This window comes from Streptomyces sp. 8N616, from assembly GCF_052246385.1.
GTDB lineage: Bacteria > Actinomycetota > Actinomycetes > Streptomycetales > Streptomycetaceae > Streptomyces.
Genome location: NZ_JBQQBY010000015.1, coordinates 1 through 56,102 on the forward strand (window position 1 = coordinate 1; position 56,102 = coordinate 56,102).

Here is a 56,102-nt window from a genome sequence, read left to right on the forward strand (position 1 = left end):
CAGCATGAAAATCAGCAGAAGCATCACAGAGCAGTTCGCCCCCGACGTGGCCGGACCGGCTACGGATGAGGAGATCGAGGCGGGAATGCTGGAGAAGTCCAAGGAGTTCGCGGAGACGGGCAACCGCATCTACTTGCCGCTGGCTGACTGACTCGCCTTGAACGCTGAGAGAGGCCCTGGCTTGCGTCGGGCCTCTCTCAGACTGGTGGATCAGTCTCCAGCACTCCGGGGGCCCGGAGCCCGCCCCGTCGCGTAGGGAAGTCTGCTCCCGACCGGGAGCGCTAAGTGAGGGCTGACTGGGCTGCGTCCAAGGCAAGATGCCACGGATACGCTTCCGGTCGCCCCTTGCCTGGCTCGTTGGGAACGAACCCGCCCTCTCCGTACAGCACGTGCACGCCCATTGCCCGCAGGGTCGCAATGCTCGTCGCGAACTGTGTGTGCTGGACGTAGGCGGCGTTGACGCACGGCATCGTCACCATGGGGATTCCCTTGCCGATGCCCTCGGCCACGAACCCGACGATGAACTTCTCAGTGATCCCTAGCGCCCATTGATTGATCGTGTTGAACGTGGCGGGTGCCACAACGGCGACATCTGCGGGGGGCCAGACGTCCGGTTCTTGGGGGAGCTTGTACTGACTACGCACGGGGCGTCCGGTCAGGTTCTCCAAGGCGGGCAGTTGATCGTCAAGCCAGCGCGCAGCCGTGGGAGTGAGCCCTAGGCAGACATCCCAGCCCGCGGCGTGGGCGCGTTCGATGACGTTCCCGATGTTGAGTACCGGTGGGGCGGCACTGCCCAGGAGATACAGGACACGATTCGCGGTCATGGCCGCAGTCCACCCTGCCGCGCCTGCTGCCCGCAACTGTGCTCGGCGCCGGGCAGATCGTCGTTCGTCGTTCTCGGCTTCGGCCCAACGGGTAGCGTTCCTGTGAGCGAGTCACGGAACGGAGCGATGGATGCCCTTCCCCGGCGACGATCATACGGGCGCCCGGATCGCACATCATCGGAAGCGAGCCGGACTGACGCAGCGCGGGTTGGCTCAAAAGATCCCGTACTCCTACAGCCTGCTCACGCAGGTTGAGTCCGGACACAAGCCGGCCAGCCCGGACCTGGTGGCCACCGTCGCGCAAGCGCTCTGCATCGACGTCACCGCGCTGACGGGTCAGCCGTATGTGACAGAGCTCCAGCAGGATCGATTGGCAGAGTTGATACGGCCGATCCGTGAGGCCCTTGATCTCTATGACCTGGGTGCAGATCCGCAGATTTCCCCTCGTCCGGCTCCCGAACTCGTCGCTGCCGCCCAGCGTCTGTGCCAACAGGTCCGGGCTACGAAGCTCCACGACGCTGCTCGTGATCTTCCCGGAACGATGGCTGAGATCACTACAGCCGCGCATCGCACGCCCTCGTCCGAGCTGTGGGCGGCGCTGTCGAGTACGTACCGCACGGCACACGACGTGGCCGTGAAGCTCGGGTACTACGACCTGTCGACGGTGGCGTTGGACCGTATGGACTGGGCGGCATCGCGCGCCTCCGATCCACTGTTGTCGGCAGTGCGCCAGTACATGCGCGCGCTCGTCTACTTCCGGGAAGGCGAGTACACGATCGGGCAACGACTCATCTCGTCCGGGCAGGGGCTGTTGGAGCAGTCGCCGCAGACGAGGGAGCGGCATGCCGTAACGGGACAGCTCCACCTCGGGGCCTCCATCATCGCCGCCCGCGCTCGCGACCAGAACGCCGTGACCACGCATCTCGCCGAGGCTCGGTCCTACGCCGATCGCGTTGGTGAGGCAACGGACGTGCACTGGCTGTCCTTCGGGCCGACCAACGTGGCAGTACATGCCGTGTCCGCCAACGTCGAAATGCGGCAGTACGGCGAAGCGTTGCGGCACGCGGCAGACGTGCGGATCCCGAAGGACTGGGCATTGTCCCGCGCCGCCCACTTCCACATCGACCAGGCGCGCGCCCAGATGGAGGCTGGGCGATCCGAAGCGGCCTTGAAGTCCGTCGTGACTGCACGCAGGTTGGCGCCGCAGCAGACTCGGTATCACTCTGGCGCTCGCGAAACGATCAGAGGTCTCGTCCACCTGTCCCGACGTACGCCGGACACTCTTGATCATCTGGCCGCCTGGGTAGGGCTGTAGCCCCTTTCACCTCTCGCCCCCGGCTTTCACTGGAGTGTGAAAGTCGGGGGCTTGGCACGTCGTCAGCATGAATTACACAGCCGGTTCGCCGACAACGGGACCTGAGGTAGACGACGTGAAGAGCAACGTTGGACATGTTGATCGCCCATCCACAGCGCCAGTGCCTCGGCTGCACCGAGTGGAGACGGACAGTGCAGCAGTGATCCGACGTTGGTCTCGTCACCCTCGCACTGTTGGCCTGGCGCGGGCCCAGCTACGTGAAGCGCTGGCTGGTTGGGGCCTGATCGAAATCGAGGACGCGGCCCTCGTGGCTGTGTCGGAACTGGTGACCAACGCCGTGCAGCATGCGCGTGTGTCGTCCGGGCGGGAGATCGAGACCCGCTACCTGCGAGAAGGCGACGGCGTCCGCATTGAGGTGCACGACGCGGCCGACATGTGGCCCGAGAAGCAGGCACCCGACGCAGACGCGGAGCACGGGCGGGGCCTGGCGCTGGTGGCAGCTCTGGCAAACCGCTGGGGCGTGAGTGAGCGGGTCGGGGTCGGCAAGTCGGTGTGGGCCGTGTTGACGACGAGTAGCGGAGATGGTGATTGGGATGGCTCGTGATCGGGGTCGTGCCCGCGCACTGGGCGTGCGCAGGGGCGATCAGGTAAGTGTGCGGGGCCAGTGGCGCGAAGTGAAGGCGGTTCGGTCGGACCGGCGCGCTTCGGACGGTCCTGCGGTGGTGCTGGTCTTCAAGTCCGGGCCCGCGCTGCGGGTGAAAGCGGCGGATGCCCTGACCGTAGATCGCGGTGGACGGCGTGGTCGTCGGGGGGCCCGGTGATGGCGGCCAGGTCGGTGATCCGGTTCGCTGACTGGTCGCTGAGTGCGGACCTGTCGGGTAGTGGGCCGATCTTTGAGTCTGAGTGCACGACGTGTGGTGAGTCGTCCGGGGCGGCGGATAAGAAGGAAGGCCCGGAGACCTGGTGTCTGCGGCATGCGGGCAGTACGGGGCATACGGGCTTCCGAGGCATCACCACCTCGTTCTTCCGCGCGCAGATGGTGAACGTCCAGTGAGCGGCGGCGAGAGGCTCTGGGTTGCGGGCCGGTATGGGCTCTCGCGTGCGCGGGCTCTGTGGCTGCTGGAGGCGCACGGGGTGCGGGTACGGCTGCACAACGTCGCAGTGAGCGCGGAGCAGCTGGCCGAGTACGCCAGGCTGCGGGATCAAGGGGTGCCGCATGAGGAGATCGCGGATCGCTTCGGCGTCAGCCGGTACGGCCTGTATCAGGCGATCACAAGGCATCGCGAGGCGCGGCTGAGGTTGTGTCCGCCATAGAGCTGGGCGGGGCCACCGCGGTCGACATCAGCGGTAGCCCTCGCCCTTCCAACTCCCCGGGATCACGCGACCAGGTGGGTGGGGCACCGCTGGGGGCACTCCGTCTACCGGTGTGGCGTGTAGGGGGCGGCAACGGACCGTCAACGTTGTCGAAGCGGTCCGGCTCTCCGGAGATACCCCCGAGATGCGGAGGGCCCGGCCGCCCATGTACGAACCCATGGCGACCGATTCGGGTCAGGGTCGCAGACAAGCGCATATGAGACCGGACCACCCCTGAGCCCTGGTAAGCGCGGGGTGGTCCGGCGGGAGTCCACAGGGAACCCCGGTGCCGAATGGTACCGGGGCGGACGCGTTCGCTGATGCGATGCGACCGGGCAAGTTCAGAGATCAGCTACCCACACCGGGAAGGGACTTGAAGGGTGGACGACCCAAGGAAGCGGGATTTCGAGAGCGAAGAGCTGGACCCTGGCGCTGTGCTGTGGGTGCGCGGTGTGGACTACGTTGCGGGCTGGCGGGAGGCCAAGGACGCGGCCGCGGAGCTGGTGGACGTCTTGAGGGTCGCGGGCATCGAGGCGACAGGCGCGCAGGCACGCGCCGAGGTTGCTGCGGACGGTTCGGGGGTGGTCCAACTGAGGCTGTCCGCGGCTACGGTGCGGGACGTGGCGGCACTGGTACGTGATGCGTCGGCCTGGCGTAGGGCCAGCTGACCATGGGACCCGCGGTGCCCGATGGCGCGCTGTGGGCACGTCGCCGGCCGGAGAGACTTTGGGCGGGAGCTGCCATGGGGCGAGAGATCGGGGGCCCTTACGCTGGCCCGCGGATCGGGCTGGCTCCTCGCCTGCCCGCAAGTGCCTGATCTGGGCCCCCGATCTTAGAGGCTCGCCCCATGGTGGCTGCCTAAAGTCTCGTAGGCCGTCGACCACCAGCCATAACGGCTACGCCACAGACAGGCGGAACGTCGCTCTCGTCGCTGCTCTGAGCTCGCCGCTGGGTGTGTGGGCGGTGGGCGCCCGGACGGGACCGGCCGCCAGGCCGCATGCCCGGCCGGGGCGGCCCAGCCGCCCGGCGCGCCGCAGGCGCGCCCTTGAGTAAGTAAAGCCAGGTTTCGACAGTCCGCCGATTCCTGAGTGCGTGGACCGTGGGCGGGCGGCTCGATCGGGACCCGTGCGGTAGGCACTGCGCATGGGAGGCGCCTCGTCCGGGCGGATCAGCCGACGTACGTGCCGAGGATGAATGCGGCGCCGGTGAGTATGCCGATAACGGCGTGATCGTGCTGTGCGATAAGGGCTGCTAACTCTGGCTCCGGTTCGCTGGGACTCCTCAGCCAGTGTCTGCACTGTCCCAGCTCACGCCTTACGCAGGCGGGCACCGACGTGAAGGAAGATTGGACCGGAGGGAGGCGGAGAGCCAATGTGTGTGGTGGGTCAGCCAGGTGCTGGCCAGGCCGATGGCTGTTCCGGCAGTGACGTCGCTTGGGTAGTGGGCCCCGGTGTGGAGGCGTTCCACGGCGACCATCGTGGCTGGTACGGCGACGGCGGCTCCCCACCAAGGGGAGTGGCGGGCGACCGCGGTGGCGAAGGCTGTGGCTGCGGCGGTGTGCCCGGAGGGGAAGGACGAGCTGGCCGGTCTGCGCTGGACGTTGGCGTGGTGGAGCAGGTGGGCAGGCGGCCTGCGACGGCGGACGAGCTGCTTGGCGACCGTGTTGGACAACAGTTCCGCCACCCCCATGCTGACCAGTCCCCTCACAGCGGCGGTGCGACCGGCCGGTCCCCCGAGGGAGGCCATCAGCGCCGCAGCGCCCCACCATAGTCTGGTGCGCTCGGCTGCGGATTCCACGACAGGCAGCCCATGCCGGACCCATGGCGAATCCCATGAAGCGATCCGGCGAACCTGCTGCCGCTCCCAGCGGTGTGCATCATCGAGCATGGCACCTCCGCTTCGCCCGGCTCACTGGTGTGTCCCGCCCCAGGCCCGCATCCCGTGGCATCCATCGGCACGCCGAGTGGTGCAACCGGCGCCCGGCGCCACTTGCGCTTCTGGGCGGGGAAGCGGGGGCGGTGTACTGGGTCAGAGTTTGCGGGTGTCGCGTGGCTCTACGTAGGGCTCTTCGCCCGGTGGGTGGCCGGTTTCGATGGCGCGTCCGCGTTCGAGTTCAGCGTTGAACTCCAGCCCGAGCAGGATGGCGATGTTGGAGACCCACATCCAGATCAGGAAGATGATGACCGCTGCCATGCTGCCGTAGGTCTTGTCGTAGCTGCTGAAGTTCGCCACGTACAGGGCGAACAGAGCGGAGGCGATGATCCAGATGAGCACAGCGATGATGCTGCCGGGGCTGACCCAGCGGAAGGGGCGCTTGACGTTCGGGGACGCCCAGTACAGCAGCGCGATGATCAGCATGAACAGGATGATCATCACGGGCCATTTGGCGATGTTCCACACCGTGACGGCCGTATCGCCGAGCCCCAGAATCTTCCCGGTCCTCTCGGCCAGGGTGCCGGTGAACACCACGCCCACCGCGATGGCGGCCAGCAGCACCACCACGACGATGGTGATGGCGAGCCGGGTGGGCAGAGTCTTCCATACCGGCCGACCCTCGCCGACGTCATAGACCGCGTTGGAGGCCCGCATGAAGGCCGCGATGTATCCGGAGGCCGACCACAGGGCCACCACGATGCCGATGATCAGCGCGATGCTTGCTCGGCCCTGGTTGCCCTCGAGCTGCTCCAGGCTGCTGGTGAGGATGTCGCGGGCCGCTCCCGGGGCGATACTGCCCAGGTTGTCGATCAACGGCCTGATGGTGTCCGTGCCCAGCAGCCCGAGGATCGATACCAGGGCCAGCAGGGCCGGGAAGATCGACAACACTCCGTAGTAGGTCAGGGCAGCCGCCCAGTCGGTGAGGTTGTCTCCCTTGAACTCCTTCACCGTGCGTTTGAGCACTCCCACCCAGGACTGCTTGGACAGGTCCGTCGGTTTCTCGGCCGGGGGCTGCGCGTCGGGCCCGGTGCCGGACGCGCCGCTGTGCTGATCTTTGTCTCGCGCCATGGCTTACCGCCTCCAGGAAGGACTGGGCCACCACACTCGGCTCATGCCGTCCGCACCGCCGCACGGCCGGGTGCTGGAGGAACTCAGCCCGTGCGGCGGCCCCTGCGGCCGTTCAGGGCTGGGCAGGACCGGAAGTTTGCCCGCGTGCCTCGCCAGCCACGTTCTGCCCGGATTCGCGGGCCTGGTCCTTGACCTGATCGGCCCGCTCGCGTGCCTGCTGGCCGGTTTCCTGCGCGGCGCCGGTGGCGGTTTCCTTGACCTGCTGGGCCGCCTCTTGCGCGGACTGCGTGGCGTCCTCCTTCAACCGCTGAGCCGATTCCACGGCCGCGTCCTTCACCGGCTCGGCGAGGTCGCCGGCCCGCTCGGTCAGCTGGCTCACCGCTTGCTCCTCGACCTGTGAGCTCGGGAGCACGGAAGAGGCCAGTAGACCGGCGCCGAAAGCGATCAGACCGGCCGCCAGGGGATTTCCTTCGGTTTGACGCATCGCCTGCTGCGGCGCCGACTTCACCGCTTCGCCCGTCTGCTCGGCGGCGGCACTCAGCTTGTCGGTGGCCTGCCCCGCGCTCTCCTGCACCGACTGCGCGGTCTGCCGGGTCCGCTCCTGGACTCGGTCCTGGACCTGGCCTGCACGCTGCTGCGCGCCGTCGGGCGCACTGCCCATGACCCGTTCCCGGATCCCGGACACCTTGCCCCGCACCCGCTCGGTACGCCGACGGGCCACACGGCGGGGGCTGGTGCGCTCGGCCAGCCGTTCCACGTCGCGGGAAAGCTCCTCACGAGTGGTATCGATCTGGGACCTTATGCGGTCGGGTGACGTGCCCACTGCGCATCCTCCTTCAGCGTCTCCAAGGTCTGTTCGGGCTTGGGAGAGACCTTGCGCATCTTGGCCCGGCCCCTGACGAACAGCACGGCCGCGATCACCGCCCAAACACCGGTGATGATCAGTGCGGCCCACCCCCAGTCCACGACGTTGGCCAGACCGAACACCGCGGCCAGGGAACCGAAGAGGGCGACCATGTAGCCGCCGAAACCGGCCCCGCCGAACATCCCGGCCGCCTTGCCCGCTTTGGTGGCCTCCTCGCGGATCTCGGCCTTCGCCAGCTCCACCTCCTGGCGGAACAACGTCTCTACATCCCCCACCACTTCGGACATCAGCTCACCAACCGACTGGTCCTTGTGGCCGGGGCGCCCGCGTGCCCGACTACGGGGCGGTGACGTGGACAGGTCAGTCATCCTTCAGCTCACCTCCCGGTAACGCGGCCCTTCCGGTTCCCCGTAACCCGGCTGCCCGCCCGAATCGGACTGGCCAGCCTTCCTCCCCGCTTTAGCCAGGCGGCCGACCACGAACCCGGCCAGCGCCGCTCCAGCGAGGAAGGTTCCGGGCTTGCGGCGCGCAAACGTCTCGACGTCCTCGACCAGGCCCCCCACTCCTCGCTGCTCCAAAGTGTTCGCGGCACGGCGGCCCCCATCAGCGGCCTGAGCGATCATGCTCCGCGCCGGGGAGTCGGGACGGGCCTTCTCGGCCATATCAGCGAGATCATCCGCCCACTGGCGCAGGTTGCCGGCGGCCTTCTGCGCCTGCGACTGCACCTCATCGCCAGCGCGCTCACGCAGATCGACCACCACGGTGCGGACCTGCTCACTGGCCTGTTCCGTCACCGCCTGCGCCTGTTCCTTGGCCGTGCCAGCCACCTCACCGGCCGCTACCTTGGCCTGGCCCGCCGTGGCCGAGGCTTCCTGCTTGGCCACCTGCCCGGCCTGCTGCGCAGACCCGGTGTTTTCGTTCGGGGATTCACTCATCAGTGCCTCCTCCATAGGGCGCATCATGGCTACCAACACGCGCGGGTACCCGCCGCTCCCCAGGCGACTCCCGGAGATCCGGACCCGGCCCACCGGGGCGTTTCTCGACCAGATCGCCCTGATCTTCATCCGCAGGTGTCTCGAGCCATCGGGCTGCAGCCTCGGGGCGACGCTGACCCATACCACCAGCCTGCGCCTGGACGCAGCGGGCTGCATCCCTGTCGGGCGTTGCTGACTCTCGCCCCGGGGCGCTGGGGTTTCTCAGCTAATGTCCTGTTGCCGTTCAGCCGGTGTCTGCACTGTCCCAGCTCACGCCTTACGCATGCGGACAGCGACGTGGAGGAACGTCGGGGCTCTGGAGCGACAGTTCGCACGCGGTGATGGCGAACGCGCGCACCTCTCCTTGAGACGGGGATAGGGAGCCGTATTCGCCGACTACGCGTTCTTGACGCTGCGCAAACGTCGCGGGGGATCAGCAGTGATGCGGTAGGAGAGCTGGGCACGGTCGCCGCTGGCCCGTAGCTCTTCGAGGATCAGGGGAGCGTCCTCGGCGCCCTGGGTGATCCGCAATGTGTGAACAACCGGTGTGGCGTCGGGGAGCTCCAGGGCGGTGCGCTCGTCGGGGAGGGGCATCCGGGCGCGGACGGTTTCCGACCACGACAGCTTGTGCCCCACCTTGGTGAGCAGGGCGTAGATCTCTGCGGGTTCGGTGTCGGGCGCGTCGGCCAGCGGGGTGCCTTCGGCAGTGGCGAACGGGATCAGAGTGCGATGCAGCAGCCGGGTCCCGGTGACCGGGTCGATCATCAGCCGGTCGCAGCCGAAGAGTGCTTCACCCTCGGGGAGTTGGAGGAGCGGCCCGGTGACCGGGGTGGTCTTGGTGCGGTAGACGGCCGGTTCCTGTTCGTGGTCCCAGACGGTGCCGGTGTGGGTGATGTACCGGCCGGAGCCGTTGCGGGTGATGTTCCGCTCGATGGTCACGGCGGGTGCGGTCGTGGCGCGGACGAACGAGCCCTTGCCGTGGCGGACTTCGATCAGTCCTTCTGAGCGGAGGGCGGCGATGGCGTTGCGGACGGTGGGGCGGGAGACCTTGTAGCGGTCGATGAGCTGGGTCTCAGAGGGGAGCGGGCTGCCGGGCGGGAACTCACCTGCGGTGATGGCGTCGCGGATGGCGGCGGCGACCTGCTGGTACAGCGCTCCGGGCCGCTGGATCTCTCCCATGCGTGGGTCTCCTGTGTGTCGTCGGTCTCCTTCACGTCACTCGTCAGCATAAGTGCTTGACTCTCCCGGCGCTGGAGACGCATAGTCATCACTCGTAAGGACGAGTGACGACCGCTTAAGTCGTCTGGATGGCCAGGGGAGGCCGACAACACATGCAGTCCATACCTGTGGACACATCCCGGCTGGGCGCGCTGATGTGCGTGGTCAAGCCGGAGCCGAAGATCGCGGACTTCGAGAGCAAGGAGGTCAAGAAGGACCGGGACGGCAACACGATCTACACCGTCGCCGTGACCGTGCGGCAGGACGGACGCCGGGTCTCCGTCATCGAGATCTCGGTGACCGGCGAGCCCAAGGGCGTCGAAGAAGGCATGCCCGTCCGAGTGACTGGCCTGGAGGCGTTCTCCTGGGCGATGGGTGACCGGCATGGGATCAGCTTCCGTGCCGCGGCTATCGCCCCCGTCCCGGCGCCGTCATCCTCGGCCGGTGGCGGGAAGGCGGGTGGTGCCTGATGGGCTCCATCGTGCTCGCGTTCGTTCTCGCCGCGCTGGCCTGGCTCCTGGTGGCAGGCTCCGCGCTGCGGCAGAAGCATCCGGCGTGGTTCTGGATCCTCACCGGCTACCCGGTCACCGCGGTGCGGGTGCTGGCCACCTGGCGCAAGGTCGCGCGGCTCAACGACCTGTCGGTGACGCCGCAGCCCACCCGGGCTGTGCTCGGCACCCTGGCCGTGAAGGGTGAGGCGCTGCGGCCTCACGCGCCGCGGATCTCCTTCCCCCGCGCGACCCGCAACGGGCTGTCGCTGGTGGTGCGGTTGCACCCGGGGCAGACCCCGGCGCCGTTCATCGCGGCGGCCGACGCCCTTGCGCACGCCTGGCGGGTGCGCGCCGTACGGGTTACCTCGCCGGAACGCGGCGTGGTGCGGCTGACCGCCACCGCCGGTGATCCGCTTCAGCGTCCGGGGCTCGCTACGGCTCCGGCCGCGCTCCTGTCCGCGCTGGTGGGGGTGTTGGAGTCCGGTGGGGCGTGGGTGATCAACCTGCGTCAGGTGCCGCACTGGCTGATCGTCGGTGCTACTCAGTCCGGCAAGTCCACGCTGCTCGCGCGCTTGGTGGCCGAGTTGGCGCCGCAGCCGGTGGCGCTGGTGGGGATCGACTGCAAGGGCGGCATGGAACTCGGACTGTTCGGCGCACGCCTGTCGGCGCTGACCACCTCACGCCGGGAGGCGGTGGCGGTGCTGGGCGCGCTGGTGGTCGAGGTGCAGGCACGCATGCACGCCTGCCGCGCCGCCCGGGCCCGATCGATCTGGGAACTTCCCGAGAAGGCCCGGCCGGTCCCGATCGTAGTCCTAGTCGACGAGCTGGCCGAGCTGTATCTCTCGGATGGCACCCGAGAGGGACGGGTGGAGGCCGAGCGGTGCTCCACCTCTCTGCTGCGCCTGGCCCAGCTCGGTGCAGCGCTGGGGGTGCATCTGGTGGTCGCCGGGCAGCGAGTCGGCTCCGATCTGGGGCCGGGCGTTACCGCGCTGCGCGCCCAGCTTTCGGGCCGGATCTGCCACCGCGTCAACGACCCCGGAACGGCAGAGATGGCCCTGGGGGACCTGAACAAGGATGCCGTGGTCGTGGCTCAATCGATCACCCCGGAGGAGAAGGGCGTGGCGGTGTGCACGGCTGCTGACGGCGGCTGGGGCCATGCCCGCTCCCACCTGACCACCACCGAAGAGGCCCGGCAGATCGCCGAGGAGTACCGGGAGATCACGCCCGAACTCCTCGGCGTGGCCCGCGCCCTGGAGGCGCCGACGGGAGGTGAGCGGGGGTGAGTGCGTCGGCTGCAATGCCGCTGGTGGTGGTCTTCGGGATCATCACCGTCCTCCTGGTCCGCTCCCGCGATGTGAAGGCGTGGGAAGCCGTACTGATCGGCCTGTTCGGCTTCTACACCGCGCTCACGCCGATCGGCTGGGCCGTAGTCGGCGTCGTGAACTGGGTCCTCTCCGGCTTCACCCACACCTAAGCGACGACGGGAGGAGCCGCACCTTCATGCCCATGCGCCGTGTGCGCTGCCCCATCTGCAAGGGAGAGCGCTACCGCATCACCCGCAACGGACGTAAGCGGCGCTGCCGCTGCTGCCGGGGCAAGGGAACCATCCGCTGACTAACCGCACGACCGACCGACCCGCAAGGAGCGATCGCCATGGATGCACACCACCCAACCCCATCCACCCGTGCCGCTACGGCGGCCCACCCTGGGAGGTCCCCACCATTACCGCCGAGATGCCCTCGGCTGACAGGCGCGCCGTGCTCGACCGCGCGGCGCGCCTGCGCCATCTCTCCGAAGCTGATCAGGATCTGATACGCCAGGCCACCGATCCGCGGTTCGGCCGCTGGCTGGAGCAGATTACCGCCACCGGCGGCTGCGCCCACCCGATCCACCTCACCGGCTCCACGACCGTCTACGACACCGCAACCGGCGCCGTGCTGCACCACTACGACACTGCGGCCGAACCCGGGGAACGGCTCCTGGTCCGCTGCCGTAACCGCCGAGCCACCGTGTGCCGGGCCTGCTCACGCCTCCACGCAGGCGACACCTACCACCTCGTCCGTGCCGGACTCATCGGCGGCAAGAGCGTCCCCGACCACGTCCGGGAACGCCCTCGGCTGTTCGTCACCCTGACCGCGCCGTCGTTCGGGCCCGTGCACCACGCCGCGGACGGTGAACTCTGCCGCCCCGGCGAGCGGCTGGTTTCTGCGAACACGGCCGCCCGCTCGGCTGCCCGGCCGACCACAGCGAGGCTGACCCGCTCGTCGGCCAGCCGCTGTGCCCCGACTGCTACGACTACACCGGACACGTCCTCTGGCACGCACACGCCGGACGACTGTGGAAAGCCTTCACCGACAACCTCTACAACCACCTCGCCGCACGCACCGGACGCACCCGCACCGGCCTGCGCCGAGCAGTGCGCATCTCCTACGCCAAGGTCGCCGAGTACCAGCGCCGCGCGGCCGTCCACGTGCACGCCGTGATCCGCCTCGACGGCGCGCGCGGCCCGCTCGACGAACCCCCGGCCTGGATCGGTACGGAGCTGCTTGCCGACGCGATAGCCACCGCTGCGGGGGCCGTGTGCCTGCGTACCCCCTACAGCGGAGCTCTGGGCGAACATGAACTGACCTGGGGCACGCAGTTCGCCGTCCGGCCGCTGCGGGCCTTCGGGGGCCCTGACGCGCTGGCCGACGAAGCGGTAGCCGCGTACGTGGCCAAGTACGTCACCAAGGGCGCGGGTGCTGCCGGATCCGCCGGCGGCACCGACCACCGCATCACCACCGCGGACGCCATCAACCACGCACCCGTATCCCCACACGTCCGCACCCTCATGCACGCCTGCTGGCGCCTCGGCAACCTCCCCGAACTGGAGCCGCTGCATCTGCACGCCTGGGCCCACAGCCTCGGATACCGCGGCCACATCCTCACCAAATCCCGCGCCTACTCCACCACGTACACGGCACTGCGAGCAGACCGCGCGGCGCATGAACGCGCCGGAGCAGTACCCGCTCATGGCCTCGACACCGTCACGGAGGCGCACTGGCGCTACGTCGGTTCTGGCCACACACCCGGCGCGGCACTCATCGCCGCTGGCATCGCGGATGATCTCGCCCGCAACAGGGAGATCGCGCGTGAGGCTCTCGGCGCGGCGGGTGATGCCACACGATGAGCCGCGATGAGACGAGCGGACCCACAAGCGAGCGGGAGAAAGCGGAGGAGGCTGCCGTGCGGGCCTGGATCGAGCGGCACGTACGGGAGTCTCCCCCGCTCTCGAACGATCAACTGCGCAGCATGGGTCAGATATTGGGGATGACGCTCACTCGGCGGACCGCCACACCGGCTTGAGCAGGTCGACATCGAACGCCTTGTTCCCCTTGCCTCCGGGGAGGGCGACGATTGCGTGAACGGCCTTCTTGATCAGTTCACGTCGCTGGGTGAGGGTCTTCGACTTCCAAGACTTCGCGATGTCCTCCCGAGCAGCCTCGGCTTCGGCTTTCCTCGCCAGGTGCTGCGCCTGGTCAGCACGTAGATCTTTGATTCGTGCTTCGAGGGCCGGGAGGTTCCGAAAGAACGTCTCGTCATCCACGTCGCCGTCCTGCCATCGCTTCTCCAGCGCTTTACGGCTCTGGATCGCGCGTTCCAGGACGTCGCCCTTGTCCCAGTCGGGTACGTCGCGCTGGGCTGCCTCGGCCTCTGCCTTGAGTTTGGCAACCACCAGCCTTTCGATGTACTTGTCCGTCTTGTCGCCGCGCTTGTAGGTCTTGTTGCAGCCACCGTCCACGGTCTTCTTGCACATGTAAGCGTGCTCGTACTTGAGCCAGTCGTTCGCCTTGATCCCGATCATCTTGTGGTTGCACACGGTCCCGCCCTCCAGCACGTTGCCGCATCGGAGGATGCCGGTCAGCAGGTACTTGTGAACCAGGCCTCCACGGGGCAAACCGCTTCCGCGCCCGCGTTCGCGGATCTTGGCTGTCACGGCGTACCACTCCTTGGGAGTGATGATCGGCTCCCACTCTCCGACGATCGGCTGATCGTCGCCATCGCGGACCAGCTCACCCTTGATCTCCCGGTAGCCACAGAGTCGGGCATTCATGAGGACTTGCTTAACCGTCTGGTATTGGAAGGAATTGCCACGGCTGGTGATGAATCCGGCTTCCTTCCACCTCTTGGTGATCTCCGAGATGGAGGCTCCGGCGAGTACGTCATGCACTGCCTTGCGGATCGCCTCAGCCTCTTTGGGGCGAAGGGCGGTCATGTCGTCGTCCCAACCGAAGGGGCGCCACGCTGACACCGACTGGCCGCGAATCGCCCTGCTGCGGTGGCTATTCCGCGATCGGCGCTGCTTCTTGCGTGTCTCGCTGAGCGACATGGCGACTCCGACCAGACCCTTGATCTCGAACCCTTCGGCGTAGAGATCCTGCACCCCGTTTGAGTCGTGATAGACGCGACCCTCGTGGGAGGTGAACGCCTTCAGGTAGCGCTCCCAATCGCTCGGGCGACGGTAAAGGCGGTCGTCGTTGACGGCCATGACGCCGTGGATCGGATAGCCCTCGGGCGTGGTGCCCGTGGTGAGGTCCGCGAGCAGCTGCTCGAAGTCGTCTCGTACGACGGTCTCCTTGGACGCGCTCTTGTCGTTGTCCGTGTAGCGGTACACGACCAGCCACCGGAACTTGTCGGCGGTCTCGGTCATGTCGCGGTGTTGGTCTTCGATGCCGTGGGCGTCCTTCACCCGCCCGTCGAAGGAGATCCGCGCGTAGCAGACAACGCACTTCAGGTCGGGGTCTGCCGCGAGCATCGCCCGGACCTCCTCGACCGAGGGCAGACCCTCGGGCACTCCGCGCAGCCTGCTGACGACCTCTTCCCGCTTCTCCATCTGGAGCCCTCCCCTGTCCGGTGGTCATCCGGTACGACCACGGTAGCGGATGTGCATCATCTATTGATGCTCTACAGCATGAAGATCTCGCACGACATCCGGCGCGAGCACGGCGGCGCGATGGACGAGATGGAGGCGGACGCCGAGGCCGGGATGCGGCAGAAGTCGGAGGAGTTCGCGGCGGCGGGCAACCGCGTGTACCTGCCGATCGCGGACTGAGCGCGGCGCGAGCGGGGTCCGGGGCCGCGGTGGTGAGCCGTGCTCCGGGCCCGCTCAGTCGTCGGGGCGCGCTCAGTCGTCGAGCGCGGCGAGGGCGTTCTTGGCGGCGGCGAGTGCGCCCTTGCTCATCGCGTCCGCGCCCGGCGCCTTCTTGCTGTCGAAGTCGCTGCCGTTGTAGGTCACCGTGACCAGTGCGTTGGCCTTGCGTACGACCACGACGGCCTCGCGGGTCTGCTGGCCGTCCTCCTTGGTGAGCTTCGTGCCGACGGACGCCTCGTCGCCGAGGCCGGGCGCGGCCGTGGGCTGCTTCCGGTCGGCGTAGGCCGAGCGGGCCGCCTGGTCGGCCGGGGTGGTCTCGAAGGTCACGTCGAGCCAGCGGTAATCGAATCCCTCCAGCGCGTGCCAGGAGCAGCCCGTACGGCGCTTGGGGTCGGCGGTATCGAGCTCCGCGCCTGCCGTCTTCGCGCCCGGGACGAGTTCCTTCACCGTCTCTGCGGGGATGGCGGGGCAGGGGGCGGGCGGCTTGGCGATCGCCGGGGCGACGGCCGCGCTGCGCGCCGGGTTCGGGGCGCCGGCCGGCTCGGAGCCGGAGTCCGCGGCAGGGCGCGACGTCATGGCCCAGCCTGCGGTGGCGAGTACGGCAACCGGCAGCAGGCGGGCGGCCAGCGTGAGAGGGAGAGACGGCACGTCGGCGTTCGCTTCGGTCGTGAGGGGGCGACGGAACGAGACTGCCATATGAATCCGGTCACGAACAGACGCGCCGGGTACGCGTCACCGCACTCGGTGTGCGCGGGGCCCGCCACATCGGTTCGCGGCCGGTCATGTCGGCTCATGCTCAGGGCCGCCGTAGTCCGGGCTCGTGTAGCCGGGGCTCTTGAAGGACGGGCGCTGCGAGGTCTCCTCCTCGGGGCCGCCCTCCGTGCTGAAGCCCGGGCGCGAATAGCCCAGTTGGGGCGTACGGCCCTGCAGGTCCGGGTCACCGCCGTACGCGCCCTCGCCCCCGTACCTGCCCTCCCCGCTTCGCTTGGCCGGGGCCGCGGGGTCGGCCAGCGCCTCGCGGAGGAAGGGCAGCACGCCGCGCTCCAGCAGCGCCAGCCGCCATGCATCTCTGGCCCGGTCGAGCTCCACGGAGCGCTCGTCCCGCGCCGACGCGCGCACCGAGCTCGAGCCGTTGCGCAGAGCGGTGAGCAGCAGCCCGGCCATGGCTATGACGATGCCCGCGGCGGTCAGGGCCACGAAAACCCAGCCCGCGTTGATGAGCGGTCCCGCGGCGGGCTCGTCCGGGGCGACGGCGTGCAGCAGGTAGCCGATCAGCAGGAAGATCACGGCGGCGGTGCCGGCCAGCACCGGGGCGAGCACCGAGAAGATGGCCAGCAGGCCCGCGCCCGGGGCCTCCGCCGTCCCGCCCGCGACCGCGGCCAGCCCCATCCCACCTCTGCCGCCCTGCCCGATGCCGCCCTGGGACTCCGTACGGGACGAGGTCGCGGGCGGTGGGTCCCGCAGCTCGTCGCGGAGTTTGACGTACTGCTGGTACTCGGCGGCGGCGCAGGCGGAGATGGCGGCGGAGGCGGCCAGCGCCATGGTGCGCAGCTGCTCGATGTTGAGCCGCCGGCCGATTGCGGCCAGATCCGGCCGCTGATTCGCCGTGCGCAGCGCCTCACCGAGGATCCGCTCGAACTCCGGGCGGTCCTCGGGAAGCAGATGCGGAGCGCTGTTCATGTGCATCCCCCGATGCTCCGTAGGCCTGCATGCCGGCTCTCACCGGGCAGTTGGGCGGAAACGGAGGAGAGCCTGCTACGGATACGCCGATGGTAGAGCGCTTCCGGCGCGGGGTGACAGGGTGTTTCCGGAAAATGCCCGAGCCGAGGGCGCATCCACCTGCCCGTACGCCTGCCCCGATATTCCTCAGTCAGCCAGGGGAAGTTGGACGACCAGCAGCTTTCCGGCCATCGTCACGCCGCCGTCCATGGCGATCGCGAGCCCGTCGGCGTACACATGCGGCCCCTGTACGTCGGGTCCCTCGTCGTCCTCGGCGTCCTCCGAGCCGACCTCGCCCAGGAGGTACGGGATGGGGCTGTGGCCGTGGACGATGCGCCGTCCGCCGTACCGCGACAGCAGCTCGTGCACGGCGTGCGGTCCGGCCTCGTCGTCGCGGAAGGCGAAGCGCTTGGTGAACTTGCGGAAGAGGTCCCAGCACTCGTCGGCGTCGTTGCGCTGCAGGATCTCGGTGACCTTGTCGTTGACGGCCTCGATCGAGTCGCCGTACTCGAGGTAGGCGGTGGTGTCGGAGTGCACGAGCAGATGCCCGTCCTCCTCGGCGACGGCGTCGAGCCGCGACATCCACTGCAGGTGGTGGTCCTCGAGGCGCTCCATGTCGGTGCGCTGGCCACCGTTGAGCAGCCAGGCGGCCTGGAAGGAGGCGGTGCCCGCCCCCGAGTTGACGGGGGTGTCGCCGAACCGCTTGGCGCCGATGATCAGCAGCTCGTGATTGCCCATCAGGGCCTTGCAGTAGCCGCCGGCCGCCGCGGCCTCGGCCGACAGCCGCATGACGAGGTCGATGACGCCGACGCCGTCGGGGCCGCGGTCGGTGAAGTCGCCGAGGAACCAGAGCCGGGTGGTGCCCGCGGCCCAGTGGTCCTCGGCGTCGATCAGGCCCTGGGCGCGCAGCGCCTCGCGCAGCTCGTCGAGGTAGCCGTGGACGTCGCCCACGACGTAGAGCCGTCCCGGGCCGCCCTCGGCAGCGGCGGTGCCGTCCGTCTCGGTCCCGGCGACGGGGCTGAGGGCGAGGGTCGCTCCGTCGTCCGTGCCCTCGCGGCCGATGACCGGGAGATCGCGCTCGGTCGGGGTGTACTCGGGCGGGAGGTCCGTCGGGACCGAGGCGCGCAGGGCGGCGGGGGAGGAGTACAGGTGCGTGGGGGAGGCGTGCGGGGGCTCCGGCGATCCGTGCGGGGGCGCGGAAGGCATGCCGTGCGTGGGTGCGGGCGAAACCCCCGCCGTGGCCCCTACCGCGGGTCCCTGACCGGCCCCCTGAGTCATCGACCCCTCCACCTTCGCGCCTGGCGTGCACCGGTCGGACCCCTTCCCCTGCCCGGTGCGGGGGAACCCCGGCGAAACGAGCGGGAGAACCCCTGGTCGACGGGCGGTCCGCAGTGTCGTGCGCCCATCATAGGAATGCTGCTCGCGGGTTGTGACGCACCAGGGGGCTGTCAATCACGGCGGCGTCGGCGATCGCCGGGCTTTTCTCCCGAAATTGCCTGGTAGCGCCCTGTGGAGAGGACGCTCCGAGAAGCCCGGCGAGCGGGTCAGCCGTGTGGGGCCGATCGTGGTGCGCTGACCGTCGTACGCGGCGGGCGGCGCTGGGAGGAGGTCCGCACGATCAGTTCTGTCGGTATCACCTTCTCGACCGTACGGCCGCCGTTCAGGCCCTCGATGGCGTCGATCAGCAGTTGCACGACGGCGGTTCCGATCCGGCGGGGCTTGAGGGAGAGCGTGGTGATGGGCGGTTCGGTGGAGGCGTAGACGGTGGACTCGCTGCAGCAGACCAGCAGCAGGTCGTCGGGGACGCGCAGGCCGTAGCGGCGGGCCGCGGCGAGCAGGTCGGTGCCGTTGGGGTCGAAGAGCCCGTAGACGGCGTCGGGGCGGTCCGGCCGGGCCAGCAGCCGGTCGGCGGCGACGGCACCGGCACACGGGTCGTGGGCCGGGTACTCCTCGTACACCGGGTCCTGGCCGACGCGTTCGCACCAGGCGAGGTACGCCGAGGTGGACAGCCGGGTGTACGTGTCGGTGCTGGTGCCGGTGAGCAGGCCGATGCGGCGGGCGCCGGCCTCGGCGAGGTGGTCGAGGAGGCCGAGAACGGCGGCCTCGTGGTCGTTGTCGACCCATGCGGTGACGGGGAGCGAGCCGGCGGGGCGGCCGTCGGAGACGACGGGGAGGCCCTGGCGGACGAGTTCGGTCACCACCGGGTCATGGTCGGAGGGGTCGATGACGATGGTGCCGTCGAGGGCGACGTTCGACCAGACGTCGTGGCGGGAGGTGGCGGGCAGGATGACGAGTGCGTAGCCGCGGGCGAGGGCGGCGGAGGTCGCGGCACGCGCCATCTCGGCGAAGTAGGCGAACTCGGTGAAGGTGAAAGGTTCATCCCCGTACGTGGTGACGGTGAGACCGATGAGACCGGATCTCCCGGTCCTGAGGGTGCGGGCCGCTGCGGACGGGCGGTAGCCCAGCCGGTCGGCGACTTCGCGAACGTGGCGCCGTGTGGCGTCGGGGAGCCGGCCCTTGCCGTTGAGGGCGTCGGAGACTGTCGTGATTGAGACACCGGCGGCGGCGGCCACATCCCGGATGCCCGCGCGCCCCAGTCGACGGCCGGGCGACCGGCTCACCTGGTGCTTCCCTGCTGCTGTCATGGCGAGCCGATAGTAGGGCTCGGGTGGTCCATTCGCGGGACCCCTCGAATCGCCGACGACAGGCACGTTTCTGCATGGCCATCTTCCCTCAACGGGCTTGAAATACAAGGGAGTTGGGGTTTTCTGAGGGGAACTGGGGGCCGTTCTCGGGGCCTCACCTGCGCATTGGTCTTGGTCTCGAAGCGGTCTCAAGTCACCTTCACGAGGGATGCGCGCCAAGGCGTACGCTACGGGCGCGCGCTACGAGAAAGGGCGCTCCCCCCGGCCCTCACGCCCAGCCGGGCAATCCTCATAAGGTGTGGAGTATTGCTGCTGTGCCGGACGGTCGAGGAGGACCCGCGGTGACTGAAAAGACCCCGAAGCTGCGCGATGCGCTGAACGGCATCCCTACGTACAAGCCGGGCCGGCCCGCAGCTGCCGCGGGCGGCCGCGTGACGTACAAGCTGTCCTCCAACGAGAACCCGTATCCGCCGCTGCCCGGCGTCATGGAGACCGCGCTGGCCGCGGCGGCCGACTTCAACCGCTACCCGGACATGGCCTGCACCGTGCTGATGGCGGAGCTCGCCGAGCGCTTCGGCGTTCCCGTGGAGCACCTGGCGACGGGCACCGGCTCGGTCGGCATCGCGCAGCAGCTCGTCCAGTCGACCTCGGGACCGGGCGACGAGGTGGTCTACGCATGGCGGTCGTTCGAGGCGTACCCGATCATCACGCAGATCAGCGGGGCGCGGCCGGTGCAGGTGCCGCTGACCGCGGGCGAGGTGCACGACCTGGACGCCATGGCGGACGCCGTCACCGACAGGACCCGGCTGATCTTCGTCTGCAACCCGAACAACCCGACCGGGACGGCGGTGCGCCGGGCCGAGCTCGAGCGCTTCCTCGACCGGGTGCCGACCGATGTGCTGGTGGTGCTGGACGAGGCGTACAGGGAGTTCATCCGCGACCCCGAGGTGCCGGACGGCCTCGAGATCTACCGGCAGCGGCCCAACGTGTGCGTGCTGCGCACTTTCTCGAAGGCGTACGGCCTGGCCGGGCTGCGGGTCGGCTTCGCGGTGGGGCACGAGCCGGTGGCGGCGGCGCTGCGCAAGACCGCGGTGCCGTTCGGGGTGAGCCAGCTCGCGCAGGACGCGGCGGTCGCCTCGCTGCGCTGCGAGGACGAGTTGCTGGGACGGGTCGGCTCGCTGGTCTGGGAGCGGAACCGGGTGGAGGAAACGCTGGCCGAGCAGGGCTGGACGGTCCCCGACTCGCAGGCGAACTTCGTATGGCTGCGGCTGGGGGAGCGAACGGTGGACTTCGCGGAGGCGTGCGAGAAGGCCGGCGTGGTCGTACGGCCGTTCCCGGGGGAGGGCGTCCGGGCCACGATCGGGGAGAACGAGGCGAACGACCTGCTGCTGCGGGTGGCGGCGGAGTTCCGGCTGGGGCTGTAGGACCGGCCTGCCGGGGCCGCGGGGCGGCCGGGGACCCCCGGCCGTCGGCGGCGAAGGTGTGTGTGCCATCATGGCTTGTGAATGTGAACGCGTTCACAAGCTCCCTTTCGAAGGGCAGTCTGCGAGCGTGGCCGCAACGACGTAAGGAGAGGGCGGCATGGACCTGGCTTTGGCGCCAGAAACCCTGGCCCGCTGGCAGTTCGGCATCACCACCGTCTACCACTTCCTCTTCGTTCCCCTGACGATCTCCCTCGCCGCGCTGGTCGCGGGCCTGGAGACGGCCTGGGTGCGGACGGGCAAGGAGAAGTACCTCCGGGCGACGAAGTTCTGGGGCAAGCTCTTCCTGATCAATATCGCCATGGGTGTCGTCACCGGCATCGTGCAGGAGTTCCAGTTCGGCATGAACTGGTCCGACTACTCCCGCTTCGTCGGCGACGTCTTCGGTGCGCCGCTCGCCTTCGAGGCGCTGATCGCGTTCTTCTTCGAGTCCACCTTCATCGGGCTGTGGATCTTCGGCTGGGACAAGCTGCCCAAGAAGATCCACTGTGCGTGCATGTGGACGGTGGCGATCGGCACCATGCTGTCCGCGTACTTCATCCTGGCCGCCAACTCCTGGATGCAGCACCCGGTGGGCTGGCGGTTCAACGAGGCCTCGGGCCGCGCCGAGCTCGCCGACTTCTGGCGCGTCATCAGCCAGGACACCACCCTGGTCGTCGTCTTCCACACGCTGACCGCGGCCTTCCTCACCGGTGGCGCCTTCATCGTCGGGATCGCCGCCTATCACCTGATGCGCGGCAAGCACATCCCGGTCATGCGCACCTCGCTCCGCCTCGGCCTGGTCACGCTCGTCGTCGCAGGCCTGCTCACCGCGGTCAGCGGCGACCGGCTCGCCAAGGTCATGTTCGAGCAGCAGCCGATGAAGATGGCCGCGGCCGAGGCCCTGTGGGACAGCGAGGCGCCGGCACCCTTCTCCCTCTTCGCGTACGGCGATGTCGAGAAGGGCCACAACACGGTCGCCCTCGAGATCCCCACGCTGCTGTCCTTCCTCGCCAACGACGACTTCACCTCCGAGGTCCCGGGCATCAACGACGTGAACAGGGCCGAGCAGAAACGGTTCGGGCCCGGCGACTACCGGCCCAACATCCCCGTCGCGTACTGGGGCTTCCGCTGGATGATCGGCTTCGGCATGACGTCGTTCGCCATCGGCGTCGCCGGTCTCTGGCTCACCCGCAAGAAGCGCTGGCTCGCGCCCGCGCTGCGCACGGGCGAGGACCAGGTGCCGCGGCTCGCGCTCACCAAGGGCAGGGCGCTCGGATCCAAGCTCACCACCTGGTACTGGCGGATCGCCCTGCTCACCATCGCGTTCCCGCTGATCGCCAACTCCTGGGGCTGGATCTTCACCGAGATGGGCCGCCAGCCGTGGGTCGTCTACGGCGTCCTGCGCACCGCCGACGCCGTCTCCCCCGGCGTCTCCCAGGGCGAGGTCCTCACCTCGATGATCGTCTTCACCGCGCTCTACGCGATCCTCGCCGTCGTCGAGGTCAGGCTCCTCGTGAAGTACGTGAAGGCCGGACCGCCCGAGCTCACCGACGCCGACCGCAACCCGCCCACCAGGATCGGCGGCGACGCGGACGCCGACCGCCCGATGGCCTTCTCGTACTGAGGCCCGGAGAACGTAAGAGGTGCGAGGCATGGAACTCCACGACGTATGGTTCGTCGTCATCGCCGTCCTGTGGACCGGCTACTTCTTCCTCGAGGGCTTCGACTTCGGAGTCGGTGTGCTGACCAAGCTGCTGGCCCGGGACCGGAGCGAGCGCCGGGTGCTCATCAACACCATCGGGCCGGTCTGGGACGGGAACGAGGTGTGGCTGATCAGCGCGGGCGCGGCGACCTTCGCCGCCTTCCCCGAGTGGTACGCCACCCTCTTCTCCGGCTTCTACCTGCCGCTGCTGCTGATCCTGGTCTGCCTGATCATCCGCGGTGTCGCCTTCGAGTACCGGGCCAAGCGCAGCGAGGAGCGCTGGCAGACCAACTGGGAACACGCGATCTTCTGGACATCGCTGCTGCCCGCCGTGGCGTGGGGCATCGCCTTCGGCAACATCGTGCGCGGGGTGAAGATCGACGCGGACAAGGAGTACGTCGGGAATCTGCTCGATCTGCTCAATCCGTACGCGCTGCTGGGCGGTCTGGTGACCCTGGCCCTGTTCACCTTCCACGGGGCGGTGTTCACGGCGCTCAAGACAGTCGGTGACATCCGGGGGCGGGCGCGGCGGCTCGCGACCGGGCTGGGCCTTGTGTCGGCAGTGCTCGCGCTCGGCTTCCTCATCTGGACCCAGCTCGACAAGGGGGACGGGTCGAGCCTGATCGCGGCCGCCGTCGCGGTGGTGGCGCTGGTCGGAGCCATCGGGTTCAACCTGGCGGGGCGCGAGGGCTGGTCGTTCGCGATGTCCGGCCTGACGATCGTCGCCGCTGTGGCGATGCTCTTCCTGACGCTCTTCCCGAACGTCATGCCGTCGTCGCTGGACCCGCGGTGGAACCTGACGGTCGCCAACGCATCGTCCACCCCGTACACGCTGGAGATCATGACGTGGTGTGCGGGCATCGCCACTCCGCTGGTGATGCTCTACCAGGGCTGGACGTACTGGGTCTTCCGCAAGCGCATCGGTACGCAGCACATCGCGGATGCGTCGCACTGAGCGCGGCGCAGTGAAGGCGGTGGACTGAATGCGGCGGGCTGAGATGCTCTGCATGCTCGACCAGGGATGTTTCACGTGAAACCCATCGACCCGCGACTGCTCCGGTACGCCCGCGCCACCCGCGGTTTCCTGGCCGCGGCCGTGGCGCTCGGGCTGGCCGGGGCAGGGCTGGTCGTCGCCCAGGCGATGCTCATCGCCGAGGTGGTCGTCGGGGCTTTCCAGCGGGACCTGACGGCCGGCGATCTCGGCAGGCCGCTGCTGCTGCTCGCCGCCGTGTCGGTGGGGCGGGGGCTCGTGTCGTGGCTCACGGAGCTGGCCGCGCACCGGGCGAGCGCATCGGTCAAGTCGGAGCTGCGGCTCCGGCTGCTGGAGCACGCCGTACGGCTCGGTCCTGCATGGCTGAGCGGGCAGCGGACCGGCGAGCTGACCGCGCTCGCCACGCGCGGCGTCGACGCGCTGGACGACTACTTCGCGCGCTATCTGCCGCAGCTCGGGCTGGCGGTGGTGGTGCCGGTGGCGGTGCTGGCGCGGATAGTGACGGCGGACTGGGTGTCGGCGGCCGTCATCGTCCTGACACTCCCCCTGATCCCGCTCTTCATGGTGCTGATCGGCTGGGCCACGCAGGCCCGGATGGACCGTCAGTGGCGGCTGTTGTCCCGGCTGTCCGGGCACTTCCTCGACGTCGTCGCCGGGTTGCCGACCCTCAAGGTCTTCGGGCGGGCTCGCGCCCAGGCGGAGTCGATCCGCGCGATCACCGGTGACTACCGGCGGGCCACGCTCCGGACCCTTCGGATCGCCTTCCTTTCGTCGTTCGCGCTGGAGCTGCTGTCGACGCTGTCGGTGGCGCTGGTCGCGGTCGGGATCGGTATGCGGCTGGTCCACGGGGACCTGGACCTCTACACGGGCCTCGTCGTTCTGGTCCTGGCCCCCGAGGCGTATCTGCCGTTGCGGCAGGTGGGCGCGCAGTACCACGCCGCGGCGGAGGGACTCGCGGCGGCGGACGAGGTGTTCGCGGTGCTGGAGACCCCGCCGCGCGAGGACGGCACCGCGGCCGCGCCGGACGCGGGCGGCGCGGCGATCCGGGTGGAGCGCCTGGTCGTACGGCATGCAGGGCGTGCGGAACCGTCGCTTCCCGAGACGTCGTTCGTGGTGGCTCCCGGCGAGACGGTCGCACTCACCGGGGCGAGCGGGGTGGGCAAGTCGACGCTGCTCGGGGCAGTGCTCGGCTTCGCCGAACCGTCGTCGGGGCGGGTGCTCGTCGGCGACGCGGACCTGGCGGGCGTATCCCGCGAGAGCTGGCGGCGGCAGATCGCGTGGCTTCCGCAGCGGCCGTACCTCTTCGCCGGGACGGTCGCCGAGAACGTACGGCTGGCGCGGCCGGACGCGGACGGCGCCGCGGTACGGGATGTCCTGCGAGCCGCGGGTGCGCTGGACTTCGTGGCCGAGCTGCCGGAAGGCCAGGACACCGCACTCGGCGAGGACGGTGCGGGCCTGTCGGCGGGCCAGCGCCAGCGGATCGCCCTGGCCCGCGCCTTCCTGGCGGACCGGCCGGTGCTCCTGCTCGACGAGCCGACGGCGAACCTGGACGGCGAGACGGAGTCCTCGATCCTCGATGCCATCCGCCGCCTCGCCGCCGACCGCACGGTCCTCATGGTCGCCCACCGCCCGGCCCTCCTCCCGCTCGCGGACCGGGTGATCGCCCTGTCCGGGGCAGTGGGCGCGGCTGCGACCGGGACCGCCACCGAGGCGGGCGCGGCCGCTGCCGTCGGCGCCGCTTCCCGCACCGCGGCTTCGGCGCGGGCTCTTCCCAGCCACCCGCCCCAAGACGGGTGCGAAGCTCCCGTTCAAGCGGGTGGGTTGGGAGAGAACTCCCGCCCGGAGCGCGGGGGTCCGCTGGGGTGGGTGCGCCGGATGGCGCGGGCGCGGCGCGGCCGGTTCGGGCTCGCGCTGCTGCTCGGAACCCTCGCGCTCAGCAGCGCCGTCGGCCTCATGTCCGTATCCGGCTGGCTCATCTCGCGGGCCTCCGAACAGCCGCCCGTGCTCTACCTGATGGTCGCCGTGACGGCCACCCGCGCCTTCGGCATCGGCCGCGCCGTCTTCCGCTACGCCGAGCGCCTCGTCGCCCACGATGCCGTCTTCCGCATGCTCGCGGACCTGCGCGTGGCGGTCTACGCGCGCCTGGAGCGCCTCGCCCCCGCCGGTCTGAAGGAGACCCGCCGCGGCGACCTCCTCTCCCGGCTCGTCGCGGACGTCGACTCGCTCCAGGACTACTTCCTCCGCTGGCTCCTCCCCGCAGGAGCCGCCGCACTCGTCGGTGCCGGATCCGCAGGCTTCACCATGTGGCTCCTCCCGGAGGCCGGTGCCGTACTCGCCGCAGGCCTGCTCGCCGCCGGAGTCGGCGTGCCGCTGCTCTCCGGGGCGCTCGCCCGCCGCGCCGAGCGGCAGCTCGCCCCCGCCCGCGGCGCGCTCGCGACCCGGGTCGTCGACCTCCTCACCGGCGCGGCAGAGTTCACCGTCGCAGGCGCGCTCGCGGCCCGTACGCACGACGCCCGCGCCGCGGACCGCGCGCTGACCCGGTCCGCGGCGAGGTCCGCGGCCGCCGCCGGGGCGGGCGCCGGGCTGTCCGCGCTGGTCTGCGGCCTGACGGTGGCGGCCGCGGCCTGGACGGGTGTGCAGGCCGTGCACGACGGTCGCCTCTCGGGTGTGGCCCTGGCCGTCGTCGTGCTGACCCCGCTCGCCACGTTCGAGGCGGTCGCGGGTCTGCCCCTCGCCGTTCAGTACCGGCAGCGCAGCCGCCGCGCCGCCGAGCGGGTGCGGGACCTGCTGGACGCGCCGGCGCCCGTACGGGAACCCGCGCACCCGGCCGAGCCGCCCGCCGGTCCCTTCCCCCTGGCCGTACGGAATCTGACCGCCCGCCACCCCGGGCAGCAGGCCCCCGCGCTGCGCGGCCTCGACCTCGACCTGGCCCCCGGCCGCCGTATCGCCGTCGTCGGCCCCTCGGGCTCCGGCAAGACGACGCTCGCGCAGGTACTGCTCCGGTTCCTGGACGCCGAAGCCGGTACGTACACCCTGGCCGGGACCGATGCCTCGGCGCTCGACGGCGACGCTGTACGGCGGCTGGTCGGCCTCTGCGCCCAGGACGCGCACATCTTCGACAGCTCGCTGCGCGAGAACCTGCGGCTGGCCAGGCCGCCCGCGGCGGACGCCGACCTGCGGGAGGCCCTCGCCCGGGCCCGGCTGCTCGACTGGGTCGACGGCCTTCCCGACGGCCTCGACACGCTCGTGGGCGAGCACGGGGCCCGCATGTCCGGCGGCCAGCGGCAGCGGCTCGCGCTCGCGCGCGCCCTGCTCGCCGACTTCCCCGTCCTCGTCCTGGACGAGCCCGCAGAGCACCTCGACCTGCCGACCGCCGACGCGCTCACCGCGGACCTGCTCGCCGCGACCGAGGGCCGTACGACCCTCCTGATCACCCACCGCCTGGCCGGGCTCGCGTCCGTGGACGAGGTGGTCGTGCTGGAGCGGGGGCGGGTCGTGCAGCGCGGGACGTACGGGGAGCTGGCCGCGGCGGACGGCCCGTTCCGGCGGATGCTGGACCGGGAGGAGGCGGCGGAGACCCACCTGACCGCCCTGAGTGCCTGACCGCCCTGAGTGCCTGACCGCGCCGCCCCCTGATCGCGCCGCCCCTGACCGCCCGAGGGACTCATCGGGCTCGACGTCAGCCGCAGAGACGACGACCGGGAGCCCTAGGCGCCGTTCTGCTGGGCCGCAACGATCCGCTCGATGACGATCGCGACGCCGTCCTCGTTGTTGGCGACCGTACGGGCCGAGGTCGCGGCCAGCACGTCCGGGTGCGCGTTGGCCATGGCGTACGAGGTCCCGGCCCAGGCCAGCATCTCCACGTCATTGGGCATGTCCCCGAAGGCCACGACCTCCTCGGGCGCGATGCCGCGCGCCGCACAGCACCGCTCGAGGGTGGACGCCTTGCTGACGCCGAGGCCGCTGATCTCCAGCAGGGCGGTGGGGCTGGAGCGGGTGAAGGAGGCGTGCTCGCCGACCACCGTACGGGCCAGCACGAGGAATTCGTCCGGGGCGAGGGCGGGGTGGTGCGCGAGCAGCTTGAGCACGGGCTGGTCCGCGGTCGCCCACTCCGGCGAGAGCAGCTTCTCGGCGGCGGCGACGTCGGAGCCGGGATCGAGGTGGAAGGGCGGGTAGTCCGGCTCGTAGTGGATGCCGTTGGTCAGCTCGACGGCGAAGGAGGTGCCGGGCGCGGCGGCGCGCAGGGCCTCGACGACGGTGAGCGCGTCGGGCCGCTCCAGGGGCCGTACCTCCAGGACGAGACCCTCGCGGTGCAGGTCGACGACCGCGGCGCCGTTGGCGCAGATGGCCAGGCCGTGGCCGTGGACGTGGTCGCTGACGACGCCCATCCAGCGGGCCGGGCGGCCGGTGACGAAGAAGACCTCGATTCCGGCCCGCTCGGCGGCGTCGAGTGCCGCGACCGTGCGGTCGGAGACCGATTTGTCGTCCCGCAGAAGCGTTCCGTCGAGGTCGGTGGCGATCAGCCGTACGCGGCGGGGGAACGGCGCCGAGCGGTCGGATTCCGGCGTCTGCGGCTCAGGCCGCTCGGTAGCTGAAGTCACAGGGCTATCTTCGCGCATATGCGGACACAGCCGTGCGACGGGGTGCCCATAGGAGCGCCTCGGCGGGGCGTGGACGCCCCGCCCTGGGGCCGCGGCGCCGGGGGCGGGGTCGCCTCGCCCGGGCGCAGAGCGCCGGGCAGCCGGTCAGGGGGGTGCGGGCGGGTGGTGGCACTGTCACAGGCGGCGCATACGCTCGTGGGCATGGCGTCTTCTCTGCGACTGAGCACCGTGATCCTGCCCGTCCGCCGCTGGCACGAGGGCGGGCAGGAGGTCTGGCGGCAGGCCGAGGAGCTGGGCTTCCGTACGGCCTTCACATACGACCACCTCTCCTGGCGCGGCAGCTTCCGCGACGGTCCGTGGTTCGGCGCCCTGCCGACCCTGACCGCCGCCGCTGCCGTGACCGGCCGCCTCCGGCTCGGCACGCTCGTCACCTCCCCGAACTTCCGCCACCCCGTCACGCTCGCCAAGGAGCTGATGTCCCTCGACGACATCACCGGGGGCCGCGTCACCCTCGGCATCGGGGCCGGGGGCATCGGCTTCGACGCGACCGCGCTGGGGCAGGAGCCCTGGTCGCCGCGTGAGCGTGCCGACCGCTTCGGCGAGTTCGTGCCGCTGCTCGACCGCCTTCTCAGCGAGGACGCCGTGACGTACGACGGCGAGTTCTACTCCGCGCACGAGGTCCGCAACATCCCCGGCTGCGTCCAGCGGCCCCGCCTCCCCTTCGCGGTCGCGGCGACCGGCCCGCGCGGGCTGAAGCTCGCCGCGCGCCACGGCCAGGGGTGGGTCACGACCGGTGACCCCAAGACCTCCAGGAGCGGTATGCCCGCGGAGTCCCTGGCCGCCATCGGCCGGCAGCTGGAGCGGCTCTCCGAAGCCTGCGCCGAGATCGGCCGCAGCTCCGACGAGCTGGAGAAGATCCTGCTCACGGGCTTCACCCCGGACCGCCCGCTGGACTCCTTCGACGCCTTCGTGGACTTCGCGGGCGCGCACGCGGAGCTGGGCTTCACGGAGATCGTCCTGCACTGGCCGATCCCGGACTCGATCTTCGCGGCGGACCAGAAGGTCTTCGAGCGCATCGCGACCGAGGGCCTGGCGCAGCTGGGCTGAGCACGCGGGCGGCCTCTCCCTCTCTTTATCCCGCCTATAGGTGCGAAAGGAGCACAATCGAGACGTAGGCGCAGGACGACAGTCGCGTCTGGAGGGTGTCAGATGCCAGGGACCCGGACTCGTTCCCGATACGTCCCCGACCAGGGACTCACCACCCGCATGGTGACGACGATGTTCCTGATCGGGCTGCTCTATGTGGTGTTCGTCGGCGTCCTGATGGCCTTCCTCAGGGGAGCCTGGCCGATCATCCTCATCATCGCGGGCGGGCTGTTCATCGCCCAGTTCTGGTTCAGCGACCGGATCGCGGCCTACAGCATGGGCGCTCGGGAGGTCACGCCCCGGCAGGCGCCTGAGCTGCACGGGGCGGTCGACCGCATCTGCGCGCTCGCGGACATGCCCAAGCCGCGCGTCGCGATCGCCGAGAGCGACGTGCCCAACGCCTTCGCCACCGGCCGGAACGAGCGCACCGCCCTCGTCTGCGCCACGACCGGCCTGCTCCGGCGCCTGGAGCCGGAGGAGCTGGAGGGTGTCCTCGCCCACGAGCTGTCGCATGTCGCACACCGCGATGTCGCGGTGATGACCATCGCGTCGTTCCTGGGTGTGCTCGCGGGTGTGATGACCCGTATCGCGCTGTGGGGCGGCTTGAGCCGGGCGGGCGACAGCAGGGACAGCAACTCCGCCATCGCCATGCTCCTGATACCCCTGGTCAGCGCCGTTGTCTACGTGATCAGCTTCCTGCTCACCCGGCTGCTCTCGCGCTACCGCGAGCTGTCCGCCGACCGCGCGGCCGCGCTGCTGACCGGGCGCCCGTCGGTGCTCGCCTCCGCGCTGACGAAGGTGACCGGCCAGATGGCGAAGATCCCCACACAGGATCTGCGGAAGGCGGAGCCGTTCAACGCCTTCTGGTTCGCGCCCGCCTTCTCCTCCAAGGGGAGCCTGAGCCGGCTGCTGTCCTCGCACCCGACGCTGGAGCAGAGGCTGGAGCAACTGGGCCGCATCTCGGCGCAGCTGGGCCGCCCGTGACGACGATGCGGACGGCGGCGATGAGGGCGATGACGACGATGAGGACGGCGGCGATGACGGCGATGAGGACGACTGTGACGGCGACAGACGACATGAGGGGCTGATGTTCCGTGGGTCTTCTCGACACCATCCTCGGCCGCAGCAAGCCGGTGCGCCCGGACCTCGACCAGCTCTTCGGCCTGCCCGCCGCGGCGATCACGCTGCAGGCGGGCGCCGGTTTCACCCCGACGGGTGTCGGCTCGGTGTGCTTCGCCAGCGTCGAGGGCGGCGCCTTCGCCCAACTCCAGCAGGACGTACGGGAACTGCTCGACGCGGATACGGACCGGGGCGGCGTACCGGTCGAGTTCAGCCGGGACGCGTACGGCTACACCTGGCTCCTGGCCCGCCACCCGGCCGACGACACGGCCTCGCTGGTCAACGACCTGCACGCCGTCAACACCATCCTCCAGGACGGCGGCTTCGGCCCCCAGCTGCTCTGCTCGCTGGTCGGCTTCCGCGAGGCCGCGGGCGATCGCGCGCTGGCGCTCGTCTACCTCTACAAGCGCGGCACCTTCTACCCCTTCGCGCCTCTCCCAGGCGTCGCCGAGAAGCGCGACAACGCCCTGGAACTGCAGGTCAAGGCGCTTCTCGCGGACGACCTGCGGATGGAGCAGGATCTTGCGCGCTGGTTTCCGGTCTGGGGCGCACCGGGCCTGGGCGGGGGCTGACGCCGGGTAGCCGGGGTGTCGGCCGGGGAAGCGGAGGAACTCCGGTGGCACGGCGTCCACCAGCCAGACGCCGTTGGCGCTGACCCGGAACTCGTGTCCGGCGCGGCGCATCGCACCGGCGTCCACCGACAGGATCACGGGCTTGCCGCACCGTGCACCGACCCGGCTCGCGGTTTCGCGGCACGGCCCGCCTGTCGTCCATGACTCCAGCTTGCCCGGCTACCGAGGGGGAGGCCGCCGATTTTCCGCGCCGCCGTCCGCCGCGAGGGCGTCCATGGTGCGGGCGGCCAGTTCGCGCTCGGCCGCAGCCCCGGTGAAGGCCGGGGCCGCCTCGGGGCCGACCAGGTCGCGGACGGCCCGGACCGTACCGGCGGGGAGCGGCACAGGCTACGCCGCGGACTCCGCGGGCACCCCTCTGGAGTCCGCGGCGACCGCGGCAAAACCCCCAGCTCCGCCGCCCGTTCACTGGCGACTGCTGAGGTCATCGGTCAACCGTCCATCCCTGAGCGCCTCTTCGACGAATCCGACATATGACGAATGTGACCATGCCGAGCGGCTGGGCCAACGGCCGTGCAGGCCCTGTGCATACCCCGGGTAACAACGAAGGTGTACGAACCCCTACGGGAACGTCACCCTCGAGTCGGATGCCGAACCAGCCTCCAGGTCTGACGAAAGGTGTGGCCCGCGCCACTACCGTCGAAAACGTGACTGTGATCGCGACAGAAAGCCTCAGCAAGCGGTTCCCGCGGGTGACCGCGCTCGACCGGCTCTCCGTGGACATCACGCCGGGCGTCACCGGCCTGGTGGGTGCCAACGGGGCCGGCAAGTCCACCCTGATCAAGATCCTCCTCGGCCTCTCCCCCGCCAGCGAGGGCCGCGCCGCCGTGCTGGGACTCGACGTCGCCACGCACGGCAGCGCCATCCGCGAGCGTGTCGGCTATATGCCCGAGCACGACTGCCTACCGCCCGACGTCTCGGCCACCGAGTTCGTCGTCCACATGGCGCGCATGTCCGGGCTGCCGCCCGCCGCCGCACGCGAGCGCACCGCCGACACCCTGCGCCACGTCGGCCTCTACGAGGAGCGCTACCGCCCCATCGGGGGCTATTCGACCGGTATGAAGCAGCGCGTCAAGCTGGCCCAGGCGCTCGTCCACGACCCGCAGCTGGTCCTCCTCGACGAGCCCACCAACGGCCTCGACCCGGTCGGCCGCGACGAGATGCTGGGCCTGATCCGCCGCGTCCACACCGACTTCGGCATCTCGGTCCTGGTCACCTCCCACCTGCTCGGCGAGCTGGAGCGCACCTGCGACCACGTGGTCGTCATCGACGGCGGGCAGCTGCTCCGCTCCAGCTCCACCAGTGACTTCACGCAGACCACCGCGACGATCGCGGTCGAGGTCACCGACACCGACCGCCACCCCGACGGGACGGCGGCCCTCCGCGATGCCCTCGCCGCCGCGGGCATCGAGGTGCACGCGGGCGGCCGCGCCCCCGGCGCGGGCCATGTCCTGCTGCTGGACGTCACCGACGACGGCACCTACGACACGGTCCGCGACACCGTCGCCGCACTCGGCATCGGACTGGTGCGCATGGAACAGCGCCGCCACCACATCGCCGAGGTCTTCCGTTCGGAAGACCAGAATGGAGGAGGCCGCGATGCCGCCTGAGACCACCACCCCGGCCGCGGCACCGGCACAGTCCGCGGACCCCACCCGTATCCACAACATCGGGTACCGCACCTATGAAGGATCGCGCCTCGGCCGGGCCTACGCCCGCCGCTCGCTGTTCGCCCAGAGCCTGCGCGGTGCGTACGGCCTCGGCCGCTCCGCCAAGTCCAAGGTGCTGCCGATGCTGCTGTTCGCCGTGATGTGCCTGCCCGCGGGCATCATCGTCGCGGTCGCGGTCTTCACCAAGGCCAAGGACCTGCCTCTGGAGTACACCCGCTACGCGCTCTACCTCCAGGCGGTCATCGGTCTCTACGTCGCCTCCCAGGCACCCCAGTCCGTCTCGCGCGACCTGCGCTTCAGGACCGTGCCGCTCTACTTCTCCCGCCCGATCGAGCGCGCCGACTACGTGGCGGCGAAGTTCGCGGCCATGGCATCGGCGCTGTTCATCCTCACCGCGGTGCCGCTCCTCGTCCTGTATGCCGGGGCGCTGCTCGCCAAACTCGATTTCACCGACCAGACCGAGGGATTCGCGCAGGGACTGGTATCCGTGGCCCTGCTGTCCGTCCTCTTCGCCGGCATCGGTCTCGTCATCGCCGCGCTCACCCCGCGCCGTGGCTTCGGCGTCGCCGCTGTCATCGCCGTGCTGACCATCTCCTACGGCGCCGTGACCACCGTTCAGGCCATCGCGCACGATGAGGGCAACTCCGATGCGGTGGGCTGGCTCGGCCTGTTCTCGCCGGTGACCCTCATCGATGGCGTGCAGACGAAGTTCCTCGGCGCGACCTCCGCCTTCCCCGGCGGCTACGGCCCGCCGGGAGCCCTCGCCGGAGCCGTCTACCTGGCCGTCGTCCTCGGCCTGATCGCCGGCTCGTACGCCCTCCTGATGCGCCGTTACCGAAAGGTCGGGCTGTGACCCCCCACCCGTCGCCCGCCACCACTCTTCTAAGGAATGGGCTGCGCCCATGACAACACTTCGCATCGATCACGCCTCCCGCTGGTTCGGGAACGTCGTCGCCGTCAACGACATCACCATGACGATCGGGCCCGGCGTGACCGGGCTGCTCGGCCCCAACGGCGCCGGGAAGTCCACCCTCATCAACATGATGGGCGGTTTCCTGTCCCCCTCCACCGGCTCCGTCACCCTCGACGGCGCCGCGGTGTGGCGCAACGAGCAGGTGTACCGGGAGATCGGCATCGTCCCCGAGCGGGAGGCGATGTACGACTTCCTGACGGGCCAGGAGTTCGTGCTCGCCAACGCCGAACTGCACGGCCTTCCCAACCCGGGCTCGGCAGCCCGCAAGGCGCTGGCCACCGTCGAGATGGAATACGCGCAGAAGCGCAAGATCGCCACGTACAGCAAGGGCATGCGGCAGCGCGTGAAGATGGCGTCCGCGCTGGTCCACGAGCCGTCTGTGCTGCTGCTCGACGAGCCGTTCAACGGCATGGACCCGCGGCAGCGGATGCAGCTGATGGATCTGCTGCGGCTGATGGGCGAGGAGGGCCGTACGGTCCTGTTCTCCTCCCACATCCTGGAGGAGGTCGAGCAGCTCGCCTCCCACATCGAGGTCGTCGTGGCGGGGCGGCACGCGGCCTCCGGCGACTTCCGCAGGATCCGCCGCCTGATGACGGACCGGCCGCACCGCTATCTCGTACGGTCCAGCGACGACCGGGCGCTGGCCGCCGCGCTGATCGCGGACCCGTCCACGGCGGGCATCGAGGTCGACGCGGTGGAGAACGCCCTGCATATCCAGGCCGTCGACTTTCCGCGCTTCACCGAGCTGCTGCCGCGGGTCGCCCGCGAGCACGGCATCCGGCTCTTCACGGTCTCGCCCTCCGACGAGTCCCTCGAGAGCGTCTTCTCCTATCTCGTCGCGGCCTGAAGGAGCCTGAACCGATGTACAACCCCACGGTCGCCCGGCTCACCTACCGGGCCGTGCTCGGCCGCCGCCGGGCACTGATCCTCTTCGCGCTGCCCGCCCTGCTGCTGATCATCTCGCTGCTGGTGCGGACGTTGAGCGGCCCCGACGACCAGATCGCGGCCGACGTGCTGGGCGGCTTCGCGCTGGCGACGATGGTGCCGCTGATCGGGGTGATCGCCGGAACGGGTGCGATCGGCCCGGAGATCGACGACGGTTCGATCGTCTATCTGCTCGCCAAGCCCGTGAAGCGGCCGACGATCATCGTCACCAAACTCGTCGTCGCCATCGGGGTCACGATCGCCTTCTCGGCGCTCCCCACCCTGCTCGCGGGCTACCTCCTCAACGGCAACGGCCAGCAGATCGCGGTCGCTTACGGGGCCGCGGCGACGGTGGCCTCCATCGCCTATGCCGCACTGTTCCTGCTTCTCGGCACCCTCACCCGGCACGCGGTGGTCTTCGGCCTGGTCTACGCCCTGGTGTGGGAGTCGCTCTTCGGCAGCCTGATGCCGGGCGCGCAGAAACTGAGCGTGCAGCAGTGGGCGCTCGCCCTCGCACAGAAGATCGCCGACGGAGGCCTGATCACCTCGAACGTCGGATTCCCGCTCGCGGTGTCCCTGCTGGCCGGCGTCACGCTGGCGGCCACGCTGTACGCGGGCCAGAAGCTGCGGGCGCTCACGCTGGCCGGGGAGGAGTAGGGCGGATCCGTACGGGAAGGGCGCTGCACCACGGCCGGAGCAGGCCAGGACCCGGTCCCGGTGCAGCGCCGACCCGACTCAGGCGGCGGGAAAGAGCCGCTCCAGGACGAGCGCGATGCCGTCCTCCTCGTTGGACGCGGTGACTTCGTCGGCCACAGCTTTCAGCTCGTCGTGCGCGCCCGCCATCGCGACGCCGTACGCGGCCCACCCGAACATGGGGATGTCATTGGGCATGTCCCCGAAGGCGATGGTGTCGGCGCCCGTCAGGCCGAGCCGGCGGGCCGCCAGTGAGAGACCGGTGGCCTTGGTCAGGCCGAGGGGCAGCAGCTCGACGATGCCCTCGCCCGCCATCGTGACGCCCACGATATGGCCCGCCACTTCCAGCGCGACCCGGGCGAGTTCGTCGTCGCCCAGCTCCGGGTGCTGCAGGTAGATCTTGTTGAGCGGGGCGGACCACAGCTCGGCGGGGTCCTCGAACGGCACCACTGGCAAGGGGCCTTCCTGAACCCGGTAGCCGGGGCCGGCCAGCACCTCGCCCCCCAGGCCGTCCCGGCTCGCGGCCAGCGCGAGCGGGCCGGTCTCCGCCTCGATCTTGGCGAGGGCCAGCCCGGCGAGCTGCCGGTCGAGCGTGACGGACGTCAGGAGCCGGTGCTCGCCAGCGTGGTAGACCTGACCGCCCTGCCCGCACACCGCGAGCCCCCGGTAGCCGAGGTCGTCCAGGATGTGGCGGACCCAGGGCACGGCACGCCCCGTGACGACGATGTGCGAGGCGCCCGCCGCGGTGGCCGCGGCGAGCGCGTCGCGCGAGCGCTGCGAGACCGTCTCGTCGCCGCGGAGCAGCGTGCCGTCGAGGTCGGTCGCGATCAGTTGGTACGGGAGGGAAGGGGAGCCGCCGTCGGAACTCACGCGCCGGTCGGCTCCAGGACCTCACGTCCGCCCAGGTACGGGCGCAGCACCTCGGGGACGCGCACAGAACCGTCGGCCTGCTGGTGGTTCTCCAGCAGCGCGACGATCGTCCGGGGCACCGCGCAGAGCGTGCCGTTCAGCGTGGCCAGCGGGCGTACGTGCTTGCCGTCGCGCATCCGCACCGACAGCCGTCGCGCCTGGAACTCGGTGCAGTTCGAGGCGGACGTCAGCTCGCGGTACTTGCCCTGGGCCGGGATCCAGGCCTCGCAGTCGAACTTGCGCGAGGCGGAGGAGCCCAGGTCGCCCGTGGCCACGTCGATGACCTGGAAGGGCAGCTCGAGGCCGGTCAGCCACTGCTTCTCCCAGTCCAGCAGCCGCTGGTGCTCGGCCTCCGAGTCCTCCGGCGTGACGTAGGAGAACATCTCGACCTTGTCGAACTGGTGCACCCGGAAGATGCCGCGGGTGTCCTTGCCGTACGTGCCGGCCTCGCGGCGGAAGCAGGGCGAGAAGCCCGCGTACCGCAGCGGCAGCCGGTCGGCCTCGATGATCTCGTCCATGTGGTACGCGGCGAGCGGGACCTCGGAGGTGCCGACCAGGTAGAAGTCGTCCTTCTCCAGGTGGTAGACGTTCTCGGCGGCCTGGCCGAGGAAGCCCGTGCCCTCCATGGCGCGCGGCTTGACCAGCGCCGGGGTGAGCATGGGAACGAAGCCCGCGGCCGTGGCCTGCGCGATCGCGGCGTTGACCAGGGCGAGCTCCAGCAGCGCGCCGATTCCGGTCAGGTAGTAGAAGCGGGATCCCGACACCTTGGCGCCGCGCTCGACGTCGATGGCGCCGAGGAGCTGGCCGAGCTCGAGGTGGTCCTTCGGCTCGAACCCCTCGGCCGCGAAGTCGCGCGGGGTACCGACGGTCTCCAGGACGGTGAAGTCCTCCTCGCCGCCCACCGGTACGTCCGGGTGCACGAGGTTGCCCAGCTGGAGCACCAGGCGCTGGGTCTCCTCCGCGGCCTCGTCCTGCTCGGCATCGGCGGCCTTGACCGCGGCGGACAGCTCGCCCGCCTTCTTCAGCAGCTCGGCCTTCTCGTCACCCGAGGCCTTGGGGATCAGCTTGCCGAGCGCCTTCTGCTCGGCTCGGAGCTCGTCGAAGCGGACGCTGGACGACCTGCGCCGCTCGTCGGCGGAGAGCAGCGCATCGACGAGCGCGACGTCCTCTCCACGGGCGCGCTGGGACGCGCGGACACGGTCGGGGTCCTCACGGAGCAGACGAAGGTCAATCACCCCACCAGGCTACCGGTGCGCACTGCCGACGCTCGACCCGATATTCCATTACGCACCATTTTGACCGTTTTGCCGCGATCGAGAAATTCGGCACCGAAGGTCGTCAATAATTCGGCCTGCATTCGCTGAAATGGGGCGCGTTCGGCCATCCTGGCTGACCCGCTTCCCTTGCGCGGAGCGGAAGTTGAGTCCGGGTTGTCCACAGGCCCGTCGAGGATCAAGGAGTTTATCCACAGGCTGTGAGGAAGATCTGTGGAAATTGGAATTGATCATTCCGTCCGTCGCTGTGCTGGGCGATGGATTCCCCTCCGAAACCTCGGCCACACCCTCATTCGGGTGGGAATCGGGTGGAGTGACTCCCTCCAAAGAGTTGACCTGGGAAGTGGGGCTGACGAGGGGTGACCTGATGCCCTGTGGGCAGACCTGAGGTCTGTACGCCGATTTGTCGACCATGTCGTGTGGTCGTGTCGACTTATCCCCAGCCAGAGAGCAGCGCCTGTGGATAACTTTCGTGGATAACCACACTCGCAGGTGGAGCGGTGCGGAGGCGGCGCTCAGGCCCGGCCGTCGATGCAGCGGGTCAGCCAGTCCGAGGCGGCACTGAACTCGCTGTCGGAAGTCCCGTGCCGCAGCTGCGCCACGTCCGAGGGGTTCACACCGGCACGCGGGTACGAGCCGAGGAAACGGACGTTCGGGCAGATCCGCTTCAGCCCCATCAGGGCCTCGCCCACCCGCCGGTCCGTGATGTGGCCTTCGCAGTCCACCGAGAAGCAGTAGCGGCCGATGCCTTCGCCCGTGGGCCGCGACTCGATGCGCATCAGGTTCACCCCGCGCGCCGAGTACTCCTGCAGCAGCTCGAGCAGCGCGCCCGGGTGGTCGTCGCCCAGCCAGATCACCACGGAGGTCTTGTCCGCGCCGGTACGCGCGGCGGGCCTGGCGGGACGGCCGACGAGTACGAACCGGGTCGCCGCGTTGTGTGCGTCGTGAATATCGGTGACCAGCGGCTCGAGGCCGTACGTCGGAGCGGCGAACTCGCCCGCGAAGGCCGCGTCGTACCGCCCCTCCTGCACCAGCCGGGCGCCGTCCGCGTTCGACGCCGCCGACTCCCACTGGGCGTCGGGCAGGTTCGCCGCGAGCCAGTTGCGCACCTGCGGCTGCGCGACCGGGTGGCCGGTCACCGTCTTCACGTCCGACAGCGCGGTCCCGGGCCGTACGAGCAGGGCGAAGGCGATCGGCAGCAGAACCTCGCGGTAGATCATCAGCGGCTCGCCCGTGGCCAGCTCGTCGATGGTCGCGGTGACCCCGCCCTCCACGGAGTTCTCGATCGGTACGAGCGCGGCGGCCGCCTCCCCGGACCGTACGGCGTCCAGCGCGGCCGGGACCGAGACCATCGGCATGAGTTCGCGGGTGGCGGCCTCCGGCAGCGAACGGAGAGCGGCCTCCGTGAAGGTGCCTTCGGGTCCGAGATACGTGTAGCGGCTCGCTGACATGGCGCCCAGCGTAGCCGGGTGGATCGACCCCATGTGTCCCGTCTCATGCATCGAGCAGCCGCTGCCCCACGTACTCGCCCGGCTCGCAGCCGCCCGGCACGGCGAACAGGCCGCTCGCCTCGTGCCGGATGAACGGCGACAGCGCGTCGCCCCGGTCGAGCTTCCGCTGGACCGGCACGAAGCCCGTGAGCGGATCCGCCTGCCAGCAGACGAACAGCAGCCCGGCGTCCGGCGCCCCGTCGGGGCCGAAGCCGTCGTGGAAGGAGAACGGGCGGCGCAGCATCGCGGCCCCGCCGTTCGTCTCCGGCGCCGCGATCCTGGCGTGCGCGTTCGCCGGGATCACGACGTTGCCGGAGGGCTCACTCTTCTCGAGGTCCATCGGCGTCGTCTCGGTGCCGCCCGACAGCGGAGCGCCGTCGGACTTCCGCCGCCCGATGACCTTCTCCTGGCGCTCGAGCGACAGCTTCTCCCAGTCGTCGAGCAGCATCCGGATGCGCCGCACGACCGCGTACGAGCCGCCCGCCATCCACGCCGGCTCGCCCCGGACAGGTACGAAGATCCGCTGCTCGAAGTCCTCGTCCTCGGGCTTGGGGTTGTTGGTGCCGTCGACCTGGCCCATCAGGTTCCGGGCCGTCATCGGACGGGAGGTGGCACCGGGCGAGCGGTTGAAGCCGTTCATCTGCCAGCGCAGCCGGGCCGCGTCTCCCGCCGCCTTCTGCAGGGTGCGCAGCGCGTGGAAGGCGACCAGGGCGTCGTCCGCGCCGATCTGCACCCACAGGTCGCCGTTGCTGCGCCTCGCGTCCAGTGCGTCGGACGAGAAGTCGGGCAGCGGGTCCAGTGCCGCCGGGCGCTGCGCCGCCAGGCCGGTACGGTCGAAGAAGGTGCGGCCGAAGCCGAAGGTGACCGTCAGGGAGGACGGTCCCGCGTCGAGCGCGACGCCCGTGTCGTAGGCCGGGGCACGGCCCGCCATCAGCTCCTCCGCGATCTTCGACCAGCGGCGCAGCAGCGCGGCAGCCCCCTTGCGGCCGGTACCGGGGGCCAGGTCGAAGGCGACGAGATGTCCGCGGGCCTGCAGCGGTGTGGTGATGCCGGCCTGGTGCCTGCCATGGAAGGCGGCGGCGGTGGAGCCGACCGTGGCGAGGGCCGTCGCGTCCTCGCCGGTCGCGGCGGCGGTCCCGATCACGCCGCCCGTCACGCCCACGGCGAGCCCCGCTGCGCCCGCGGCGCCCGCCGTGCCGAGCAGCCGCCGCCGGGAGATGGCCCGCCCGGCCCCGCTGGAGCCCGCGTCCTTGTCCGTGTCCCGGTCCTGGCCCTGGTTCTGGTCCTTGACCTTGTCCGTCATCAGCCGATCTTCATGTTCCTGGTCTCGGTCACCTGGTCGATGTCGGAGCTCCGTACGGTCACGGAGACCTCCCAGTCGCCCGGCATCGGGATCTGCACGCCGCTCGCCGACCAGTGTCCCGTCTCGACCCGCGGGGGCTGCACGGGCAGGGGTCCGAGGTCCTCGGGCTCGAGCGTGAAGGCGACCTTCACCTCGGGTACGTCGAGCGGCTTCCCGTTCGGGCGGGTCAGCCGGACGTGGAGGAGGTTGGTGGCAGGGTCCAGGTCGATCTTGGCGGTGCCCTTGCCGTCCTCGCCGCCGGTGTCGAACGGGATTCTGACCGAGACGGGGCGCTGGGACGGCGCGGCCGCCGCGCCGTTCGCCGCCCGCACCGCCTCCTCCGTACGGCCCGGCTCGGTGCTGGTCAGCACGGTGGTCACGGCGAGCAGGACGACGGCGATCGAGGCCTCGGCGAGCACGGAACGGCGCAGTCCGGAGCGCTTCGGGTCCGCGTCGCGTACGCGCTTGCGGCGCGCGGTGACCTGGGCGGCGCGCTGGCGGGCGAGCTGCGCGGCGCGCCGCGGATCGGCCGGTACGGTGGCGGGTTCCTCGACCAGCTCCTCGTGCGGGTCTTCGTCCTGTTCCTGGTCCTGCTCCTCGTCCAGGACCTCGTCCAGTTCGTCGCTCCGGTCCTCGGCCTCGGCCTCCGCCTTCGCCCCGGTCGTCCCGTCCGCCGCCGGCAGCCGTGCCGTCCAGCGCCGCGAGATCGAGGCGATGCCCACCAGCACCACCACCAGACCGACCTTGACCAGGAGCAGCTGCCCGTACGACGTCGAGGTCAGGGCGTCCCACGAGCCGACCTGCCGCCACGACTGGTACAGCCCGGTCGCCGCCAGGACCAGCACGCTGCCGAAGGCCACCCGCGAGAAGCGGTGGACCGCTGTCCGCTCGACGGACGGGTCCCGGTGGAGCGCGACGAGCAGCGCGGTGAGCCCGCCCAGCCAGGCCGCGACCGCCAGCAGGTGGACGACGTCCACGGGCATGGCCACACCCGGCTGGATCCCCGTCGAGGCGTGCTCCGCGAGGGCCCAGGTCGCGGCAAGGCCCGTGGCGACGACCGCCCCGCCGACCCCGACCCCGAAGGCGAGGTCCCTGCGCTCCTTCGGGTCCTCGCGCCGCGCGTACGCCCCGAAGAGCACCGCTACGAACAGCGCGGCCGCCGCGAGCAGCAGCAGCCGGGAGACCAGCGCCGCACCCGGCTTGGTCTCCAGCACCGCCCGCAGCCCGGCCAGATCGAAGGCGTCGACGAGCCTGCCCGAGCCGGTGTACGGGCTGCGGAGCAGGAGCAGCACGATGGTGGAGCCGGTCAGCACCGCCCAGCCCTGGACGACCAGCCGCTGCACCGGCCGTACGGTCGCCCCGCGCGGCCAGCAGGCCAGTACGAAGGCGGCGCCCCCCACCAGCAGGACGAACCCCGCGTACGCCGCGTACCGCGCGATCCCGTAGAGCGTGCCGACGACGCCCCCGCCGGTCCGCTGCTGCGGCACCGCGACCGAGGTCTTCGAGGGCTCGCCGACCGAGAAGGTGAACGCCCCCGACACCGGGTGGCTGTCGGCCGAGACCGCCTTCCACGCGACGGTGAACGTGCCGTCGGGCAGCCCGGAGTGCAGCCCGATGCCGTACTTGACGACCTTTCCGCTGCTCAGATCGCGCAGCTTGCCGGTGTCGACCCGCTTGCCCTTCGGGTCGAGCACGCGGATCGCGTCGCCGGACAGGGCGACGCTTTCGGAGAAGGTGAGCGTGACGTCCTTGGGCGCCTCGCCGACCACCGACCCCTGCTTCGGGTCGCTCCCGATCAGCGCGGCGTGCGCCGAGGCGGGAGACGCGCCGGCGAGCAGCGAGCCGAGCAGCGCGGCCGCGAGGAGCAGCAGCGTCAGGGCCGCGGAGCGTGCGGTCGTACGGCGCGCGGTCCGGCGGTGCCCGGCGGACCAGGGACCCGGCGGCACCACGGGGACCGCGGAGGGGGCAGCGGTGGGCATGGCGTCAGTCCCTTACTTCCGCGGTGCGTAGTTGGTCGCCTCGACGGGGACCTCCAGCTTGATCGGCTCCGACCGGGCGAAGTGGAGTTCCAGGGACACCTTCTCGCCCTTCTCCGGCTTGTGCCTGAGCTTCATGAACATCAGGTGGCTGCCACCGCGCTCGAGTTCGAGATCGCCGCCCGCCGGGATCTCGAAGGAGTTCACCTGACGCATCGTCGTGCCGACGGTCCTGTGCATCGTCACGTCGTCGGAGAAGTCGCTGGTGACCGAGGTGAGCCGGTCACCGGCCGAACCGCTGTTCCTGACGACCAGATAGCCGCTCGCCACCTCGTCCGTCACCGGCTGCGGCACGTACGCGCCCGCCACCTCGAGCTCGGCGCGGGAGCCCGATCCCGATGCGGAACCGGCCGAGCAACCGGCGAGGGCGAGACCGGCCGTGAGCGCCAGCGCCCCGGCGACGGCAGCGGTCCTCACCGGGCTCACGGCGTACGCCCCTTGGCGATCTCCGGCAGGTCCTTGCGGTAGTCCTCGGCGGTGGCGTCCTTGCTGTAGAGGACGTGTGCCTTGTCGTCCTTCGGGAGGAAGGCGAGGACCTGGGTGCCGTGCGAGGAGATCCAGGTGCCGTCCTTCTGCTTCTTCGGCTTGTCCAGATAGATGCCGACGCTGCGGGCGCCCGCCTGGATGGTGTCGAAGTCGCCGGTGAGCCCGATGAAGGCCGGGTTCTGCGCCTTCAGCCACTCACCGAGCTTCTCCGGGCTGTCGTGCTGCGGGTCGGAGGTGACGAAGACGACCCGCAGCTCCTTCCGCTCGGCCTCCGGCAGCTTCCGCATGGCGATGTCGATGTTGCTCATCGTGAACGGGCAGGCGTCGGGGCAGTTGGTGTAGCCGAAGTAGAGCAGGGTCGGGCGGCCCTTGGTCTCCTCGATCAGGTCGTACTTCTCGCCCTTGGTGTCCTTGAGGACGAGGTCGGGCTTGTCGAAGGGCCGCTCGAGGACGGTCGCGGCCTTGTGCGCGGTCGCGGAGTCCGCGGCGGCGGGTTCGCTGCCGCCGTCGCCGCCTCCGCACGCGGAGAGGGTCAGTGCCGCCGCCGCGGCGAACGCGGCGGCGAACACGCTGGTTTTACGCATGGATGGCAGTCCCAAGGGGTGGTGGGTTCGGTTACGGACCGTGGCTCGAGCGCGGGTCGGGCGCCCGGGGCCGGCTGAGCGGCCCGGGCGCCCGGATCACGCTCCCGGATCAGGCCGAGCGGCGGCGGCCGGCGATGACACCGAAGGCGACGCCCGCCGCGCCGATGACGATGCCCAGAACACCGAGCACGCGCGCGGTGGTGTCGCTGCCGTCGCCCGCGGCGGCTTCGTCCGCCTCGGAGCCGCCGGACGCGCCGTGCTCGTCCGAAGCCTGCTCCTGCCCGGACTTGGCGTTCTCCGAGCCGCCGTGGCTGTGCCCGGTCGCCCCGTCCGCGGGCTCGGTGAGCTCGAGGACCGGCGCCGGGCTCTCCGGCTCCTCGCCGCCCTCCTTCGGCGCCTCGATCCAGCGTGCGACCTCGTTGTCGTCGTACGTCTGGAGGGCCTTGAACACCAACCGGTCCGCGTCCTCCGGCAGCTGGCCGACGGACAGCGGGAACTGCTGGAAGGTGCCCGGTTCGATCTTGCCGTCGTCCTTCGCGGTCCACGTGACCTTGGTGACGGCCTCGGTGATCTTCTCGCCGTGCATCTCGAGCGGCTTGTCGAGCTTGGACTTGGTGACCTTCACGTCCCAGCCCGGCACCGGCTGCGGCATGACCGAGGCCAGCGGGTGGTCGGTCGGGAGGTTGACCTCGAGCTTCACGGTCGAGGCGCTGTCGCTCTCGTTCGGGACCTTGAAGGCGATGGTGCTGTAGCCGCCCTTCTCGGCCTCGCCGGGCTGCACGGTGACGTGGGCGAAGGCCGGTCCTGCCAGCAGCAGGACGGTTCCGGCGGCGACGCCGCCGACGAGGGGGAGACGGGAGGAGATACGAGAGGAGAACCGAGAAATGGTCATGGTCGGGAACACTCCACGGGCAGATGAGTCGGATGGGATGGCGCGCGTGCGGCCGCTGCCGGCGCGAGCACTTCCGACGGAATGTCCCGGTTCGCCCGGGCTGGTGCCGGTGGTTGTGCTGGGCCGCGTCTAAGCCGCGAGGTCGAAGCGCGGCGGCCCCCGCCGACTGACGGAGTGCTCCAGGACCGGGGATTGCGGCCCGGACTTGCCGTGTTCGTACGCGTGAGGGCCGCGCAGCAGGGCAGCGGGCGCTCCGGGCAACCCGGCCCGCAGGGCGCGTACGAGTGTGATCGCGGCGCGCAACGCCCGTACGAGCGCTCCTTCGGCGACCCCCTCGGCGACCCCTTCCGCGACACCGCGCGCCGACAGCCGTACGAGCCGGAACAGCGCGGCCTCGCCCCGCCGCAGCAGCAGGCCGAGCACGACCGCGGCGAGCAGGTGCCCGAGCAGCATCGGCAGCGAGGGCAGTGCGAGATCGGCGAACGGGGGGACGGGCGAGGACGCGACGGCGGCGTCCAGCGCGCCGGATGTCTGGGCAGCGGCCGCATGGGCGGCCGTTTGCGCGCCGGCCGCGTGATCGCCAACGCCCGCCGCATGGAGGTCCGACGCATGAAGGCCCGCCCCATGAAGGCCCGCCCCATGAAGGCCCGCTCCATGGACGCCCGCCGCATGCAGATCTGCCGCCTGGGTGCCGACCCCGTGGGTCGCGTGGGGCAGTCGTCCGGACGGCGCGATGCCGGACGCGGTGACGATCCACCGGGCCTCGGCGAGGGTCAGCCGCGGGGGCACGCCGTTGCCGCCGCACACCAGCCGGACCGCGAGAGCGATCAGCGCATCCGAGGACCGGCCCGCCCGGGGCGCCTGCGCTGCGGCCACGGTGTGCTGCCCGAGCCCGAACAGCGCATGCAGCCCGAGCTGCGCGACCGCGAGCCCCGCGGAGATCCCCGGGAGCGAGCGTTCCCGCCCGGCCAGCGGCGCGGCGGCCGCGAACACCGCGAGGAATCCGGTGGCGAGCGTCCACAGCGGCACCCCGGCGCACGACGCAAGCAAGTGCCCGGCCGCGGACAGCACGACGCAGACCGCGGCGAACACCGCGGCCCTCAGCAGTCGCAGATCGGCGCCGGCGCGAGGGCCCGACGGGAAGGACGCGCTGCCCTGTGGGGGGCGGTTGCCGACTGACGGGTGGGCGGACATAGCCGCGCCATCATCCCATCGCGCCCACCCGCTTCATACGGCAGGGGTCTCGGTTCAGGAGGCGCAGCAGCGCACGGGTCCGCGTCGCTCACCCCGCTTTACACCGACGGCAGGAGACCGCGCATCCGCCGAATGAGCGTAGTCACATGAATCCCGCGCTTATGTGCGGGCATGGGCGGCAATACGTAACGGTATGTCGAGCCGCAGCCAGGAGGCTGGAGCATGAGCATCTGGTGGTCTCTCCATCTGCGGCGCGAGGCTGCGAGCGTGCCGCTCGCCAGACGGCTGCTCCTCGGCACGATGGACGCGGCGGGGGTCGATCCTGACATTTCCTACGATCTCTCGCTTGCGCTCACCGAGGCGTGCGCGAACGCGGTGGAGCACGGCGGGGACGCGTCACCGGAAGGCTCGTCCGGGGCGTACCGCGTAACCGCCTTTCTGGACGGCGACAAGTGCCGTATCGAGGTGACCGATTCGGGCCCCGGCTTTCCGCTGGGCCGGGTGCTGCACGGCACGTCCCTGCGCGCGCCGCTCCCGCCGCCCGCCCCCGCGGACCCGCACCGTGAACACGGCCGCGGACTGTGGCTGATCGAGGCACTCGCCGACCACGTCGACTTCCGCAACCGGCCGGGCCGGGGCGCGGTGGTGAGCTTCGACAAGATCCTCAAGTGGCGGGAAGACGCTCTGCTGAGGGCCTCCTGAGCGGTGTCTTCCGACGCCTTCTGATACTTCGGACACCTTTGGACGCCTTCAGCAGCTTCAGCAGCAGGGCGCGTTCCGCTCAGCCCTTCAGGCGGGCCATCCAGGACTCGACCTCGTCGGCAGCGCGCGGCAGCGCGGCCGAGAGGTTCCGGTTGCCGTCCCCGGTGACGAGGATGTCGTCCTCGATCCGGACGCCGATGCCGCGGTACTCCTCCGGCACCGTCAGATCGTCCGCCTGGAAGTACAGGCCAGGTTCGACGGTGAGGACCATGCCCGGCTCCAGCACGCCGTCCACGTACGTCTCGGTACGGGCGACCGCGCAGTCGTGCACATCCAGCCCGAGCATGTGGCCCGTGCCGTGCAGCGTCCAGCGGCGCTGCAGGCCGAGCTCGAGCACCCGCTCCACCGGGCCTTCCACCAGGCCCCACTCCACGAGCTTCCCGGCGAGCACGCGCTGCGCCGCGTCATGGAAGTCGCGGTACTTCGCGCCCGGCCTGACCGCCGCGATGCCCGCCTCCTGCGCCTCGTACACCCCGTCGTAGATCTTGCGCTGCAGCTCGCTGAACCGCCCGTTGATCGGCAGGGTGCGGGTGACGTCGGCGGTGTAGAGGGTGTGGGTCTCCACGCCGGCGTCGAGGAGCAGCAGTTCGCCCGCGCGGACCGGTCCGTCGTTGCGCACCCAGTGCAGGGTGGTGGCGTGCGGGCCCGCGGCGCAGATGGAGCCGTAGCCGACGTCGTTGCCTTCGACGCGGGCGCGCAGGAAGAACGTCCCCTCGATGTACCGCTCGGAGGTGGCCTCGGCCTTGTCGAGGACCTTCACCACGTCCTCGAAGCCGCGGACGGTGGAGTCGACGGCCGCCTGCAGCTGGCCGATCTCGTAGGCGTCCTTGACCAGGCGCAGCTCGCTGAGGAAGACCCGCAGCTCCTCGTCGCGGTCGGCGTCCAGCTTGTCCGCCAGCGCCTCTTCGAGCCCGGCGTCGTGGCCGCGGACGATGCGGACCGGGCCGTCCAGGGCCGTCAGCTCCTCTGCGACCTTGCGGACGTCCCTGCTGGGCAGGCCGAGCAGCTGCTCGGCCTCGGCGAGGCTGTGCCGCCGGCCCACCCACAGCTCACCCTGGCCGTCGAGCCAGAACTCGCCGTTCGCGCGGTTGGAGCGAGGCAGCAGGTAGAGGGTGGCGTCGTGGCCTTCGCCCGACGGCTCCAGGACCAGGACGCCGCCCTCGGTCTGGTCGCCGGTCAGATGCACATACTCCGTCGCGGCGCGGAAGCTGTACTCGGTGTCGTTCGACCGCGTCTTGAGGTTGCCCGCGGGGATGACCAGGCGCTCGCCGGGGAATCGGGCGGAGAGCGCGGCGCGGCGGCGCGCGGCGTGCGGCGCCTGCTCGACCGGCCGCAGGTCGCGCAGCTCGGTGTCGGCCCAGCCGCTCTTCATGTTCTCGGCAAGCTCGTCGGAGACGCCCGGGTAGAGGCTGTTCTTCCGCTGCTTGATCGGCTCGTCGCCTTCGGGGTTCTCGGGCGCGGGCTGGTCGGTCACGGCTTCCTCCTCGCGTGGAATCCCCACCATGGTATGGGCGGAGGGACGGCCGCCGGTGAGCCTGTGGATAACCTCGCCACGCCTCGTCACGCCTCGTCGAAGCGGGCGGCGAGGAGCACCACGTCCTCCGGGTCGTCGACCGCGTCGAGACCGTCGGGCAGGACGGTGTGCAGCACGTGGTCGGCGATCGCGCCCGGGTCGTCGCGTACGGCCGCGGGCATGCTCGCCGCTGCCGCCTGCAGCCGCGCGAAGGCCCGGTCCATCGGCTCGCCGGTACGGTGCAGCAGCCCGTCGCTGTAGAGGAGCAGGGTCTCGCCGGGCGCCGCGTCGAACTCGACGCTCGGAGCCTCCCAGCAGGAGAGCATCCCGAGCGGCGCGGACAGGGAGGTCTCCACGAACTCGGTGCGCCGCTCGCCGATGATCAGCGGTGGGCAGTGCCCGGCCCCGGCCAGCACGAACTGCCTTCCCTGGGCTCCGCCAGAGGTGACCGCGGCGGGCTCGCAGTACACGAACAGCGCCGTGGCAGAGCGGGCCGGCTCGGTCAGCCGCAGCAGCAGTTCGAGGTCGGACAGCACGGCGACCGGGTCCTCGCCTTCCATCACCGCGTACGCCCGCAGCGAGGCGCGCAGCCGTCCCATGGCGGCCACCGCGCTCGGCCCGGAGCCGGTGACGCTGCCGATGGCGAGGCCGAGCGCGCCCTCGGGCAGCGGCAGGGCGTCGTACCAGTCGCCGCCGCCGCGCGGGCCCGTGCGGTGCCGTACGGCGAGGCGCGCTCCGGGGATGCGCGGCAGCCGGCTGGGGAGGAGCTCCTCGCGGAGGGTGTCGGCGGTGGCGCGGGCGCGGGTCAGTTCGAGCTGGCGGGCCAGGTGCTCGGTGGCGTAATCGGTGTAGAGGCCGACGAGGTGGCGCTGTCGTTCGACGGGCTCGGTCGGCTCGTCGTAGAGCCAGACGGCGGCGCCCAGGCGGCCCGCGGCCGCGGTCGCGAGGGGGATCGCGTAGCTGGCGGCGTAGCCGAGGCGGGCGGCGACCTCGCGCTGGCGGGGATCGAGATCGGGCTCGTTGCGAAGATCGGGGTGGGCGACCTCGGTGCGGGCGCCCTCTGCTCCGCCGGACTTCTCCGGGAGCCCGTCGAGGATCCGGCCATAGGAGGCCGCGCTGCGCGGGATGGTCTCGATGGTGCCGAGCTCGGCGGGGCCGAGGCCGAGGCCGACCGTGGTCTCGGGGCCCTGGCCGTCGGCGGGCTCGAGGACGATCATGCCGCGCTGCGCGCCGACGAGGGCGGCTCCGGCGCGCAGCAGTTCGTGCAGCGCCTCATCGAGCGTGCCGGTGCGGGCGAGGCGCTCGGTGAGCTCGTGCAGGGTGGTGAGATCGGAGATCCAGCCGGCGAGGCGGTCCTGGACGGCGGCGAGCTGATCGACGGGGCTGACGTCCTGGGCGGTGGGGGCTGCGCTCTCGGACTGGGGCCGTTCGGATGGGGAGGTGGGGGCGGGATTGTGCGCTGGCGAGGGAAGTGCTGGATCGATTCCAGCCACTTTCGGCAGATGGCGGGAACTCATGGTCTGCAGCTTCCGATCCTGGCCCGTGACAACACCGGCCACGGAACCGCATTCACCTCAGCAGGTGCGCTATATGTCCGGAATAGCGGCGTTTTGTCGACTGGCATCGCGTAAACGCGCCAGCCTTGCATTCCTCGCAATAGCATCGCAAACCCCCATGTCATGCTGCGCCGCTATCAATGCCTCCACATCTACACGTAGGCCTGGGGCGTGTCCAGCACTGTGCCGACGGGCTTGTTGGTGTCTGTGATGATGACAAGTTGGCTGAAAAAAAGCCCTGGTCTCGCGCATTTGCGGTCGACTGGACGCATTCCACAACGCGTCACCTCCACTGTGGTGGGTACGTACTCGGAGAAGGGCAGGGGCAGTTGGGGGCGCCCCGGAACCTCGCGGCGGCCTCGAGCGTCCTACTCGGCAACGGCGCCCGTCCCCGAATGGCGTGGGGGTTCCCCTGCCGAAGGCAAGGGAAACGGTTCGGGACGGCAAGCGCCATGCGGCGCCACCCCTCGCCATGTCCCACGCTCGGCCCGCGACGTGATGCGCTGAGTTGAACGCGCAGTGACGAATGATCCACATGGTGTGAGCGAACTGAACTGAACGTGTTCGCGGAGCACCACGTACTGCCATGCAGTCGATCGGGTACTCGATCGATACGGAGATCGGTGCACCAGAAAGATCCGGTACATCCGGTAGCAGTACATGAACCGGTACAGCGTGTGTGAGGACGCGATGGATGCTCTCCCTGCCTCCCGCAGGGGGAACCCCACCCTCGGCGTTTAGCGGAAAGGAACGAGCGCTCATGCGCGAGATCCTCGGAAGGCGACGCAGGTTCCTGCCCGGTCGTAGGCGCGGCGGGAAGCCGGCCATGCTCGCTGCGGCGCTCACCTGCGCCACCGAGTGGCATTGGCCAGTGCTCCCAGGCGTGGGGCTCCAGGCCGGCGGCAGCGGCGCGCGCGGTTGCAGCTGTCCGCACCCGGACTGCGTGGTTCCGGGCGCGCACCCCTTCGACCCCGGACTTCTGGCGGCGACGACCGACGCCCGCATGGTGCGGTGGTGGTGGGAGAACCGCCCCACCGCCCCCATCGTGCTGGCCACCGGCGGCCGCGCGCCCTGCGCGCTCAGCCTGCCCGCGGTCGCGGCGGCGCTGGCCCTCGCCGAGCTCGACCGGATGGGCGTCCGGCTCGGGCCCGTCGTGGCGACCCCGACCCGCTGGTCGATCCTGGTGGCGCCGTACTCCCTCGAGGTGCTAGGCGAGCTGCTGCACCGGCAGGACTGGGTGCCCAGCTCGCTGCGCTTCCACGGCGAAGGCGGCTATCTGGTGCTCCCGCCGTCGGCGACCGGCGCCGGACTCGTCCGCTGGGAGCGGGCGCCGCTGCCCGGGTCGGCGGCGCCGTGGCTGCCGGACGTCGAAGCGGTCGTGGACGCGCTGGTCGAGGCGAGCACGAGCGCGCCCGGCGGGGGAAGCCGCCTCGCGTACTGAGCCGGTCGTACGGGATCGGTGCGGATCTGTACGGGAGCCGCACCGGTCTCTGCGGGTCCAGCCGGACCCGTACCAGATCCGTGCCGGACCATACGGGGACCGGGACTTCGCGTCGGGCGGTCCCGAACTCCCCGTCGGCCGTGGCCGCGAGGCGCGTTCACTCGTACGGGTATGAGCGAGCCAGAGATATACGGGAAACGGCCCCGGGCGCCCGGAGAACCCCGCTCTGCCCTATATGTTCGGCCTGCCGTCAAGCATTCTCAGCGAGTTGCAGGTGGGTCCTCATGGAGCGGGCGTCCAATGCGCACGGGTCGAACGTCCGCACCGCCGCGCTCGCGGGCGCGGCGGTCCTCGCCCTCGTACTGCCGCTGGCCGCTGCCACAGCAGGCCCTGCGGGACGGGGCAGCGACCGTCGCGACAGGACTGAGGCGCCGCCTGCCGCGCCGTCCATCTCGGTTCCCGCCGCACCGGCCGAGAACCCCGAGGACGCCGAGAACGCCCAGGACGCCGACGGCAAGGCGGTTGGCGGCGCGGGGAGGGGCGGCTCCACCGTCGCGGCCCGTGGCGCGTCCGCTCTGCTGCCGGACCTCGGCCTCACCGGCACCTCCCGCTGCGGCCCCGAACTCACCTCCCCTGAAGGGGTCGAGGCCCAGACCTGCGTCTTGCGCGAGGGCCGCGACACGTGGGGGCGCACGTACTACCGCAACGCGACCGGGCGTACGCTGCAGGCCGTCCTGAGCCTGATGCGTCCCGACGGCAGGACCGTACAGGTGTACTGCACCCTCGACGCGAAGGACGACCCGGGGGCGTGCGAGACGCCGCGTGCGCCGGGGTGGGCAGCCGGTGCAACTCCCACCGGGCAACGGGCGGCTGAACCTGGGGAGACGGCTGGGGGCGCTGCTGAGCGCACGACAGAGCAGGGCGAGGGTGAGAGCCAGGCGTACGGGGCAGCGGCGTACGGGGCTGTGGCGGAGATCGCGGCAGCGGACTCGGACCGGCTGCTGCTGCGCTCGGGGAGCAACTCCCCCTACAGCTGAGCGGGTTGACCTGCGGCTCTGGCGCCGCGCCAGGGCATCGCACCCGGGGCATGGAGACGCCCGGTCGCTGGCGACGGGGGATGCACCAGCGACCGGGCTTCTAGAACGGTAACAAGAGATCCGCCGTTCGCAAATTCGATCGCGGATTTCCGGACGCCGATTTACCGTTCAGTAGGGGTAGTTGTGACAGGAGTCACGTCCAGGCGTCCCGAGCGCGGGCCGCCCCGGTTCAACTCAGCGTCACCTGCCGGTTGGTGAGCCCCCCGCGCGCCCGCCGCTCCTCGGCGGTCAGCGGCGCGTCGGAGGACAGCGCCTCGGTGAGCCGCTGGGCGAACTCCTGCGCCGGCTTCTCCACGTCTTCCGCGCCCACCGAACTCGGCAGGTCCCACACCGGCACCATGAGCCCGTGGGCCCGGAACGAGCCGACGAGACGGGTCCCCTCGCCGAGCGACGACGTCCCCGCGGCGTGCAGCCGCGCGAGGGCGTCGAGCAGCTTCTCCTCGGAGTGCGGCATGACCCAGCGCAGATGGTTCTTGTCCGGGGTCTGGCACCAGTACGCCGCCTCGACGCCGGAGAGCCGGGCGGTGGGGATCGCGGCCTCGTTGGCCCGCTCCAGGGAGGCGGCGACCTCGGGCGTGGTGTTCGCGGCGTCGTCCAACCAGAACTCGAAGCCGCTGTGCACGACCGGCGTGAACGCGGCCGCCGGGTCGAGCAGATCCTGGAGGCGCGGGCTGTCGGCGGGGACGCGCTCGGCGGCCACGGGGGTGCCCGGCGCGGCCTCGAGCGCCCGCCGCAGCACGTCCGCGAGGTCGCGGCTGATGTCGCCGGAGGCGGTGTCGTTCTGCAGGCCGAGCATCACAGCGCCGTTGTCGCGGCGCAGCGCGGGCCACGCCATCGGCAGCACCGTCGCCAGCGTGACCGACGGGACGTCCTCGGGCAGCCCGCCCTTGAGGCCCAGCTCCACGGTCGCGGCGGGTACGAGCTCGCGGAGGGCGACCCAGTCGCACTCGCCCGGCAGGCCTTCGAACGGGCGCTGCACGAGCTCGGTCACGGCGTGCGCGGCGGCCCGCCCGTGACATGCCTTGTAGCGGCGGCCGGAACCGCAGGGGCAGGGCTCGCGTGCGCCGACGACCGGAATGTCTCCATCGGAAACCTGGGTGGCAGAGCTCTTCCCGGAAGTCTTGGCCTTCGTCTGAGGGCGCTTCTTGGCCATGGCGTGGGTTTCTCCGTTACGGCGGTGTGTCCTGGCCGCCGAGCCTAGCCCTTCGCTGTGGTCTGCGACGCGCTCCTCCGAACGCGCCTGCCGCCCGGGTCTCCGGCCGGGTCTCCGGATGAGGTCGGGCCTCCGGCCTGGGCCGGGTTTTCGGCCGCGGTCGCGCCCTGGTCGAGACCGGGCCTCTGGGCGCGGTCGCTCAGTCCAGGTCGTTGAAGAGGTCGGCGACGTCCAGCGCGGGGACCCCCACGCGCGTAGAAATGCTCTGGCGCCGCGGCGCCGGGGCGAGGACGGCCCACACGGTGACCTCGCCCGCCGCGTCGTCCCGTACGCCCCAGTCCTGGGCGAGTGCCGTGATGATGTTGAGCCCGCGGCCGCCCCGGGCCGTCACCGAGGGAGTGGCCGGAAGTGGTCGGGTCGGACCCCCGCCGTCCGTCACCTCGACGGTCAGCCTGCCGAATTCGTCCACGCGCCAGGCGGCGCGCACCGCGTCGGGCCCGTCGCCGTTCGTCCCCGTGTGCAGCGGACGACCGTGCCGACATGCGTTGCTGAGGAGTTCGGAGAGGACCAGGACAGCGTCATCGACCACAGAATCCGGCACTCCGCTTACCCGGAGCCCCTCGCGCATCCTGCGCCGCGCCGCACCCACGCCCGCTGGGCCATGGGGCACGGCCATGATCGACGAAGTCGGCACCTCCTGTGCCACCACCAACGCCACCCCCGAGACCTCCTTTGCCCCACGCCACGGGAACGATGCCCCCTTGGACTGGACCGGAAACCGGCCAACCGCGATCCCGTGGCGCACTCGCAACGATCGAATACGTACCGAACGCGCCGGTGCACTCCCTGTAAGGGCAAGGGGGGGCGGCGGCGGGCTTCTCCACCTGACCCGCCGGGCACGCTCTATGCGCGGCCGAGCAGGGACAGCACCTGCCGGGGGCGGTTGGTGATCACGGCGTCCACGCCGAGGCGCGCGCAGAGTTCCACGTCAGCGGGGGAGTCGACGGTCCAGACGTGGACACGGTGGCCCGCCCGGTGGGCGCGGTCGACGTAGCCGGGGTGATTCCTCAGAATCCGGATGCCCGGCCCGGCGATCCGGGTGCCGGCCGGAAGCCGGCCGTCGCGGTAGCGGGGCGAGAGGAACTGCATCAAATAGACGGTCGGGATGTCCGGCGCCCCGAAGTTCACGCGGTGCAGCGAGCGCGCGGAGAAGCTCATGACCCGTACGGCCGAGGGCTCGCCCGCGGGCGGGGTGTCGAGCCCGAAGCGGCGCAGCAGCTCCAGCAGCCTCTCCTCGACCTGGCCCGCCCAGCGGGACGGGTGCTTGGTCTCGATGGCGAGCTCCACGCGGCGGCCGGCGTCCGTGACGAGTTCGAGGAGCCGCTCGAGGGTGAGGACGGAGGTGCTGTCCCCGCGCGCGGTCTCGTCCCGATCCGGGGACTCGTCCGTGTTCTTGGTGCCCTTCCAGGAGCCGAAGTCGAGCGCGGCGAGGTCCGAGAGCTCCATGGCGGACACGGAGCCCCGGCCGTTCGAGACGCGGTTGACCCGCCAGTCGTGGACACAGACGAGATGCCCGTCGGCGGTGAGCCGTACGTCGCACTCGAGGGCGTCGGCGCCGTCCTCGATGGCTTTGCGGTACGCGGCCAGCGTGTGCTCCGGGGCGTCCTCGGACGCACCGCGGTGGGCGACCACGGAGATCCTGTGCGGTCCCGGACGGAGGTCGCGGGCCGGGTGCGCATAGGTCATCGCGTTATGGTGCCACCGCCGGGCGGGGCGACGCTCGTACGGCCGCGGCTCGCGCGCCAGCGGATGCGTCCGTTTCGTCCGGGATAAAGGATGGCGGTCCATACCACCGTCACTGCTTACGGTGCTCTGACGCCCTGTGGGAAATGCTGGCGACGAGAGTGGGTTACGTGGGCCGTGACCGATGAATACTGACGTAACCGTCGCGACAGAGCGACTGACGTGCACCTGAGGAGAAAGCTGTGAGCACCGAGAACGAGGGCGCCGCCGTTCCGCCTGGGGTGGAGCCGCCGTCGGCGCCCGAGACGCCGGTCGCCGGGCCCGCGTCCGCGTCCGGCGCACCGACCGCAGACTCCGCGCGCCGTGCCGAGCCGGCGCGGCCGCCCGTGCCGCCCGCTCAGGGACACGCGCGCGTGGAGGCGGACACGGACTATGCGCTGCCGGCGCCGGAGGAGCGGACAGCGCAGCTTCCCACGGTGGGTGCAGGGGACGGCCGCTCCGACGGTGGCTTCAACGGTGGCTTCGACGGCGGGTCCGCCGCCCGTACGGCCGAATTCGCCGAGTACCCGGCGTACGGCGCGCGGTCCGCACATGGCGCATCCCCGGGTCAGGAGCCGCAGCAGCCTTCGGGGGCCCACTCGGAACAGCCCGGTCAGCCTGGTGCGCCGGGTCAGCCCGGTGCACATGGTCAGCCCGCTGCGCCTGGTCAGCCGGGTCAGGCGCCCGGGTCTCCGGGGGCCGCGAGCCCGGCCGGGGGCGCCGGCTGGCCGCCCCCGCCACCGCCCGGTAGCGGCTGGGGCAGTGGCCCTGGCCCCGACCCCGTACCGCCGCCGCCCGGCGGCTCGCCGCGCAAGCGGACCGGTATGGTCGTGGCGGCCGTACTCACCGCCGCGCTGGTCGCGGGCGGCGTCGGCGGCGGTATCGGCTACCTGGCCGCCGACCGTGGCGACAGCACCGGCTCGACCACCGTCTCCGCGTCCGGCGACCCCGAGGTCCTCAACCGCTCGCCCAAGTCCGTCTCCGGCATAGCGCAGCGGGCGCTCCCGAGCGTCGTCACGCTCGATGCGCAGGGCAGCCAGGGCGAGGGCGGCACGGGCACCGGCTTCGTCTACGACAAGCAGGGCCACATCCTCACCAACAACCACGTGGTGGCCTCCGCGGCCGACGGCGGCAAGCTGACC

51 protein-coding genes and 3 pseudogenes (1 of these 54 running past the window's edge) are annotated in these 56,102 nt (G+C 70.7%); 25 read left to right on the plus strand and 29 right to left on the minus strand.

Translation table 11 applies throughout. The annotated features are described in order from the left end of the window. Nucleotides 1-281: 281 nt before the first annotated feature. Nucleotides 282-824 (minus strand): flavoprotein, encoded by a 543-nt coding sequence (locus ACTWQC_RS15430; RefSeq protein ID WP_443316246.1) that lies wholly within the window; start codon nt 822-824, stop codon nt 282-284. 130 nt (nt 825-954) lie between these two features. Between ACTWQC_RS15430 and ACTWQC_RS15435 the strand changes: the two genes are divergently transcribed. The 5 genes from ACTWQC_RS15435 (at nt 955) to ACTWQC_RS15455 (ending at nt 4,160) form a co-directional block, all read left to right on the plus strand. After that, nucleotides 955-2,139, plus strand: a complete 1,185-nt coding sequence (locus ACTWQC_RS15435; protein ID WP_443316247.1) for a helix-turn-helix domain-containing protein — start codon at nt 955-957, stop codon at nt 2,137-2,139. Nucleotides 2,140-2,317: 178 nt separating this feature from the next. Continuing rightward, the gene (locus tag ACTWQC_RS15440; protein ID WP_443316248.1) at nt 2,318-2,743 is read left to right on the plus strand and encodes an ATP-binding protein; all 426 of its coding nucleotides are present in this window, start codon (nt 2,318-2,320) and stop codon (nt 2,741-2,743) included. Nucleotides 2,744-2,959: 216 nt separating this feature from the next. Next, entirely contained in the window at nt 2,960-3,193 is a 234-nt protein-coding gene (locus tag ACTWQC_RS15445; protein WP_443316249.1) for a DUF7848 domain-containing protein, read from the plus strand. Continuing rightward, nucleotides 3,190-3,453 carry a hypothetical protein gene (locus ACTWQC_RS15450; RefSeq protein ID WP_443316250.1) on the plus strand — a complete coding sequence of 88 codons (264 nt, stop codon included), beginning with the start codon at nt 3,190-3,192 and terminating at the stop codon, nt 3,451-3,453. The genes ACTWQC_RS15445 and ACTWQC_RS15450 overlap by 4 nt, the downstream gene beginning before the upstream one ends. A gap of 419 nt (nt 3,454-3,872) precedes the next feature. Beyond that, nucleotides 3,873-4,160: a hypothetical protein gene (locus ACTWQC_RS15455; RefSeq protein WP_443316251.1), complete on the plus strand. Its 288-nt coding sequence runs from the start codon at nt 3,873-3,875 to the stop codon at nt 4,158-4,160. 646 nt (nt 4,161-4,806) lie between these two features. Here ACTWQC_RS15455 and ACTWQC_RS15460 read toward each other — a convergent pair. The 6 genes from ACTWQC_RS15460 to ACTWQC_RS15485 form a co-directional block, all read right to left on the minus strand. Next, nucleotides 4,807-5,379, minus strand: coding sequence for a phosphatase PAP2 family protein (locus ACTWQC_RS15460; protein WP_443316252.1), 573 nt, complete (start codon nt 5,377-5,379; stop codon nt 4,807-4,809). Nucleotides 5,380-5,520: 141 nt separating this feature from the next. After that, on the minus strand, nt 5,521-6,495 hold the full coding sequence (locus tag ACTWQC_RS15465) for a YihY/virulence factor BrkB family protein (RefSeq protein WP_443316253.1): 975 nt from the start codon (nt 6,493-6,495) through the stop codon (nt 5,521-5,523). 112 nt (nt 6,496-6,607) lie between these two features. Beyond that, on the minus strand, nt 6,608-7,252 hold the full coding sequence (locus ACTWQC_RS15470) for a DUF3618 domain-containing protein (RefSeq protein ID WP_443316254.1): 645 nt from the start codon (nt 7,250-7,252) through the stop codon (nt 6,608-6,610). Nucleotides 7,253-7,293: 41 nt separating this feature from the next. Further along, nucleotides 7,294-7,647 carry a phage holin family protein gene (locus tag ACTWQC_RS15475; RefSeq protein WP_443316255.1) on the minus strand — a complete coding sequence of 118 codons (354 nt, stop codon included), beginning with the start codon at nt 7,645-7,647 and terminating at the stop codon, nt 7,294-7,296. 84 nt (nt 7,648-7,731) lie between these two features. Then, nucleotides 7,732-8,310 (minus strand): hypothetical protein, encoded by a 579-nt coding sequence (locus ACTWQC_RS15480; RefSeq protein WP_443316256.1) that lies wholly within the window; start codon nt 8,308-8,310, stop codon nt 7,732-7,734. A gap of 420 nt (nt 8,311-8,730) precedes the next feature. Further along, the gene (locus tag ACTWQC_RS15485) at nt 8,731-9,513 is read right to left on the minus strand and encodes a GntR family transcriptional regulator (protein ID WP_443316257.1); all 783 of its coding nucleotides are present in this window, start codon (nt 9,511-9,513) and stop codon (nt 8,731-8,733) included. Between the two features lie 152 nt (nt 9,514-9,665). Here ACTWQC_RS15485 and ACTWQC_RS15490 point away from each other — a divergent pair, with 152 nt between their 5' ends. From ACTWQC_RS15490 to ACTWQC_RS15505, 4 genes and pseudogenes are all read left to right on the plus strand, one after another. Beyond that, a complete protein-coding gene (locus ACTWQC_RS15490) occupies nt 9,666-10,022 on the plus strand; it encodes an SCO3933 family regulatory protein (RefSeq protein WP_443316258.1) in 357 nt (118 codons plus the stop codon). Then, nucleotides 10,022-11,326: an FtsK/SpoIIIE domain-containing protein gene (locus ACTWQC_RS15495; RefSeq protein ID WP_443316259.1), complete on the plus strand. Its 1,305-nt coding sequence runs from the start codon at nt 10,022-10,024 to the stop codon at nt 11,324-11,326. The genes ACTWQC_RS15490 and ACTWQC_RS15495 overlap by 1 nt, the downstream gene beginning before the upstream one ends. Continuing rightward, nucleotides 11,323-11,517, plus strand: a complete 195-nt coding sequence (locus tag ACTWQC_RS15500; protein ID WP_443314036.1) for a hypothetical protein — start codon at nt 11,323-11,325, stop codon at nt 11,515-11,517. Before ACTWQC_RS15495 ends, ACTWQC_RS15500 begins: the two co-directional genes overlap by 4 nt. A 259-nt stretch (nt 11,518-11,776) precedes the next feature. Beyond that, nucleotides 11,777-13,212 (plus strand): annotated as a pseudogene (locus tag ACTWQC_RS15505) (replication initiator). A 147-nt stretch (nt 13,213-13,359) separates the two neighbouring features. On the opposite strand, the gene ACTWQC_RS15510 reads toward ACTWQC_RS15505, so the two are convergent. Beyond that, a complete protein-coding gene (locus tag ACTWQC_RS15510; RefSeq protein WP_443316260.1) occupies nt 13,360-14,916 on the minus strand; it encodes a recombinase family protein in 1,557 nt (518 codons plus the stop codon). A gap of 75 nt (nt 14,917-14,991) precedes the next feature. Between ACTWQC_RS15510 and ACTWQC_RS15515 the strand changes: the two are divergent. Then, nucleotides 14,992-15,135: pseudogene (locus tag ACTWQC_RS15515) on the plus strand (thiamine biosynthesis protein ThiC); the annotation flags it as partial. Nucleotides 15,136-15,207: 72 nt separating this feature from the next. Here the strand turns inward: ACTWQC_RS15515 and ACTWQC_RS15520 are convergent. From ACTWQC_RS15520 to ACTWQC_RS15535, 4 genes are all read right to left on the minus strand, one after another. Beyond that, nucleotides 15,208-15,822 (minus strand): hypothetical protein, encoded by a 615-nt coding sequence (locus ACTWQC_RS15520; RefSeq protein ID WP_443316261.1) that lies wholly within the window; start codon nt 15,820-15,822, stop codon nt 15,208-15,210. 132 nt (nt 15,823-15,954) lie between these two features. Further along, nucleotides 15,955-16,860 (minus strand): hypothetical protein, encoded by a 906-nt coding sequence (locus ACTWQC_RS15525; protein WP_443316262.1) that lies wholly within the window; start codon nt 16,858-16,860, stop codon nt 15,955-15,957. Nucleotides 16,861-17,040: 180 nt separating this feature from the next. Further along, the gene (locus tag ACTWQC_RS15530; protein WP_443316263.1) at nt 17,041-18,171 is read right to left on the minus strand and encodes a metallophosphoesterase; all 1,131 of its coding nucleotides are present in this window, start codon (nt 18,169-18,171) and stop codon (nt 17,041-17,043) included. Nucleotides 18,172-18,437: 266 nt separating this feature from the next. After that, entirely contained in the window at nt 18,438-19,538 is a 1,101-nt protein-coding gene (locus tag ACTWQC_RS15535; RefSeq protein ID WP_443316264.1) for a LacI family DNA-binding transcriptional regulator, read from the minus strand. Between the two features lie 341 nt (nt 19,539-19,879). On the opposite strand from ACTWQC_RS15535, the gene hisC reads away from it, so the two are divergent. From hisC to cydD, 4 genes are all read left to right on the plus strand, one after another. Next, nucleotides 19,880-20,962, plus strand: coding sequence for a histidinol-phosphate transaminase (gene hisC / locus ACTWQC_RS15540; protein WP_443316265.1), 1,083 nt, complete (start codon nt 19,880-19,882; stop codon nt 20,960-20,962). Between the two features lie 157 nt (nt 20,963-21,119). Then, nucleotides 21,120-22,625, plus strand: a complete 1,506-nt coding sequence (locus ACTWQC_RS15545; RefSeq protein ID WP_443316266.1) for a cytochrome ubiquinol oxidase subunit I — start codon at nt 21,120-21,122, stop codon at nt 22,623-22,625. Nucleotides 22,626-22,653: 28 nt separating this feature from the next. Then, on the plus strand, nt 22,654-23,658 hold the full coding sequence (cydB, locus tag ACTWQC_RS15550) for a cytochrome d ubiquinol oxidase subunit II (protein ID WP_443316267.1): 1,005 nt from the start codon (nt 22,654-22,656) through the stop codon (nt 23,656-23,658). A gap of 66 nt (nt 23,659-23,724) precedes the next feature. Then, nucleotides 23,725-27,297: a thiol reductant ABC exporter subunit CydD gene (cydD, locus tag ACTWQC_RS15555; protein ID WP_443316268.1), complete on the plus strand. Its 3,573-nt coding sequence runs from the start codon at nt 23,725-23,727 to the stop codon at nt 27,295-27,297. A gap of 104 nt (nt 27,298-27,401) precedes the next feature. On the opposite strand, the gene ACTWQC_RS15560 is transcribed toward cydD, so the two are convergent. Further along, complete coding sequence (locus tag ACTWQC_RS15560) at nt 27,402-28,313, minus strand: Cof-type HAD-IIB family hydrolase (protein WP_443316269.1); 912 nt, start codon at nt 28,311-28,313, stop codon at nt 27,402-27,404. Nucleotides 28,314-28,496: 183 nt separating this feature from the next. Between ACTWQC_RS15560 and ACTWQC_RS15565 the strand changes: the two genes are divergently transcribed. The 3 genes from ACTWQC_RS15565 to pspAB all read left to right on the plus strand — a co-directional run bounded on the left by ACTWQC_RS15565 (nt 28,497) and on the right by pspAB (nt 31,132). Further along, nucleotides 28,497-29,402: an LLM class flavin-dependent oxidoreductase gene (locus ACTWQC_RS15565; RefSeq protein ID WP_443316270.1), complete on the plus strand. Its 906-nt coding sequence runs from the start codon at nt 28,497-28,499 to the stop codon at nt 29,400-29,402. Nucleotides 29,403-29,504: 102 nt separating this feature from the next. Then, entirely contained in the window at nt 29,505-30,425 is a 921-nt protein-coding gene (gene htpX / locus ACTWQC_RS15570) for a zinc metalloprotease HtpX (RefSeq protein ID WP_443316271.1), read from the plus strand. 110 nt (nt 30,426-30,535) lie between these two features. Further along, nucleotides 30,536-31,132 carry a PspA-associated protein PspAB gene (gene pspAB, locus ACTWQC_RS15575; RefSeq protein WP_443316272.1) on the plus strand — a complete coding sequence of 199 codons (597 nt, stop codon included), beginning with the start codon at nt 30,536-30,538 and terminating at the stop codon, nt 31,130-31,132. A 24-nt stretch (nt 31,133-31,156) separates the two neighbouring features. Here the strand turns inward: pspAB and ACTWQC_RS15580 are convergent. Then, nucleotides 31,157-31,318, minus strand: a pseudogene (locus tag ACTWQC_RS15580) (RNA 2'-phosphotransferase); the annotation flags it as partial. A 33-nt stretch (nt 31,319-31,351) separates the two neighbouring features. Then, entirely contained in the window at nt 31,352-31,516 is a 165-nt protein-coding gene (locus ACTWQC_RS15585) for a hypothetical protein (RefSeq protein ID WP_443316273.1), read from the minus strand. A gap of 260 nt (nt 31,517-31,776) precedes the next feature. Here ACTWQC_RS15585 and ACTWQC_RS15590 point away from each other — a divergent pair, with 260 nt between their 5' ends. From ACTWQC_RS15590 to ACTWQC_RS15605, 4 genes are read left to right on the plus strand one after another with little or no spacing between them, the layout of a single operon-like run. Then, nucleotides 31,777-32,799, plus strand: a complete 1,023-nt coding sequence (locus ACTWQC_RS15590; RefSeq protein WP_443316274.1) for an ABC transporter ATP-binding protein — start codon at nt 31,777-31,779, stop codon at nt 32,797-32,799. Beyond that, nucleotides 32,789-33,712, plus strand: coding sequence for an ABC transporter permease subunit (locus tag ACTWQC_RS15595; protein ID WP_443316275.1), 924 nt, complete (start codon nt 32,789-32,791; stop codon nt 33,710-33,712). The genes ACTWQC_RS15590 and ACTWQC_RS15595 overlap by 11 nt, the downstream gene beginning before the upstream one ends. 49 nt (nt 33,713-33,761) lie before the next feature. Then, entirely contained in the window at nt 33,762-34,679 is a 918-nt protein-coding gene (locus ACTWQC_RS15600) for an ABC transporter ATP-binding protein (RefSeq protein ID WP_443316276.1), read from the plus strand. A 14-nt stretch (nt 34,680-34,693) separates the two neighbouring features. Next, complete coding sequence (locus tag ACTWQC_RS15605) at nt 34,694-35,413, plus strand: ABC transporter permease (protein WP_443316277.1); 720 nt, start codon at nt 34,694-34,696, stop codon at nt 35,411-35,413. A gap of 78 nt (nt 35,414-35,491) precedes the next feature. Here the strand turns inward: ACTWQC_RS15605 and ACTWQC_RS15610 are convergent, their stop codons facing one another. The 9 genes from ACTWQC_RS15610 to ACTWQC_RS15650 form a co-directional block, all read right to left on the minus strand. Continuing rightward, a complete protein-coding gene (locus ACTWQC_RS15610) occupies nt 35,492-36,319 on the minus strand; it encodes an HAD family hydrolase (protein ID WP_443316278.1) in 828 nt (275 codons plus the stop codon). After that, nucleotides 36,316-37,593, minus strand: a complete 1,278-nt coding sequence (gene serS, locus ACTWQC_RS15615; RefSeq protein WP_443316279.1) for a serine--tRNA ligase — start codon at nt 37,591-37,593, stop codon at nt 36,316-36,318. The genes ACTWQC_RS15610 and serS overlap by 4 nt, the downstream gene beginning before the upstream one ends. 554 nt (nt 37,594-38,147) lie before the next feature. Next, nucleotides 38,148-39,083, minus strand: coding sequence for a prephenate dehydratase (gene pheA / locus ACTWQC_RS15620; protein WP_443316280.1), 936 nt, complete (start codon nt 39,081-39,083; stop codon nt 38,148-38,150). A 43-nt stretch (nt 39,084-39,126) separates the two neighbouring features. Continuing rightward, nucleotides 39,127-40,425, minus strand: coding sequence for an iron uptake transporter deferrochelatase/peroxidase subunit (gene efeB, locus ACTWQC_RS15625; protein WP_443316281.1), 1,299 nt, complete (start codon nt 40,423-40,425; stop codon nt 39,127-39,129). Next, nucleotides 40,425-42,443: a copper resistance CopC/CopD family protein gene (locus ACTWQC_RS15630; protein WP_443316282.1), complete on the minus strand. Its 2,019-nt coding sequence runs from the start codon at nt 42,441-42,443 to the stop codon at nt 40,425-40,427. Before ACTWQC_RS15630 ends, efeB begins: the two co-directional genes overlap by 1 nt. A 12-nt stretch (nt 42,444-42,455) precedes the next feature. Beyond that, the gene (locus tag ACTWQC_RS15635; RefSeq protein ID WP_443316283.1) at nt 42,456-42,926 is read right to left on the minus strand and encodes a copper chaperone PCu(A)C; all 471 of its coding nucleotides are present in this window, start codon (nt 42,924-42,926) and stop codon (nt 42,456-42,458) included. Beyond that, nucleotides 42,923-43,570 (minus strand): SCO family protein, encoded by a 648-nt coding sequence (locus tag ACTWQC_RS15640; protein ID WP_443316284.1) that lies wholly within the window; start codon nt 43,568-43,570, stop codon nt 42,923-42,925. Before ACTWQC_RS15640 ends, ACTWQC_RS15635 begins: the two co-directional genes overlap by 4 nt. A 109-nt stretch (nt 43,571-43,679) precedes the next feature. Next, nucleotides 43,680-44,462 (minus strand): YcnI family copper-binding membrane protein, encoded by a 783-nt coding sequence (locus tag ACTWQC_RS15645; protein ID WP_443316285.1) that lies wholly within the window; start codon nt 44,460-44,462, stop codon nt 43,680-43,682. Nucleotides 44,463-44,591: 129 nt separating this feature from the next. Then, nucleotides 44,592-45,656: a hypothetical protein gene (locus ACTWQC_RS15650; RefSeq protein WP_443316286.1), complete on the minus strand. Its 1,065-nt coding sequence runs from the start codon at nt 45,654-45,656 to the stop codon at nt 44,592-44,594. A 222-nt stretch (nt 45,657-45,878) separates the two neighbouring features. Here ACTWQC_RS15650 and ACTWQC_RS15655 point away from each other — a divergent pair, with 222 nt between their 5' ends. Beyond that, nucleotides 45,879-46,358 carry an ATP-binding protein gene (locus ACTWQC_RS15655; protein ID WP_443316287.1) on the plus strand — a complete coding sequence of 160 codons (480 nt, stop codon included), beginning with the start codon at nt 45,879-45,881 and terminating at the stop codon, nt 46,356-46,358. A gap of 79 nt (nt 46,359-46,437) precedes the next feature. Here the strand turns inward: ACTWQC_RS15655 and ACTWQC_RS15660 are convergent, their stop codons facing one another. Then, nucleotides 46,438-47,922 (minus strand): aminopeptidase P family protein, encoded by a 1,485-nt coding sequence (locus ACTWQC_RS15660; RefSeq protein ID WP_443316288.1) that lies wholly within the window; start codon nt 47,920-47,922, stop codon nt 46,438-46,440. A gap of 56 nt (nt 47,923-47,978) precedes the next feature. Further along, nucleotides 47,979-49,448 carry a PP2C family protein-serine/threonine phosphatase gene (locus ACTWQC_RS15665; protein WP_443316289.1) on the minus strand — a complete coding sequence of 490 codons (1,470 nt, stop codon included), beginning with the start codon at nt 49,446-49,448 and terminating at the stop codon, nt 47,979-47,981. Nucleotides 49,449-50,247: 799 nt separating this feature from the next. Between ACTWQC_RS15665 and ACTWQC_RS15670 the strand changes: the two genes are divergently transcribed. Further along, nucleotides 50,248-50,928: a bifunctional DNA primase/polymerase gene (locus tag ACTWQC_RS15670; protein ID WP_443316290.1), complete on the plus strand. Its 681-nt coding sequence runs from the start codon at nt 50,248-50,250 to the stop codon at nt 50,926-50,928. Between the two features lie 284 nt (nt 50,929-51,212). Further along, complete coding sequence (locus tag ACTWQC_RS15675) at nt 51,213-51,965, plus strand: hypothetical protein (protein ID WP_443316291.1); 753 nt, start codon at nt 51,213-51,215, stop codon at nt 51,963-51,965. Nucleotides 51,966-52,194: 229 nt separating this feature from the next. Here the strand turns inward: ACTWQC_RS15675 and ACTWQC_RS15680 are convergent, their stop codons facing one another. The 3 genes from ACTWQC_RS15680 to ACTWQC_RS15690 all read right to left on the minus strand — a co-directional run bounded on the left by ACTWQC_RS15680 (nt 52,195) and on the right by ACTWQC_RS15690 (nt 54,924). Then, on the minus strand, nt 52,195-53,178 hold the full coding sequence (locus ACTWQC_RS15680; RefSeq protein ID WP_443316292.1) for a DUF5926 family protein: 984 nt from the start codon (nt 53,176-53,178) through the stop codon (nt 52,195-52,197). A 199-nt stretch (nt 53,179-53,377) separates the two neighbouring features. Continuing rightward, on the minus strand, nt 53,378-53,983 hold the full coding sequence (locus tag ACTWQC_RS15685; protein ID WP_443316293.1) for an ATP-binding protein: 606 nt from the start codon (nt 53,981-53,983) through the stop codon (nt 53,378-53,380). 98 nt (nt 53,984-54,081) lie between these two features. Then, entirely contained in the window at nt 54,082-54,924 is an 843-nt protein-coding gene (locus ACTWQC_RS15690) for a glycerophosphodiester phosphodiesterase (RefSeq protein WP_443316294.1), read from the minus strand. Between the two features lie 239 nt (nt 54,925-55,163). Here ACTWQC_RS15690 and ACTWQC_RS15695 point away from each other — a divergent pair, with 239 nt between their 5' ends. After that, nucleotides 55,164-56,102, plus strand: partial view of a trypsin-like peptidase domain-containing protein gene (locus tag ACTWQC_RS15695; RefSeq protein ID WP_443316295.1) — the 5' portion only. It continues 792 nt past the right edge of the window; only the first 939 of its 1,731 coding nucleotides appear in the window; the start codon lies at nt 55,164-55,166; its stop codon lies beyond the right edge, outside the window.

Coding starts and splice junctions, on each gene's coding strand:
- ACTWQC_RS15430 (WP_443316246.1), bottom strand. CDS start 824: ATGACCGCGAATCGTGTCCTGTATCTCCTGGGCAGTGCCGCCCCACCG.
- ACTWQC_RS15435 (WP_443316247.1), top strand. CDS start 955: ATGCCCTTCCCCGGCGACGATCATACGGGCGCCCGGATCGCACATCAT.
- ACTWQC_RS15445 (WP_443316249.1), top strand. CDS start 2,960: ATGGCGGCCAGGTCGGTGATCCGGTTCGCTGACTGGTCGCTGAGTGCG.
- ACTWQC_RS15460 (WP_443316252.1), bottom strand. CDS start 5,379: ATGCTCGATGATGCACACCGCTGGGAGCGGCAGCAGGTTCGCCGGATC.
- ACTWQC_RS15465 (WP_443316253.1), bottom strand. CDS start 6,495: ATGGCGCGAGACAAAGATCAGCACAGCGGCGCGTCCGGCACCGGGCCC.
- ACTWQC_RS15475 (WP_443316255.1), bottom strand. CDS start 7,647: ATGTCCGAAGTGGTGGGGGATGTAGAGACGTTGTTCCGCCAGGAGGTG.
- ACTWQC_RS15480 (WP_443316256.1), bottom strand. CDS start 8,310: ATGGAGGAGGCACTGATGAGTGAATCCCCGAACGAAAACACCGGGTCT.
- ACTWQC_RS15485 (WP_443316257.1), bottom strand. CDS start 9,513: ATGGGAGAGATCCAGCGGCCCGGAGCGCTGTACCAGCAGGTCGCCGCC.
- ACTWQC_RS15490 (WP_443316258.1), top strand. CDS start 9,666: ATGCAGTCCATACCTGTGGACACATCCCGGCTGGGCGCGCTGATGTGC.
- ACTWQC_RS15495 (WP_443316259.1), top strand. CDS start 10,022: ATGGGCTCCATCGTGCTCGCGTTCGTTCTCGCCGCGCTGGCCTGGCTC.
- ACTWQC_RS15510 (WP_443316260.1), bottom strand. CDS start 14,916: ATGGAGAAGCGGGAAGAGGTCGTCAGCAGGCTGCGCGGAGTGCCCGAG.
- ACTWQC_RS15525 (WP_443316262.1), bottom strand. CDS start 16,860: ATGCACATGAACAGCGCTCCGCATCTGCTTCCCGAGGACCGCCCGGAG.
- ACTWQC_RS15530 (WP_443316263.1), bottom strand. CDS start 18,171: ATGACTCAGGGGGCCGGTCAGGGACCCGCGGTAGGGGCCACGGCGGGG.
- ACTWQC_RS15535 (WP_443316264.1), bottom strand. CDS start 19,538: ATGACAGCAGCAGGGAAGCACCAGGTGAGCCGGTCGCCCGGCCGTCGA.
- ACTWQC_RS15545 (WP_443316266.1), top strand. CDS start 21,120: ATGGACCTGGCTTTGGCGCCAGAAACCCTGGCCCGCTGGCAGTTCGGC.
- cydB (WP_443316267.1), top strand. CDS start 22,654: ATGGAACTCCACGACGTATGGTTCGTCGTCATCGCCGTCCTGTGGACC.
- cydD (WP_443316268.1), top strand. CDS start 23,725: ATGTTTCACGTGAAACCCATCGACCCGCGACTGCTCCGGTACGCCCGC.
- ACTWQC_RS15560 (WP_443316269.1), bottom strand. CDS start 28,313: ATGCGCGAAGATAGCCCTGTGACTTCAGCTACCGAGCGGCCTGAGCCG.
- ACTWQC_RS15565 (WP_443316270.1), top strand. CDS start 28,497: ATGGCGTCTTCTCTGCGACTGAGCACCGTGATCCTGCCCGTCCGCCGC.
- htpX (WP_443316271.1), top strand. CDS start 29,505: ATGCCAGGGACCCGGACTCGTTCCCGATACGTCCCCGACCAGGGACTC.
- ACTWQC_RS15590 (WP_443316274.1), top strand. CDS start 31,777: ATGCCGAACCAGCCTCCAGGTCTGACGAAAGGTGTGGCCCGCGCCACT.
- ACTWQC_RS15595 (WP_443316275.1), top strand. CDS start 32,789: ATGCCGCCTGAGACCACCACCCCGGCCGCGGCACCGGCACAGTCCGCG.
- ACTWQC_RS15600 (WP_443316276.1), top strand. CDS start 33,762: ATGACAACACTTCGCATCGATCACGCCTCCCGCTGGTTCGGGAACGTC.
- ACTWQC_RS15605 (WP_443316277.1), top strand. CDS start 34,694: ATGTACAACCCCACGGTCGCCCGGCTCACCTACCGGGCCGTGCTCGGC.
- pheA (WP_443316280.1), bottom strand. CDS start 39,083: ATGTCAGCGAGCCGCTACACGTATCTCGGACCCGAAGGCACCTTCACG.
- efeB (WP_443316281.1), bottom strand. CDS start 40,425: ATGACGGACAAGGTCAAGGACCAGAACCAGGGCCAGGACCGGGACACG.
- ACTWQC_RS15630 (WP_443316282.1), bottom strand. CDS start 42,443: ATGCCCACCGCTGCCCCCTCCGCGGTCCCCGTGGTGCCGCCGGGTCCC.
- ACTWQC_RS15640 (WP_443316284.1), bottom strand. CDS start 43,570: ATGCGTAAAACCAGCGTGTTCGCCGCCGCGTTCGCCGCGGCGGCGGCA.
- ACTWQC_RS15645 (WP_443316285.1), bottom strand. CDS start 44,462: ATGACCATTTCTCGGTTCTCCTCTCGTATCTCCTCCCGTCTCCCCCTC.
- ACTWQC_RS15650 (WP_443316286.1), bottom strand. CDS start 45,656: ATGTCCGCCCACCCGTCAGTCGGCAACCGCCCCCCACAGGGCAGCGCG.
- ACTWQC_RS15655 (WP_443316287.1), top strand. CDS start 45,879: ATGAGCATCTGGTGGTCTCTCCATCTGCGGCGCGAGGCTGCGAGCGTG.
- ACTWQC_RS15660 (WP_443316288.1), bottom strand. CDS start 47,922: ATGGTGGGGATTCCACGCGAGGAGGAAGCCGTGACCGACCAGCCCGCG.
- ACTWQC_RS15665 (WP_443316289.1), bottom strand. CDS start 49,448: ATGAGTTCCCGCCATCTGCCGAAAGTGGCTGGAATCGATCCAGCACTT.
- ACTWQC_RS15670 (WP_443316290.1), top strand. CDS start 50,248: ATGCGCGAGATCCTCGGAAGGCGACGCAGGTTCCTGCCCGGTCGTAGG.
- ACTWQC_RS15675 (WP_443316291.1), top strand. CDS start 51,213: ATGGAGCGGGCGTCCAATGCGCACGGGTCGAACGTCCGCACCGCCGCG.
- ACTWQC_RS15680 (WP_443316292.1), bottom strand. CDS start 53,178: ATGGCCAAGAAGCGCCCTCAGACGAAGGCCAAGACTTCCGGGAAGAGC.
- ACTWQC_RS15690 (WP_443316294.1), bottom strand. CDS start 54,924: ATGACCTATGCGCACCCGGCCCGCGACCTCCGTCCGGGACCGCACAGG.